This is a genomic window from Bacillus sp. FSL M7-0791 (assembly GCF_038627085.1).
GTDB lineage: Bacteria > Bacillota > Bacilli > Bacillales > Bacillaceae > Bacillus > Bacillus safensis.
On record NZ_CP152022.1, the window covers coordinates 3339950 to 3397620 of the forward strand.

Here is a 57671-nt window from a genome sequence, read left to right on the forward strand (position 1 = left end):
GATTCCTTGTGACAGATACTCTCCAACAGGTCTTCCACTTCGGACACTTGTACACAGAACCTGGCGGGAGCTGGCTATTTTTTCAACAATATGCTGAAAGGTTTCTTCCGTGATATTGTCTAAAGCATACTGGATATTTTGAAATTGCAGCTCGACATGGTTATGCAGGAGCTTACTTTTATTTGAATGCTTGAGGTTCGCTTCAAGTCTCGTTTGAGGAGCAGCTTTATGCTTCATATTTGATTGAAGCTCTTTTTGAAGCTCGGAGAAACCGGAATACCCTACAGCAGCAGAGAATCTCATGATGGTCGCTGTACTCGTCCCTACTTTTGACGCCAATTTATCTACAGTTAAAAACGCGACCTCCATTGGATTTTGCACGATATAATCTGCAATTCTCCTTTGTGCCTCGGTTAATCCCGCGACCTTATGCTGAAGCTTATGTATTAAATCGTCCATTATAGCACCTGCCCATTCTATCGGCTTTATCTACGATCAAAATTTTTTCTTTTCCCCCTATATTGTACACATTTGTCATCAAAAAAACAGCCAGCACGAATCTATCGTACTGGCTGCCTTTGTCGAGATCATTATAGTGCTTGAGCTGCTGTGATAAGCGCAAGGTTGTAAACGTCTTCGGCATTACAGCCTCTTGATAGATCGTTTACTGGCTGGTTTAAGCCTTGCAGGATAGGACCTACAGCTTCAAAGTTACCTAAGCGCTGTGCAATTTTGTAGCCAATGTTTCCAGCTTCGAGGCTAGGGAAAACAAATACGCTGGCGTCGCCTTTGATGACGGAATCTGGCGCTTTTTTCGCTGCTACTGAAGGAACGAAAGCTGCATCGAATTGGAATTCTCCATCAAGTACAAGCTCAGGTGCCTTTTCTTTTGCAATACGCACTGCTTCAGATACTTTTTCTGTTTCGTCTGATTTTGCTGAGCCTTTTGTAGAGAAGCTAAGCATTGCCACACGTGGTTCGATATCAAACATTTTGGCTGTGTTTGCACTTTCGATCGCAATTTCAGCTAGATCTTGGCTGTCTGGTGCAATGTTGATTGCGCAATCAGCAAACACATATTGCTCTTCGCCGCGAGCCATGATGAAGACGCCAGATGTTTTCTTAACGCCTTCTTTTGTTTTAATGATTTGAAGTGCTGGACGCACTGTGTCAGCAGTTGAGTGTGCCGCACCGCTCACAAGTCCGTCTGCAAGACCTTTATACACAAGCATTGTACCGAAATAGTTTTCATCTAGTAATGCTTTTCTTGCTTGCTCTTCTGTTGCTTTGCCTTTACGTCTTTCAACGAAAGCTTGTACAAGCTCTTCAAAACCTTCATATGTATGAGGATCATACACGTCAACACCATCAAGTGTAAGACCTAATTCTTTTGCTTTAGCTTCAACTTCTTGTTTTTTTCCTACCACAATTGGCTGCAATACTTTGCCATCTGCTAGTTTTTGAACGGCTGTTAGAATGCGTTCGTCCATTCCCTCAGGAAAAACGATCTTTACTCCTTTACCTGCAACCTTTTCCTGAACTGTTGAAAAAATATCTGCCACTTCAATACCCTCCTTGATTTTACAAAAAAAGCGTTCTCTTTTAAGCATACTCTTCTTCTACCTAAATTCAAACTACCAACTTATATTATAGCGCTTACAAATTAAATTCTTATTTTTCAAACTAATTTAATCAATTTTGAGAAAAGCTGTTTTCCTCGTTCAAGTTTTGATCACATCTCCATTTGGACAAACTATGTTATAGTTGGAACAGATGGAAAACTGTTAATAGGAGTGAAAGAAATGAGCGAACAACATACAACAAATGAAGCAGCTCAAACACTAGATGGCTGGTATGCGCTGCATGATTTTAGAACAATCGACTGGACAGCTTGGAAGCTGCTGACAAGTGATGAGCGCCAAGCCATCATTCATGAATTCACAGGTCTATTGGAAAAATGGAAAACAGCTGAGCAAGATAAAGCTGGAAGCCAAACAATCTATAGTATTGTCGGCCAAAAAGCAGATATTATGCTCATGATTTTACGTCCGACAATGGAAGAACTAGGTGAAATTGAACTTGAATTCAACAAAACACGACTAGCAGAGTTTACGATTCCAGCTTATTCGTATGTTTCAGTTGTTGAGCTCAGCAACTACTTAGCAGGAAGCGGTGATGGCGGAGATCCTTACGAGAACCCGCATGTACGTGCTCGCTTATATCCAGAGCTTCCTTCTTCTCAATACGTGTGCTTCTATCCAATGGATAAAAGACGTTCTGGCAATGACAACTGGTACATGCTTTCCATGGATGAGCGTAAATCTCTTATGAGAAGCCACGGTTTAATTGGCCGAAGCTATGCTGGGAAAGTAAAACAGATCATTACAGGTTCTGTTGGTTTTGATGATTATGAGTGGGGCGTTACCCTTTTCTCTGATGATGTGCTTCAATTTAAAAAATTGGTTTATGAAATGCGCTTTGATGAAGTCAGTGCACGCTACGGCGAATTTGGTTCCTTCTTTGTTGGAAACCGATTAGCAAACGAGCAGCTGGCGTCTTATTTCCATGTATGATAAAATCTTAAAGCTTCGGATCTCTCCGAAGCTTTTTTATGTATTTGTTTAGAAAGGTGATCACATCATGAAAAACTTCCCCATCGCTATTTTTGCGTTAACGCTCGGTGCGTTTTCGATTGGCATGACTGAATTTGTCATCATGGGACTTTTACCAAATGTCGCAAACGATCTTCATGTATCAATTTCTGCTTCAGGACAGCTGATTACTGGATATGCACTTGGTGTCGCAGTTGGCGGACCTATTTTAACGTTATCGACTGGAAAAATGTCGAGGAAACGTCTCCTCATTCTGTTAATGATTCTTTTCGTTGCAGGAAATGCTGCTGCCGCTGTCTCGACCTCTTATGGTCTATTAATGGCCGCCCGTATTTTAACGTCATTTGCTCATGGAACCTTCTTTGGCGTCGGAGCCATTATGGCTGCACGGCTTGTGCCTAAAGAGAAAAGCGCAAGCGCGATCAGCTTCATGTTTACAGGACTGACAGTTGCCAATGTACTCGGTGTGCCGTTCGGTACCTTTATCGGAAATCAATTCGGCTGGCGTATGTCTTTTCTAGTCATTGCCGTCATTGGGCTCATTTCCTTAATTGGTATCATCAGCTTAGTCCCAAATCAGTCGAAAGAAGAAGTACTCGATATTCGAAATGAAGTATCCGTTTTGAAAAAACCACAAGTACTCGTTTCCTTTGCAATGACCATCTTTGGTTTTGCTGGTGTATTTACAGCCTTTACGTATATCAGCCCAATCTTGCTGCAAGTCACTGGCTTTCAGGAAAATGGGGTGACGCTCATCCTTGTCCTATTTGGACTTGGGGTCACTATCGGAAATTTAGTTGGCGGAAAGCTTGCTGACTGGAGGCTGATGCCAAGTATTATGGTGACACTGATCCTGCTCATTGCTGTCCTGTTATTGTTTACAGTCACTTCCGAATTCAAAGTGCCTGCCGTGCTGACCATTTTTGTTTGGGGAATCATTTCATTTATTCTTGTTCCTACCTTGCAATACCGCACGATGAACATGGCACATGAAGCACCGACACTCGCATCGACGCTCAGCCATTCTGCCTTTAATATTGGAAATGCCGGCGGTGCAGCGCTTGGCGGTCTTGCTATCGAAATCACACATTTACAGCTTGTTCCGTTATTTGCTGCAGCTGTGACATTTATTGGTCTTATCATTACAATTATGAGCTATCAGTCAGATAGACGAACAAAAAGGACCTAAGTCAGGTCCTTTTTTATTTCACCACGGTCATTTCTGGCTCTTCTATTTGTTTCAAGCGTTCCTGAATTGGATGGGAAAAAGAGTGCTCTGACAAGACAATATGGGAGACGGTTTTTGTAAATCCAGATACTTCTTGAATAAAGGCTTCAATTTCTTCAAGAGAAGAAACTGAAAGCTTAATGAAAAAGCAAGACTGCCCTGCCACTCGATAAGCAAAAAAGGCGCGTGGATGCTCATTCATAAAAGTCACAAAACGCTGATACTCCCCATTTAACACCGTAACTTCCAGCAAGCAGTCAATCAGAAGCCCTAATTTTTTATAATTGACCTGAACAGAATACCCTTCGATAATCCCTGCATCCTCTAATTTACGCACTCTTTCTGCTACCGCAGGTGCTGATAAATTCACTCGTTTGGACAATTCCCTCATGGATAAGCGGGCATCTTCTCTCAATTCATTTAAAATATGCACATCTACATCGGTAATTTTCATTCGTACCTCTCCTGTCCAAAAATCGTTCCATTTGAAAAGTATTTTATGATAATACTTATGATGCGAAATGTAAAATAAAACTAAATAATGGTAGAATTTATTTTAACGGAATTGAATGAAAAAGCAAGTATGGAGGGATCACTTGATGAAAGAATCTTTAGACAGCCAGGCTTCTAAAACATTTCCCATCACACTTGCCATTGCACTCACACTTGGCGTTTTTGCGGCGGGATCGGAAGAGCTGGTGATTTCACCACTGCTGCCTGATTTATCAAACTCCTTTCAGCACTCTCTTGATATTCTCGCTCTTTCCATCAGCATTTATGGGTTAGCTGTGCTGGTTGGGGCTCCGCTGCTCGTTCCTTTAGGGGACCGGTATTCAAGAGAGCTGTGTTTGATTATTGGGCTGTCTTTCTTTTTGATTGGAACAGTGATGTGTGCTGTTGCCCCCAATTTGGCCGTGTTTTTTGCAGGCCGAGCTATTTCTGGGCTGGCGACTGGTGTATTTGTGCCAACAGCCTATGCTCTCGTGGGCGACCGGGTTCCATATGAATATCGCGGCAAAGTGATGGGACTCATTGTATCGAGCTGGTCTCTTTCTCTTGTTCTTGGTGTGCCCATTGGCGCCTTTATTGGTCAAAGTTTGAACTGGCGCTGGACATTTTGGATTTTCGCCATGATGAGTCTCGTTGTCCTGCTGCTCGTCATTCTTGAATCTCGAAAACAAGTCGCAGCAGCTGATCCGAAGGCATCTCAAGCTAGGGAGAAATCAGGCTCTATCTGGGGGGCTTTAAAAATCGACCGAGTCCCTGCCTATTTGACCGTGACATTTTGTAACATGCTTGGATTTTATGGCATGTACTCATTTTTAGGGGCTTACCTGCAAAGTCTGTTTTCTGGGGGGCAATCAACAGCTGGACTTCTGATCATGGCTTATGGCGTTGGTTTTTCCATGAGTATATTTACCGGGAAATTAGCTGATTGGTTTGGCAAAACACGCTCACTTTTCTTTGTGCTGGGCGGCATTACGCTCGTTCTTGCCTTACTTCCTTATGCACCGTTCTCATGGACATTGCTCATTTTCGCTTTATTTATTTGGGGTGCCATGCAAAGTTTATCCGTCACGCTTTTGAGCACCGTCCTGAGCGACTGCTCTCAAACCCACCGAGGCAAAGTGATGGCTTTTTACAGCCTTGCTTCCAATCTTGCCGTTATGCTTGGGTCCGCTCTGATGGGACCTGTTTATGTCCATTTCGGCTATCATACGGTAGGGCTTGTATGTGCACTCATTACGCTTGTTGGTTGTATCGTCAGTTTTGTCAGCTATAAACGTGAACGAGGTGCTTAGAGAAATGAAGGACTGTTGTTGTATAAAAGTAAAAAGACCTTTCTTTTCCGAAAGGCCCCCCGTTCTCTATTTAAATGTCGTTTCCCAATTAAACCCGATCGTTTTGTCATTCCAGGCGATTCGCTTTTCATCTGGGTTTTTCGGGTCATACGATTCTGTTGTGAAATACACAATTTGCAGCGGCGTCTCACCTAGTACACGGTAGCCATGCGCGACACCCTTTGGGATGAGAAGCAGCATCGGATTGTCTTCCCCCATATAATACACATCGGTTTGCCCCTTTGTGGGAGAGTCCTCACGCAAATCGTATAACACGACCTGTGCATGACCTGCCGGGAAGAACCAAACGTCGTCTTGTTTTTCATGATAATGAAAAGCTTTGATCACGCCTGGAAAGCTTTTCGACCATGACGCCTGACCAAAGCGTTTCAGCATCGGCTCATCATCTCGAATGAGCTCTGCAAAAAAGCCGCGGTCATCACAATGTTTCATGAGTTTTTTTGTTTGAACACCATCAATCATGCTGTTGCCATCTCCCTTCTTTCTGCAAATATTCGTGAAGTGCATCCTTCCAATGCCTCGGCTGCCAGCCTGTGGCTTCAATCGCTTGAAGATCTAAGACAGAATAGGCTGGACGAGGCGTTTGGAAGCCATACTCTTCCGTGGAAATCGGCTCAATTGTAGCGGACAGGCCGCTTTTCATCACAATTTCTGACGCAAAATCAAACCAGGAACAGCTTTCTCGGTTACTGACATGGTACACGCCTGCCTTCTGATCAAACAAATGAATCAAGGCCTCGGCTGCATCCTTTGTATAAGTAGGAGACCCTATTTGATCGTTCACAATGCGCAAATGATCCTTCGTTTCAGCGAGCCGAAGAATGGTATTCACAAAGTTATGCCCCTCATGTCCGTAGAGCCACGAGGTACGAATGATTTTCACTTCGTCTGACACAAGCTGAATCAATTCCTCACCAAGCTTCTTACTCTTTCCATAAATGGTTTGAGGATCTGCTTGTGCATCGACTTGGTAAGGGGTGTCCGCCTGCCCGTCAAACACATAATCTGTACTGACATGTAACACATCAGCACCTGCGCGCTTTGCTTCCAGGGCTGTATAGTAGGCGCCAATGCCATTCACAAGATACGCCTTTTCGGTTTCTGTTTCACATTGATCAACAGATGTATAGGCTGCTGCACTGACAACAATATCAGGCTGATAGTGTCTCATCGCATGTCTAACTGCCTGCTGGTCTGTGATATTGAGCATGTTCCTCGTTAAGGCAATGACGGTCATGTCTTTTTCTTTGAGCTGTCTGCTCAATTCTTTCCCTAATTGGCCGCCTGCACCGGTGATTAAAACTTTCATCCGTCACCCTTCTTCGCTCTGATCGTATTTGGTTCGATACCAATTGATCGTTTTTTCGATACCTTCTTCAAATGACGTCTCCTGCGTCCAGCCGAGCTCGCCTTTTAGCTTACTGGCATCAATGGCATACCGTCTGTCATGTCCTTTTCGGTCTTGAATAAACGCAATTTGATCATGACTGATTCCGAGCTGCGATAGAATCGTTTTGGTTAAATCGAGATTTGTTTTCTCATTGCCGCCGCCAATATTGTATACCTGTCCGGCTGTGCCGTTTTCGAGCACCTTCTTCACAGCTCTCGCATGGTCCTCTACATACAGCCAATCGCGAATTTGCCGGCCGTCTCCATAAATCGGGATTTTCTCTCCATTGACTGCTTTTCTAATAATGGTCGGTATTAATTTTTCCTCATGCTGATACGGTCCGTAATTGTTACTGCATCGTGTAATCATTGCGGGTAATTGGTGAGTGTGGATATAGGATTTCACAAGCAGGTCTGAACTCGCCTTGCTTGCTGAATATGGATTATTCGGTGAAAGTGGTGTTTGTTCTGTGAAAGCAGGATCATCTGGCTCCAAATCTCCATATACTTCATCTGTTGAAATATGAATGAGCTTTTTCGCCTTTCCTTTTAAGACCGCTTCAAGCATACGATACGTTCCGAGGACATTTGTTTGAATAAAAGGCTCTGCCGATTCAATGCTGCGATCAACATGCGATTCTGCCGCAAAATGAATGATCGCATCATAGACTTCGTCAAATGCTTGATCCAGCTCATGCTGAAGGGTAATATCCCCCTGAATAAACCGAAAATGAGACAACTTTAATAATTCATCCATCTCGTCTGGATGACTGGCATACGTTAATTTATCAAAAACGGTGAGCCTGACATTTGTATCCTGAAGCAGCAGCTTCACAAAATTCAGTCCGATAAAACCCGCTCCGCCTGTAATTAAATAAGACTTCGTCATTCGGATCCCTCTTTTTTCTTCATCGTTTCAAACATTTTCGCAGATGCTTCGTGGAGAGATTCATGTGTTCCTGCATCAATCCACCACCCTTTTAACATATCATAGGTCAGCTGGCTATTTGAGATATAGAGATTGTTCACGTCTGTAATCTCTAATTCGCCTCGATCTGACGGCGAGATTCTCTCAATATATTGAAAGACTTCTTGATCATAAAAATAGATGCCCGTGACGCAGTAGGATGAGCGCGGATACTCCGGCTTTTCTTCTATTGATAAAATACGTTGGCGCGTGGCATCAATTTCTGCAATGCCAAACCGGTTTGGATCTGCCACTTCTTTCAACAAAACCTTGGCTCCTCTATCTTGCCGCTGAAAGGCTTCAACAAAAGGGTTTAGCGAATCCTCAAATACATTATCACCAAGCATCAGCACAAACTTCTCCCCTTTGACAAAGGGCTTTGCATAGGATAAGCCGTCTGATATCCCAGACGCTTCAGGCTGTACCTGATATACGACGTTCATCCCCAGTTCCTGATCGCTTTCAAGCAGCTTTTGAAACAGCGGGATTTGTTCTTCTTGTGATATGACCATCACATCTAAAATCCCTGCTTCCTTCAATTTGAACAATGACCAATAAATCATTGGATATGGACCAACCGGCAATAAATGTTTATTGAAAATCTTCGTTAAAGGCGCCAGTCGTGATCCCTTTCCTCCTGCTAAAATAACTCCCTTCACATCTACACATCCTTATGTTCTTTTTGGTGATGATTCATGAGGTGTATAAGAATGTTTTTCACTCGTTCAGTTCCTTTTCCATCGATGAGTGTCCGTCCATTGAGATGGATGCTCCTGCGGAGAAAATAGCTGCCGGACAGCCTTTCCACAGCACATCGTATATCTTTTTCATCCACAAGTTCACCTAATCCAAGATGACGGCAGGCTCCCTTTTGTGCAAAACGAGCGGCTGTCACTGCTTGGTGGTCGACTTGTGAAAGGACAATACTGGGCACTCCGATACAAACTGCCTCGTATAACGTCATCCCGCCAGCCACTATTGCCAGATCAGCTTTCGAAAAGCGTGCAGGTAATTGATCTGTATGACGAATGAATTGAATATGCTCAGCCTCTATTTGTTCTTCAATGCGGGAGGCTTTTCCTGTAACCGCTAAGATGTGTAAGTGGTCAGCTTCGAGGAGTGCTGATACAGCCTTTGATAACAATCCGCGCGGGTCACTGCCCCCAAGGCTGATGACCACCTTTTTGCATTCTTTTCGAACCTCATATGTGTCTTTTAATCGGCTTATCTCTTGATCTAACAATAAATAAGGTGTTCCATAAAAATATTCTGTCCCATCTACTTGCATGTGCTTTTCGTCCAGACCGCCATAAATGCCGTTCACGACAGCATCGGCAAGCTGACAGGCTTCTGCTCTTATTTCTTCAAATAAAACCAGCCTTGCAGAGCCGGAGGACGCTTTGATCAATCGAAGAAATTGGAGGTCACAATCAAGTACATCAATCAGCAGAAGATCTGGATTCAGCTCTTTTATGTCCTGCTCCATCTGAAGGAATGCCTTCGACTCCTGCACCAAATGAACGTGCCAATCTGGACCTGAGAGCATTTCTACACAGATCTGTTCATTTGTATAGAAAGATATGTCGTTTCCTTCTTGAAACAGTTGATTTGCCAGCCGTTTCATTCTGACGACATGCCCCATTCCTCTTAAAAACCCACCGTACACAACAATCATGATTTTCTTGTTCATTCAGCATCCTTCTGTTTCACAAATTGATTCAACCGAACAATATCAGGGTCTTGTTCGCAAATGGTGATGAGTTCAGCCGTAGGCACAGCAATGGAGCCGCCAGCTTTCTCTAGTAAACGGGTCGCAAACACATAATCTTCTTCTGTATCAATCGTGAATCGATAAGCAGGATATGCAAGTTCTTTGGGCGGTGTGAATAATTGCAGGTGAAATTGCTCAGGATGCTTTCTGATATAGAGCGTGACATGCTCACGCTCTGGCTGCGTAAGGGGAAAATTGTCGATTTCACTTAAAATCTGTGCGTCGATCATTTCCCCGGAAATACCGAGTGGCGTTCCAGCCGTATACGTGTAATCAGCCTTCTCTTGTCTATGTTTTTCAAGCATTTTCGACAAAAGGACCGGATCTATAAATGGGTTATCTCCTGTTAAACGCACAATGGTTTGCGGTTCAAAATGACGGACAATCTGCGCAAATCGCTGCAGTACATCCGTCTCACTGCCACGAAATACTTTATAGCCCTTAGATAGACAATAATGGGCGAGCAGATCATCTTCTGCCTCAACTGTTGTGGCGATCATGAGATTCTGCGTTTTGTGATTGTAATGATCTGATTGCTTTACTCGTTCAACAATCAGGTCGATCAGCGCCATACCGCCGATCGGTTTCATTACCTTTTTTGGCAGCCTTGTTGAGCCCATTCTCGCCTGTATGACAAAAAGGACATCATTGATCATTTGGCGTCTCCTTCATGAGTACATCTTTCCACGAAACCCCTGTATGGGCTGGGATATCTCTGGCAGCCTTTGTGCCAAGTAAAACCGACATATACCTTGGATGCAGACCTTGGCTTTTTTGTCCTGGACGTAACACGGCTAGATTTTCTGCGGTCAATGTCTCACCCTTCGCAATGCCTTTTGTCGTAAAAATGCCTCGATACGCAAATTCACGAATCTTGCCTTCAATAGCTGTTGTCGTTTTATAAGAACTGCCAAGGAGCTCTTCTGGCACTGAATGAGTGTCAGCTTCTTTTAAATTCCGCTGCTTTTCTGCCGCTCGAATATGCTGAACCATTTCCTTCAATTCTTCAGGATCAAGCGCAAAGGAATGATCAGCCCCAGGTAACGTTTTATCGACTGTAAAATGCTTTTCAATGATTGCTGCCCCAAGCTTCACAGCAGCTACAGGCGCTTCAGTTGGATGCTCACTATGATCAGAAAAGCCAATGACTGCCTCGGGAAATGCCGCAGCTAAAGTTTGAAGCACGCGCAGATTCGTGTAAGCTCTAGGTGCTGGATACTTTGCTACGCAATGCATGATCGCGACCTGCTGATTTTGCTCGCTTGTAATCGCCTCGTATGCTTCATGGACATCCGAAATAGTTGCCCCGGCTGTTGAGAATATGATGGGCTTTTGAAAAGATGCCGTGTGACGCATAAGAGGCAGATGATTGATTTCATAGGATGCCAGCTTGAAAGCCGGCGGATCGGTTTGATTCAATAGATCCGCAGATTCTTCGTCACACACTGTGCTTAAAAATATCAGCCCTTTTTCCGCGCAACGTGACAATAACACCGGGAGCCATTCTGGCGGCAGCTCCATTTGTTCCACTAAAGAAAAAATAGACACCTCTTCTCCCTTGGCTGTTTCGTACAAACCCGGTTCCTTTTGATACATCCGATCAGCTTGAAACATTTGAAACTTCACCGCATCGGCACCTGCTTCTTTTGCCACATCAATTAAAGCAAGCGCCTGATCCAGCTTTCCATCATGGTTAATGCCTGCCTCTGCAATGATAAAGACAGGCGCACCATCCCCTAATTTGCGATCTCCGATATAGAAATGCGCCATCTTACCTCTCTCCTTTTTTCGGCCACACATGGTAATACAAGAAGGCATTTTTTGTTCTAAAGCCCAGCTTTTCGTACAGCTGAATCGCGGTTGTGTTATGCATCTGAGTTCCGGCAGACATAAACCGATGCCCTCTCTCATAAGAGGCTTTTATTATCGCCATCACGAGCTTTTTTCCGATCCCTTTTCCTTGTGCATCCGGTCTAATGGACAATAAATCAAGCACTAGTTCATCGCCCTTTGTTACCCCTTGAATCAAACCAATGACTTCATCGTTTACCTTTGCCGCGAGATTGATATCTGCACGTCCGAGTAAATTGTTTCTCATCCATTCCTGAAAGAAATGCTGGACGACATTCTGATCTAAAAAAGGATCAAGTGCGTACCGGCTTTTCCCAAACGCCTGATGAGCAAGTGAGACCGCCTCATCGTAATCCTTTTCATCTGGCAGACTAATAACCACATCTTCACCTGTTGATGGGAGCTCCATTTGAACAGGCGGCGCCTCAAGACGAGTGAGACCTCCCACATAGTACACATGTGACAGTCTTTGAACGATGCGGTTTTTTACAAGATCAGACGCTTCAAGACGTAAAAAGAAAAAATCGCATTTTTCAGTTCTCATCCAATTGATGAAACGCTCCATCAATTCTTGAAAAGCAGACGCTGACTCCGCTTCCACAAACTTCACATGAAAAATATGCTGATCAAAAATGCCGCTTTCCCATTTTGACCATTCATATAACAGGACTGCTTTGAGCTGGGCGCCATTAACAAGAGCAAACTGCTTGAAGCCGTTCATTTGTTCCGCTTGTTGACCGTATTTCTCCAGCCAAGCAGCAAGCACCTGATCATCTACAGCATGAACGACCTTCATGATGATGCCCTCTGTTCTTTTAAAATAGACAACACCGCTGTGATAACATCCTGCACATCTTCATCTGTCATACTTGGATAGAGCGGCAGTGAGAGCGTCTGCTTGTAGTATGCGAGTGACTCAGGGAAATCCTCTGGTGAATAGTGACATGTTTCCTGATAGTATGGATGCAAGTGAACAGGGATAAAGTGAACACTCGTGCCGATTTTATATTCCTTTTGCAGCTGATCAATCAGTTCATCCCGCGTGATGAATGCTTCTTTTGGATTCACTTGCAGTACATACAAATGCCATGCATGTCTTCCTTCTTGATGCACAGGCGGCAGGATCAGACCCGCTTCTTTTTGGAAAGCCTGATTGTATGCTTTTGCAATCTGTTCTCTCCGTGCCTGCATGTCATCCAGACGGTTTAGCTGAACAAGCCCTAACGATGCCTGCACGTCAAACATGTTCATTTTATAGCCTGGTTCCTCGACCTCGTAATACCACGTTCCTTTTTCTCCATAACGATTCCACGCTCCCTTGCTCATCCCATGGAGCGCTATTCTTCTAATCCGAGCAGCAAGCGCATCATCATTTGTTGTCAGCATGCCGCCTTCACCAGTCGCTAGGTTTTTCGTTGCATAAAAGCTAAAAGCGGTCGCATCACCAATGGATCCAACGGGCTGACCGTGGTACGTTGTGTAAAGAGCGTGAGCAGCATCTTCAAGTACAAATAGATCATACTTTTTGGCAATCGCTAAAATTCGGTCCATATCGCACGATTGACCGGCAAAGTGAACAGGAACAATCGCTTTTGTATGTGGTGTAATGGCCGCTTCTATTTTCTCTGCATCTATGTTGAGTGTCGCTGGATCAATATCGACAAATACAGGCGCTGCCCCCGTATGGATAATCGTATTAGCTGTTGCGCAGAAGGTCAGAGGGGTTGTAATCACCTCATCCCCAGTCCCAATCCCTCTTGCCTTTAAGGCTAAAAATAAAGCAGCCGTACATGAATTGACAGCGATCGCATGTTTTGCACCTGTCAGCTGCTGAAATTCTTCCTCAAACTGTCTTACTTTTGGTCCAGTTGACAGCCAGCCGGACTTTAATGTTCCAATGACTTCATCAATTTCCTCCTGCTCAATGAAAGGCAGAGCATAAGGAAGAAATTGTGCTCTCTTTTTTCCCATATCGCTTGCACACCCCTATCTTCATCTCTGAAAATCCACACCAGTTTTTGTTTTGAGCAGAGAAAGCAGAACATCGATAGATCGCGCATGCGGATAATGTTGTTTAATGAACTGAGCTCCTTGCTGCTTTGCCAGTTTCATCTCTTGTTCATCCGACAAAATACGAATGGCTTTCTCAGCTAGTTCAACAGGGTTTTCCATATGATAGCTGCCAAGCGACTCGTAATATGGGTATCTTCTGCCTTCTGTCATTTTCCCGATCAGCACACTCTTTTCAAAAAGCATCGCTTCAAGACCCACTGTAGATGTGAGCGTAATCACGATATCCACATATGGCAGCAGGTCATACAGATCAATTTCTTTTTTAATCAATTTCACATGATTTCCCGCTCGTTCAATAGACACATAGTCATTTAATCGATTTCGAGCAATTTCCCAAGGATGCGGCTTCATGATCAGCTGAATGTCTTTCCGTTTGGCGATCGTTTTAAGAACATCGCCATAAAAGGCTTCAGAAAACGGCTGCGTTGCCACAAGCACGGTCTTTTTAGCCGGACTGAAATTCAATTTACGAAAAATGAGATCCTGTTGAAGCGGCGTTCGCTCCTTCACCAAATCAAACCTCGGATGACCTGTGATTTCCACCTGTTCCGGCTGACAGCCTTTGTCTACATACCAATCCTTTTCATACTTTCCAAACACCCCATGGCAAGTCGTAAAAATCGGTAAAAAGGCTTCGTCTCCCATAAGCGCGCCGTGCTGAAGACAGATACTCGTAAGCTGGCGTTTCACTGTTTGCAAAGCGAGTACGCGGCTGTAGACATCCTCTGTCGTTCCAACAATAACAGCTGCAATCGGCTGCATTTGAAATAGCATTTCTATCTGGTCAATGACATCAATAAATTGCACAATGTCCTTCCGCAGTTTTTCTCTAAAAAAGACATTGCCAAAGACAGGGTGGTGAGCGTAAGGTTTAAGGAGAGCATTTGCTTTTTCAATATATTCAGCGTGGGCTTCTTTATTAACCTCTCCGGCTAATTCCGGCTTACTGATCACGGGTAATCCGTAATAATCCGCCTTCTTCCAGCGAGCGAGCACCACCGTTTGGTTTGGATGGAACCGCATGTAATTTTGTTCCGTAAAACGCAGGTGTTCAAAGTGAAGCAATACCTTTCCATTCGCCGGACGATAAGCAATACGCTTGATCTGCTGTTTATGCTGATCAAAAAATGGCTGAATCTCTTCCGGTAATGGACAAGCGGTTGTCAGTTCTTGACCGAATGCCTCATCTACCATGCGTTCCCTCACTTCAGGACTGATATATTGATAAAAATTACTGATCAACCCAAGAGGAATTTGCTTGTAGGACAAATCCTTCATCAGATTCACATACTCAAAGTACACCTGCCAATAATGATGAATATAGTGCGACACTTCAGGTCACCTCCCATGTCTTTGTTTTAATATACTGCGAAGCTCCCAGCAGGTGGACTGCTCGGGAAGTGCTTGAATAAAGGCACTTTTCTCTTCTTCTGCCAGCTGATAATGAATGGACTGTTCTGTAATGTAATTTGTATCTAATATTTCATCAAAGGGATAGAACGGATAAAAATGATTTAAGCGGAAAAAGAAACGGGCATCCCCTATTCGATAAAAATGCGGACTCTCGTCCCAGTAAGACCCAAATTTCTCATGAATTTTTGATAAAATGGATGTACGATGCACGACCGAGCAATGATCTATGGCGCAGGGGGCATTCCATTGCACTGTTTGCGCCGGCCGAATCGTTTCCTTCACTGGCTCTTTTTTGCTATTTAAATAGATCACTTTAGAACTAGAATAGACAATATCTTTACCTGGATGGGCATCTAGATAATGAGTGAGCTTCTCTAAACGGTCCGGGGCGTAGACATTGTCATCTGTGGCATAGGAAATATACTCCCCTTTTGCCAGTTCTAATGCTTGATTAATCAGCACGGCGTAGCGAGTTTTCGCTGTTCTCTCTTCCAGCGTTTTGACACCGCTTTGAATAAAATGAACGCGGGGATCTTTGCGAAACGGTTCAATAGCAGCAAGGGTTTTTTCGTTTGATCCATCATCCATGATAAAAAGTTCAAAGTCTGACAGCGTCTGCTGCAAGACCGCTTCAATCGATCTGCCGACGTAAGCCGCCTTGTTGTAGCTCGTCATAATGACAGTTACTTTTGTCAAAGTTTTCACCTCGGTCTCTTTCAAACTATGTTTATCATATGTGTCTCCTCTTAAAGAGACTGTAGAGTGACCTATTTTTTATAAAATTGTATTTTTTTATTGATCTATCTTTGAAAAACGCGAACTTTTTGGTAATATAAGTAATCATTTGTGTGTATTAAAGGAGTAAAGAACATTGGAAGCTATGAAGAATGATCACTCCCAAGAAGAGGAAGTAAAAGGATTTTTTCGATTTTTTAAAATTTTCGTCGCGACAAAAACGATTATTCGCTCATATCAACATTCCAATATTCCCATTTGGCTGATGATGCTCCTTGCAAGTATCGCCGGTACGGGCTGGATCTACGAAGGGTATTTTAGCGAGTATATGGGCAATCATATTCCATTCCCTTTTATTCTGTTACAAGGAGCGGGATATGGTATTTTGGCAGGCAATATGATTCTATTTTTCGGTGTCCTCATCATCAAGTGGTTAGGACGTCTCTTTTTCGGCTGTCAAACGGCGTATCGAGATATACTCAAAGCCTGCACACTGACGGTCTTTTTCCCTTCTGCTTTATTTTCACTTACTTGGATTTTCACTGTTGGGATGCTAGGTCCGTATACGTTTGTTAAAATCTCACCATATTTAGATCAGCATTATGAAGTATGGTATTATCTCGATCTTTTACCTCTTACGGAAGCATATGCTAAGACGTGGATATTGGGAATGGCTGTTTTAGGCATTGTCGCTGTGATGAAACTCAGATTATGGCAAGCCTTCATCATTGTGATCACACCGCTCGCCGCGTTTTTTCTCATCATGACACTTTTATTTGATATTCAGCACGCTATAAACTGGATCATGTAAACAGGACGAGTACCGATAGAATACGAGGGATTGTCTTCACGCTGAGGAATTGCATAGCAGTTCCTTTTTTTCGTTCAATGTACATATTCTCCCCTCCTGTCTCATAGTGTGAAAGAGAGAAAGAATGCTATGGAAACAACAGGTGCTTTAGCGCCTTCTGTTTAGAACACCATGAGGAAAGAGGAGGAACGTTATGAAATTGAAAAATCAATTTGGGCAAGGTTCGGGTTTCGAAGGTCAAGATTTCCGCCAGCAACAATATGGAGCAAATCCGTATCCTGCGCAGCAGATGGGTTATTCAGTCCCTCCCCAAACGCAGGGTCAAATGCAGCAGGGGTTTTCACCAATGCCGTCTACCGGTACTTCACAAGGAGGCCAAGGAACGCAGGGCGGCGGTCAGCCCTATCAAATTCCTTCTGGACCGGTTTATCAGCAGAATGTCACAGGACAGCTGCCTATTGAGCAGTCCTATATTGAAAATATTTTACGATTGAACCGCGGCAAGGTAGCCACGATTTATATGACGTTTGAGGCGAGTAAGGAATGGAATTCGAAGATTTTTAGAGGCGTCATAGAAGCTGCAGGGCGTGACCACATTATCATTAGTGATAATAAGACAGGAACACGATACTTACTATTAACAATCTATCTTGATTACATTACGTTTGATGGAGAAATTCAATATGATTATCCTTATTCGATGTCAACATATTCTCCGAGATAACGTCAATCATGGCAAAAGCAAGGCTCAGGTGCCCTTGCTTTTTTCTTTTGTCTAGGTTTTTGTCACACCTCTGGTGCGCTGCTCATAAGATGCCTAGTAGTTTTTATCAAAAGCCTAGAGGTGACATCAATGACTGTTGAGCTGGATTATACATCACCAAATGTCAAATTTTCATACGATCTGAATCAAAGCCCCCTTGTGAAATTCGATCAGCATAACCTGATTAATGTGTTAGGAAAAAAACAATTAAACTCGTTGGATCAAGTGTCCCTGCTGGATATATATTTGAGTAAAAGCAAAGTCGTAGAGCCTCATTATCATCAAAATGCGGCAGAGCTTGTTTATTGTATAGCCGGTTCTGCTGCCGTATCGATGCTGAATCCATTTACAAAAAAACTGCACACCTACACCATCACACCTGGACAGGTGGCAAACGTGCCTCAAGGCTGGTGGCACTATGAAGTCGCTCTCCAAGACAGAACTCATTTGTTAGCCATTTTTAACGCATCTACACCTGAAGTGATCCTAGGCTCAGACCTTCTCACCCTCACCCCTTCTCACATCATGGCCCATACTTATTGCATGAACGAAACACAGTGGAAGCAGGCGATAAAGCCTGTGAAACCAAGTGTGTTTATCGGACCATTTTGCCACCGGGAGGAAGAGTCTCAAACGCATCCTGTCCCTCCATCTCACTACGTCCCATATTATCAAGCACCGCCCAACTATACCCCTTACTGGAGTTAAGAAAAAAACCGATGCCCCTATGAGAGCATCGGTTTATTGGCTTATAAATTTTTTGCTGCTGCAATGACAAGCATGATCCAAGAGGCGATAAATGCTACTCCGCCAATAGGAGTAATGGCACCTAGAATCTTCACCTGCGTTAATGCCAGCACATAAAGGCTTCCTGAGAAGAAAAGGATGCCTGCAAGCATCACCCAGCCAGCGGTTGGAACTAGGGAAACACCTGATAGCTTATCTGCAAGAAAGGCGACAATAAATAGTCCTATCGCATGGAACATCTGATATTGAACACCTTTATTCCATATTTCTATATATTTTTCAGGGATTTTCCCTTCTAGACCGTGCGCACCAAAGGCTCCAAGTCCAACAGCAAGCATGGCGTTAATGGCACCTAAAATGAAAAATAGTTTCATTCGTCATTCTCCTTATCTCGTCAATTATATTTATCATAGCGCGGGTGAAGGGCGACATTCAACTTTCCCTTTACGTTGACACGAGATTGTCGGATTTCTTTTTCTTTCGTAACAAGACCTGATCGACCACGATCGCAATGAGTGTGCCTAGAACAAGACCGTTGCTTAATAATGAAATGAGCACAGGGTGCATCCCTTTCAAGGCTCCCTGAGGCACAAACATCGCCCCTACGCCTGCTAAAACAGCAATCCCTAGAACAAAGCGAATCCGCGGAATTTCTTCTTTCTCATACTGATCAAACTCCGACATCGCAATCCCAATCATAGAAGAGAAGACCACAAAGTTTACAGCAAGCCCCACAGGGGATGGCAATGCAGAGAAAAAGCTCATGAGCAGAGGAAACAAACTAATGAGAACAACAAGCAGACTTCCTATGAAAAAAGGCTTTCTCGAAGGAATTTTGGTTGTCTGGATAAATCCGGCTGCCCCAGAAATAGGTACAGGCGCAATCGCCCCGATGAGCCCGCTTAATAAATGACCAAATGCTGCGACAAAACCGGCAGGGCGTGCTCTTTTCCGCTCACGCAGTTCACCAAATGCCTTCACTGAGCTTTCCACAATTCGAATACTTGCCAGCATGTTCACAATGAGTAAAATCGTTATAAAAAAGGACGTGACAAGCAATCCACTGTCAAAGACCGGCATACCGAATGGAAACAGCTTCGGAAACTCGATGATTTGTTCTGGAATTCGGACCGGCTTCGCCAATCCGAGTAGAGCGAATAACAGCCATCCGCCTGCAAGTGCGAATAACACAGAAAACTGTCTTAAATAATGCCATTTTGAGCGGCTGATCATGAAGGTAAGGATAATAATCAAGATCGATAAGCAAAAGACAAGCCCATCTACTTGATTTCCCCGATAGCCGATGCCCATCAGCCCTTTCATAATTGGCTGACTTAGCTGCACAACAAGCAGCAGCAGGTAAATGCCTGTGACGACTGGCGTAAATAAAGACGCGAGCCAATTGATGATTTTAAATAGACTAAAAATAAAAAAGAAAACAGCACTAAAAATTAAAGCCCCTTGTAATGCTTGCAGGGTTTCAGGATACGTCGCAAAGATTGTACCTGTCATGCCGGCATAAAGGGTATACACACCCCACCAAAGCCCTGCTGGACTTTCATTAATCGGCAGCATATGGCCGCATAAACACTGCACCATTGCAACAAGACCAAGTGAAAAGAAAGTACTTTGAATCAGCTCCGCCGATTGCACTTGGTTCAATTCAAATGCTTGTGCAATCGCAATTGGTACGGCAATAGAAGCTGCGATAAAAAATGCCATCCACTGAATGGCGCCCAAAAATAGTTTCAAACCGATCACCTTCCCTTTGTCGTGACAAGACCATTAAAAATCAAAAATAGAGTCGCCGTTCCCGTCCTTCTCTTTTTGACCCTCATCATTTTGCTGAAATTTCTTCGCGCCACTTGTGCCCATGAGTTTCTCCAGCATGGCTTGATCTGCAGACACAGATGGTGCTGATGGTGTATGTATCGATGAAGGTGGTGAAATGACCGGCGACTGCGGCATTTGCACCTGTGATGGTGCGTCGAGAATGACATCACATAGTGAAGAAATGGCCGCCACTTGACGTTTCACCTCTTCATCATTTCCACTTTGTTTTGCTTTTTGGACCGCTTCCTCCATTTTTTGAAGCAGGCTTGATATATGAATATTCAAGGGTAGACCCTCCAATCTAAAAAAATCTCTTTTCAACATTATTTTACCAAATGAACAAACCAAATGGGTTCATTTTTTCAAAGCAGTGCGCTCACGACTCTCTTATTTGACCCGTCATCTTCATTCACACATAATAAAAGAAACAACATCGTCTATGAAAGGATTGAATAATGGACAAGCTCACTGCTCTATTTCAGAAACAAAAAGTCTTTCAGAAGCCGGCGGTTCAAGAACGCATCCGCATTCTTCAAGACTTAAAAGCAGCAATCAAACAGCATGAAAAGGATATTTTACAGGCCTTAGCCCATGATTTACATAAATCCGAACTGGAAGCCTATACAACAGAGGTCGGGATAGTGTATGAAGAAATCAATCATACCCTCAAGCACCTTCACAAATGGGCGAAGCCAACTCGCGTGAAAACACCGCTGACTCATATCGGATCAAAAAGCATGATCATCAAGGAACCCTATGGAAGTGTGCTCATCATTGCTCCTTGGAACTATCCTTTCCAATTGGCCCTTTCTCCATTAGTCGGCGCGATTTCTGCGGGAAATGCTGTGATTTTAAAGCCGTCTGAGCTGACGCCGGCAGTCTCACAAGTGATCAGCACTATCATCAAACATGTATTTCAAGAAGACCATGCGGCTGTCGTAGAGGGCGGTGTTGAAGTCAGTACAGAACTGCTGAAACTGCCCTTTGATTATATCTTCTTTACTGGAAGTGTAGCAGTTGGCAAAGTCGTCATGGAAGCCGCCGCAAAACATTTGACCCCTGTCACACTTGAGCTTGGCGGAAAAAGTCCCAGCATCGTCATGCCTGATGCCGACATCAAATTAGCAGCGAAGCGGATCACCTTTGGAAAATTCACCAATGCAGGGCAAACCTGCATTGCACCAGACTATTTGCTCGTTCATGAATCCATCAAAGAGGAACTTTTACGAGAAATGACAGCCTGTATCCGTGACTTTTATGGTGAACATCCCGAAACGCATCCGCACTTTGGAAAAAATGTCAGTCAGCGTCATTTTGACAGGCTTACACAATTTCTCTCAAATGGAACGATCGTCACAGGTGGACAGCGCAATGAACAGGAGCTCAAAATCGCTCCGACCATTTTAGACCACATCACATGGGATGATCCCGTCATGCAGGAGGAAATTTTCGGACCGATTTTGCCTGTCATGACCTTTGATTCTCTGCATGAGGCAGTTCATATGATCAAAGCAAGGCCAAAGCCGCTTGCGCTTTACTTATTTACAACAAATAAAGAAACAGAAACCTATATTCTAGACAACCTCTCATTTGGCGGAGGATGTATCAATGACACGCTTATGCATGTCGCTACACCTTACCTGCCATTCGGAGGCGTCGGCGAAAGCGGCATGGGGCGATATCACGGGAAGGACAGCTTCTTTACTTTTACGCATGAAAAAAGCGTCCTGCGGCAAACCAATCGCTTCGATTTTTCCTTCCGTTATCCAAATGCGAAAAACGGACTCGACTTGGTTCGTAAATTTTTAAAATAAACAGGACGAAGGGTCTCTCCCCTCGTCCTATTTTCATTCAATATCCTTGATACACCAATTGATTTCTTCAATCCCCATTTGCTTTAAATACGCGTTTACCTTTGAAAACGGCCGGCTGCCAAAAAAGCCGTTTCTTGCAGAAAAAGGACTTGGATGAGGTGACTCAATGATGAAATGCTTGTTTTGATCAATGCGTTCTTTCTTGTTTTGAGCATGTCTTCCCCATAACACAAAAACGACCGGCTGTTCACGCTGATTCAGCACATCAATCACGCGGTCTGTCACACGTTCCCAGCCCTTGCCTTTATGAGAATTCGCCTCGCCTTTTCTCACAGTCAGCACAGTGTTTAACAGCAGAACACCCTGCTCTGCCCAGCTGACAAGTGAGCCGTGGTTTGGAACAGGACAGCCAAGATCATCTTTTAGCTCCTGAAAAATATTTCTCAAAGATGGCGGATGTTTGACGCCCGGCTGAACAGAAAAGCTTAATCCATGTGCCTGCCCTGGGCCATGATAAGGGTCTTGTCCTAAAATCACCACTTTGACCTTTTCATATGACGTCAAATGAAGAGCACGATACACGTCATCTGGTTTTGGAAAAACGGTCTGCGTGCGATATTCTTCCTTCATCCATTCACGTAATTCCTGATAATACGGCTGATCAAATTCACTTTTCATCACAGCCCACCAGCTATCATTTAAAAATGGCTTCATTGCGGTTTTCCTCCTTCTACTTGCTGTGCTAGTCTGGAGATCATCGGTTTTCCATCCCACACAATCTCACTCTCTGATTCTCTTTTTTTCATCGCCGGTTCTTCTAATAATATAGCAAAGTTCGCTGTCGGCAGATCGCCCAGTTCATGCTTTTCACTTAAATCATCTAAATAGTTTTTCCTTGTTTCACCAAGATCACTAGACTGATTTCCACCGCCGTCAAAAAACGCATAGATCACGCTCGCAGCTGGCACTCGTTTCACTCGGGCATGCTGTGATACACGCAAAAAGAAGTCCCAGTCCCAATAATGATGCATCGCTGGATCAAAATAGCCTATCTCATCGTGTATACAGCGTTTGTACATACTGCCCGAAGGAACATATGTAGAAAAGACACGCATATCCTCAATATCTGCTGTATAAGCAAACAGACGTCTCGACAGCGGAAAACGGGTCGCGCCTTTTTCTTCAAATGATACAATTTCTGCATCAGAAAAGACAAAATCGGCATCCTCCAGCGCCTTGCTCATGCGTTCGATATGACAAGGTGTGAAGTAATCATCGTCGTCACTCAGCATGATGACGTCGCCTGTCAGCTCCCGCACCCCCACATTTCTGGCATTTACATGCTGGACATTCTCATCTAAATGAATCAAGCGGATCGGAAGCTCAGGGTAAAGTTCCCGAATGATGTCGACTCGCTCTCCTGCATCATTGACGACAACAATTTCAAAAGGCTGTACGGTTTGTCTTGTAATGGATTCAAGCAGCTCACACAGTGCGCTGAGCCGGTTATGTGTCACAATTAATAAGGAAATCTTCATATGCAGCTTACTCCTTTAATAGATTCGTCTTTTTCCATTAAAACATAAATTGACTTTCTTCTCATGATATAAAAGGCGGTTTGATTTGATGGGAAAATGGGAATTTTTGATGAAAAGGAGTGATGATGATGGAATATATCACGGTGGAGAATAGTAAAGAAGCAAAACAGACCATTGACCACATTCATTCATCGGGATCATCAAAGGACGCTGTTTTTGTTTTTGCCTACGACCCAGAACGCTCTGATACCGTAACAGAGTACACAGACGCCAAAAGCATGACAGCGGTCGATCAAGGAATTTTGGATCAAGTCGCCAATGTCATTCGCACCCGGGTTGATGAACTGATGGCCAAAATGATGTCAACTGGGGCCGATCAAGAGTTAGCCTTAACCCTTTTAGACGAGCTGAAAAAAGGGAAATTGGTGATTTGTAAAAGGTAAGAAAGAGAGGCGTTCCGAAGAGAGGAACGCTTTTTTATACCGTTTCATTGTGATAAACGGAAAAGCTGATTATAATAAGGGATAGAACAATAACTGTTACACATCACATTGGAGGTTCAGCAACTATGTCTATGAATAAAGCACTCACCATCGCAGGTTCGGATTCAAGCGGCGGTGCAGGTATCCAAGCAGATTTAAAAACGTTTCAAGAAAAAAACGTCTACGGGATGACAGCTTTAACCGTTGTCGTTGCAATGGACCCACATAATCATTGGGATCATCAGGTGTTTCCAATTGATACGGCGACAATTCGCGCGCAGCTCTCTACCATTGTAGAAGGCATTGGTGTAGATGCACTGAAAACGGGTATGCTTCCTACCGTCGACGTGATCGAGCTTGCAGCTGACACCATCAAAACATATGACCTAAAAAATGTCGTCATTGATCCTGTCATGGTTTGTAAGGGTGCGAACGAAGTCCTTTACCCAGAGCACGCGGAAGCACTGCGTGAAAAGCTCACGCCACTGGCAACCGTTATCACACCTAACCTTTTCGAAGCAGGTCAATTAAGCGGAATCGGCGAGATTAAAACGATCGAACAAATGGAAGAAGCAGCAAAACGCATTCACGAACTTGGTGCAAAGTATGTGGTTATCACTGGAGGCGGTAAGCTCAGCGAAGACAAAGCCATCGATTTACTTTATGATGGACAAACCTTCGAGCGCCTTGAAACAGATAAAATCGACACAGAATACACACACGGCGCAGGCTGCACATTCTCAGCAGCAGTCACAGCTGAACTAGCGAATGGATCAGACGTGAAAGAAGCCATTTATGCAGCAAAAGAATTCATCACGGCTGCCATTAAAGGCTCTTTCCAGCTAAACGAATACATCGGACCAACAAAGCATTCTGCTCATCGTTTTGACAAATAAAACAGAAAAAAACCGATTCGCCTTGTTAGGAGGTGAATCGGTTTTTGTTTATCGAAAGCTTCGTCTCTGTGCAAACAGACAATCTGTTAAGCCTGGCGTCTCATAAGCAGGCGTCCATGATGCATGGTCATATCCATACTTACTAGCATACTCCGTATAAAGCGGCTGGCCGCCAGCTTTTTGAATAGCTTGAATTGTATTTCTTGCATAGCTGATAGGGATAATGGAATCATCTTCTGCATGAAATGCCCATATTGGCTTGTTTGCTAAAATTCCTGCCTTGCTTGGATCTGCTCCCCCCGCAATAGGAATCATTGCTGCAAACAGACGAGGATATGTGATGTTCAACTGGTACGTGCCAAATCCACCTTGTGATAAACCCGTCGCATAAATTCTTTTCTGATCAATCTGATAAGAAGTTAACACATGCTGAAGGACATCATAAGCTTTGTGTAAATCTGGTGAAAATTGAAACACGTTCGTGAGATCAATTTCATTTTGCAAATTTCTTGTTAAAGCAAAGCCTCCATCGACAGCATCTCGCGCCTGAGGTGCAAGTACGTACGAAGGATGTTTCTTTTGGACTTCAGGAGAAGCCCATAAAACTGCACCATCATTCGCAAGTAACTGCTTTTGATTGTCTGTTCCCCTCTCCCCGCCTCCATGTAAGAATAGGACGAGAGGATAGGCTTTACCCCTTTTATGGTTTTTTGGAATATACAGCCGATAAGGCATTCCTTTGTATTCGAAAGATAAAAAAGATGATGCAATGTCCTCTCGTGTGACAAAGCGATAATTGTACGTAGACGTGGAAAGGCGGCGGTTTTTCTTGTAAACGCTTACTTTCAAAGTCGTATCAGTTTCGATATGAATGGGCTTTTTGTATAACTGACTTTGAGTTGTCGGCTGGCTGCCATCTGTTGTGTAATAAAGAGAAGCTTTTTGAACGTGAGAATGCAGAGCTACCTCTTGTGAACGATAATATTGACCAGATGGGACTGAAGCAGTTGATGCAGCATACGACGTATGATTTCGGGCAGAAGAAACGGAAGGAAAAAGAAAACTCATAGAAAATAGGACAATCATAAAGGTGATCAGGCATTTCTTGGTTGTATGGTTCATATCGTTCCTCCTGTACATGCTCAGATGAATTTTTTATTTATTATTGATCATGACAATATAAATGTCAACGCTTTCATTTAAATTTCTGAATAATCAGTCAGAATACAAAAAAGCGTACCCGCAAGCAGGTACACTCTTTTATCCATACATGAATGCCTATTTTTGCTGATCGGACTCTTTCGCCATTTTTCGAATAAAGGCTTCAATGGATTCAACAAATAAAGCATATTCTTTCATTTGTTTATACGTATCTGACAGCTTCTCTTTCACTTCTTCCTGCTCTAAAGAAGGTTCACCGAGAATAGATTGAACTTGAATGAGCAATTCTTTATATTCTTCACGTTTATCTTCAACATGATCTGCCATTGTCTCCAAGCGTTTTCTAGTCGTCGGCTGCTGTTTTGAATTCAAGTAAACAACCCCTTTTTTCGTCCTACCGCATTTGGATAAACGTCAGCCTCAGCTGTATATATTTTAAAATGATACCATAATTCCACCTGTTATCATATATGTAAAACGTCATCAAACCGCTTTAGGCCAACCTTGTATATACACGCTATAGGCTCTAAGATACAGGCTAATCTCACTAGAAAAAAGCAGATCATTGATCTGCTTAAATTGTAGAGAAATTATTTTTCAAGTCGGATTTCCCCTATTTCCTTCTGACTCTTTAAGGGAGTTCTTCTTTGCTCAAATTTCATAGCTAATACTAATAGGAAAGCTATTATTAAAATCATACTTAAGAAAATCAAACCGGCCTGCATTTTTCCTGTAGCATCTTTTAGCCACCCAACTGCATAAGGGCCAACAAAACCTCCTAGATTTCCAATTGAATTAATGACTGCAATTCCAACAGCTACTGTGGCTGGACTCAATATCATAGTAGGTAATGACCAAAAAGGACCTTTAAAACAATACATGGCTGCCAATGAAATAGTGATAAAAATCATTGCAATAAATGGATTGGACACCATTCCTACACTGAGTAACGTTAAACCAGCTACGAGTAACGGTAAAGCTGTGTGCATACGTCTTTCACCAGTGCGATCTGAGCGTCTTGACCAGTAATTCATGACGATTGAAGCAATAATGTAAGGGATTGTAGCAATGAAGCCGATCTGGGTGTTTGATAAATAGCTAGATAACCCTTTAATAATTTGGGGCATCCAATAACCAACGCCCAGTGTACCTGCAGTATATACAAAGTAAATTAAGGCGAGGTACCACAGTTTAGGATCAGTCAAGGCCATCTTATGACTAGAGGCTTGTCGGCCTTGCTTTTCTCTTAGCTCCTCGTCCTTTCTTAATTCTGACATCAACCAATTTTTTTCTTCAGCTGTTAACCACTTTGCTTGTTCTGGCCGGTCTGTTAAGTAGAAATATGTAACAAACCCTAAAATAACAGCAGGGGCGCCTTCGATAATAAACATCCAACGCCATCCAGGTACATTCATCCAATGAATATGATCAATAATTAAGGTAGAAACGGGAGCTCCAATAATATAAGAAACTGCGATTGCTGTCATAAACATCGCAATTGTACTTGCTCTTTCTTTAGCTCGGAACCAATAAGTAAGGTATAGAATAATGCCAGGAAATAGACCTGCTTCTGCTATTCCAAGAAGGAATCGAATAATATAAAGCTGGGTAGCATTCTGAGCAAACCCAGTTGCCATAGAAATAATTCCCCAAGTAAAGAGAATCCTAGTAATCCAAACTCTTGCCCCAAATTTTTGCATTAAAATATTACTTGGTACTTCAAAGAGAAAATAACCAATAAAAAAAATACCTGTCACAAGACCAAACATTTTACTTGTTAGTCCTAATGCTTCGTTCATTTCCAATGCAGCATATCCCACATTTGCCCTGTCTAGATAAGAAATAATATAGAGTAAAAATAGTAAAGGGATAATTCTTCTTGTCACCTTTCGAATCGTCTTCTTTTCGAAATTCAATTGAGAATTTTCCATTCAAATTCCTCCTTTTAAAATAATAAAAAGAAATTTTGATAACGCTTACATTAAGTTGAAAATAAAGAGATACTCTTACGGTTCTGTAAGATGTGTAAGAGTATCTCCATTTACTCTTCTGTTGTTTCCTCAAGACAGCGAACAAAATGAAAACTTTCTTTCATCGTGTCAAAAACGTTTATTTTCAACTGAAATTGCTCTCAAGGTCTGGTTTACCGTTAAAAATTACATGTTTCGGTTGATAGTTAATGTTACCTAACACCGTTTCTCCATCTACATCGGGAAAAGCAGTCTCAGTAGAAGTAGAATCTAGTACCACAAGGTGATTTGGAGTAAAATTAAAATCATCAATTCCTAACAATTTAGGAGCTGTTACCAGAACTGCTCTAAAAGCTTCATCAAGAGACAGTCCACCTACAATCATTTTAGAAATGATGTAGCTCATGTTATAAACAGGGTATTTTCTCCATGACGCGCTTGTTAAATCTGTACTGATCGTATCTGGTTTAATTCCCTCAGCTAAGCATTTATAAAAAACATTCCAATTAAAGTGTTTTCTACCGTGACCGATATCTAATACTATTCCTCTTTCTACTGCAGCTAGAAATTCTTTTTTTACCTTCCCGGCAGTATTCAACACGTTTCCATCCCTTCCTTGAAATGGATGAGTGAGAATGTCCCCTTTATTAAAATATTGTGTTACCTCTTCAATATCTAGTTGAGTTTCAGTTAAATGAACCATCATTCGTAAATCAGTTCGATCGGCTGCTTCTCTTGCTAAGCGTAATAAAGACCGGTCAGTCGTTTTGTCCACCTGACCTAAGCGAATCTTAATTCCTAATAAACAATCATTAGCTAAAGATGCAACTTCAACAATTCGATCCAACGAAATACTTTCTGGCTTGGTTGGGTTAGGATTGGGGTGATTTGTTAGCCCTTCTGGTAAAGCTGATAACCAAGAACGAACTGTTAACGGGCTGTTTTCCCAATAACGATTTGCTTCCTCCCATCCGTCATAGCCAAAAGTACCTGCGTCCCCAACTGTAGTTACTCCTGAGGAAAGATATTGTTTATCTGTTACACCAATCTCTGCTCCAGGTGCCCATACATGACAATGAAAATCTACTAGTCCCGGTACAATTACGCTAGATTCAGATAAATGAATATCCCTATCATTCTCATGAGTAACTGTTATGCTTGTAGACTTATTTGGAATGAACCCCTTTTCTGACCAAATAGAACCGCCTTTAAAATTCCATACTCCCATGCAAATACACCCCTTAACTTCATTTTGATTTAATAGATTAATTTTTTTAATTGTTTGCAATAGCACTTCTTTACATGCATTGATAACATCCAACCACTGGTGCTAAATCACTGACCAACATACACCAATAAGATAGCGCTTTCAAAAATGAAATGAATGACACAACCCCTATCTTTGACAACTTTCATTTTAGAGACAGAGCACCCCTCATCATAAAAAAGTTTATATGATTTATCCTATGTAATAAAAATTACTTTATTTTATATAAAAGTAATATTCATTACTAATAATTTAAATGTATGTTATCACTCATAATTAATAAAGTAAACCTTTTTTATAAAGAACAGCATGATAAAGTAAAACGAACAGTGAAGCAAACGGGGGAAAATCGTTTTAACTGATAGTTATCAAGAAAATATAATGGAATTAATGGCGAGGGGATGCAGACGTCGTGGTTGCCATTGGTCCAAAATCCAAAAAAACAATGAAAATAAAAATTCCACTTATGATCAGTGGAATAAGATGCAAGACTTTCTTTGGCTGAAGCAGCTAATAATGGCAAAACATCGATTAATCCTGAGGAAGGCGGGGTTAGTTTTCAAAACTGATCGATCAGAAGCAGAACTATTTAAACGGGCTGATATGATTGAAGTTAAAAATTTGGACGAGGTACTTTAGCCGGAACGGGCGGGGAATTTAACAAAGAAAACGAGGATGCGGTATTGGGGTCCCCAATATACCGCACCTCAATAATCTGATAGAGAAATGTAATTCTACATCGGCACCTTCTCTATCAATCGTGCAGACGGTGCTGAAGCGCCCTTTTTTATATGCCTTGCTGTTTCTGTTACTTTCAATTTCACGTCATACTGATCATCACTTGTAGGATACGGATCAACGATTTGCTTCTCTTTGTAAATGCCATGTCTTCAGTTTCAGCTTTGTTTCATTTCTGCCACTGATGGAGATCGATTTATTTCCCGGGGAAGGAAAGTAACGTGCAGTAAAAACTTCTCGGCCTCCGTTTACAAAAATCTCAATTGACGATGAGTCGATAAAGATATGAAGGTCGTGTAATTCCTCTATGACTGCTTCACGAACTTCCTTTGATCGATCTTCAAATCGATCCCGCTCTAATGTCAGCTTCCCTTCCTCTTTATCATAGATGATACGTGCAGCTGCACGGATACAGCATTCAAACCCTTTTTGTGTGTCAATTTGATCAATGAAAACCTCTGCGCTCGTAATATCCTCTACAGGGATGGAATGAACAGAACGTTTAATATGAAAAACATGCTCTTGTTCATTGGTCCGCATGGATTGAAGTTCACTTACTGGTTTTTGAATCAGATGTCCGTCCTCATCTAAACGGAGTTCTCTCGGGATCGTGAGGCAGTGTATCCATTGATAAGAAATTGTCGGATGATGCTCTTCTCCTTGATCAGGCACCCCCATCCACCCGATTAAAAGTCGTCTGCCTGATTCGTCTAGAAAGGTTTGCTGCGCATAGAAGTCAAAGCCACGGTCCAGTTCCTCAAACGCTCCGTGTGTATATTGATACGAGTGATCATCCAATGTGCCAACAAAATAGCCTGATTGATGTGTATTGTGATATTTTAAGCCATCTGGCTCTAGTCCTTGTGGTGACACGATCAATACATCCCGGCCGTCTAATTCAAACAGATCTGGACATTCCCACATATAGCCGAAATTGTCTAAACCATTCTTTCCGCTGCCTGCAATCGTGCCTTGAAACGTCCAATTATTTAACGTATCAGAGGTAAATAAGACAAGGTGTCCTTTCAGGTCTAAGCTTTGTGCACCAAGGACCATGTACCACCGGCCATTTCGCTTCCATACCTTCGGATCTCGAAAATGGGCAGTGAACCCTTCAGGGAGCGTTGCCACGACACCTTTTTTCTCAAAGTGAATACCATCTTCCGAAACAGCTAAACATTGATACGTCTCACGGTTCCCTTGTTCATCCCGAACGTTTCCAGTGTACATCACGTGCATCTGCCCATCGTCTATAAATGCACTGCCAGAATAACAGCCGTTTTGATCAAACCAATCACTTGGGGCAAGAGCGGCTTCTTCGTGCTGCCAATTGACTAGATCTGTCGATGTATAATGCCCCCAGAATTTTGCACCATGCCCCGTTTTGAATGGCTGCCACTGATAAAAGACGTGGTAAATTCCTTTCCACTGAATCAGCCCATTCGGATCATTTAAAAGACCGACTGGCGGCATCAAATGAAAATGCTGCCGGTACACATCCTTTTTAACCAAATGCTCATAGTTTCGAATACGGTCTGCTATCTTTTGACGAAGTGCTGCGTCAGTTGTTGTCATGACTGTGACCACTCCTTGATTATTTTTCGACTTCTTTTACTTTAAAAATGATAGTGAGAATAAATGAAACAGCAACAGCGATTAACATACCAATCACATAATTGACCACATTCTGAATACCGAATGGTGCTGCAATCGCAATCATCGGAATGCCTGTTAAACCATAAGCATTGGCAGCTACCTTCGTGAAAACGACGAATGCCCCGCCCAATGCGCCTCCAATCATCGCCGCAATAAATGGTTGACGATAGCGAAGGTTTACACCGAATATGACAGGCTCGGTAATTCCTAAAAAAGCAGAGAAGGCAGCAGGAAGGGCAATTTCTTTTGTTTTTGCACGCTTGGCTAAGAAAAAGACAGCCAATCCTGCTCCGCCTTGCGCGACATTGGACATAGCCCAGATCGGCAGCAAATAGTTACGCCCAATATCATTCAGCAATCCTGCCTCAATCGCATGGAAGCTATGATGAACCCCTGTGAGCACAATTAAAGAGTAAGCACCGCCGAAAATGAGTCCTGCTAAGAACCCTGCATGGTCATAAATAAATGTCAGTGCACTCGAAATTCCTGTACCAAGCATTCTTCCAAGCGGTCCAACTGCAATAAACGTCACAAATCCAGTGACAATCACGGTCACAAATGGGGTCACAAGTAAATCAATACTGTTCGGAACGACTTTTCTTAAATTCTTCTCAACAAGGCACATGATATATACGGTCAATAACACTGGAATGACCGTCCCTTGGTAACCAAGAAGAGCAATATCAACATTGAATAAATGCATATACTCTGGTTTTGCTTCCGTCAATCCCCACGGATTAAGCAGATTCGGGTGAATCATAATTCCCCCAATGACAGCCCCTAAATACGGATTTCCGCCAAACTCTTTCGCTGCACTGACCCCAATTAAAATCGGTAAAATGATAAAGGCTGCACTTGAGAACATATCAAGCATTTGAAAGATCGCAGAGCTTGGATCAGCCCATTTGAAGGCTTTCATCATGCCTAAGAGACCCATTAACAAACCGCTTGCCACAATTGCTGGAATGATCGGTACAAAAATATTCGATAGCGTCTTTGCAAAACGCGCAAGTGGATTCATTTTTTGTTTCACTGCTTCATCATGGCTGACAGGCTTTTGATTCTCGTCGCCTGTCTCAAGACCAGTCTCACGAGCAAATGGTTCATACACTTTGTTGACAGATCCCGTTCCAAAAATGACCTGAAATTGCCCTGAACTTGAGAAAGCCCCTTTCACACCTTCAAGTTCTTCAATGGCCTCTTTGTCAATCAAATCCTCATTTTTCACCACCAATCTGAGTCTTGTTGCACAATGCGTTGCACTGATGACATTTTCTTTGCCGCCTAACAGTTTCGTTAATTCTTTGGCTGTTTTTTGATAATCCATGATGTCTCCTCCTTTTTTAAAGCAAAAAAGACCTAAAATTCACCAACGAGTAAAGGACATACACGTCCCCTCGTTACGCAAATTTTAGGTCTTGCCTGCCTGACAGTCACAATCCCACGATATCAATTTTTGATGACGCTTTCATCATAGTATAAGACTGTGACATGCGTCAACCTCTTTTTTCAAATCCAATGACCCATATACACTAATAAGAGTAGTGTGCATAAAAAAAAGCCTGCATGCAGGCACGATCATTTTAAACCAATTCGGCTTCCTGCAGACGCTGGACATGCAGCGTGATGTAGCCGATCTCCGATTCAGGGAGATGAAGTCCATATTCATCTTTTAACAAATCAGCGAGTCCAAGTGCACACCGGTACGCCGTATCATACTTTGTTTGGATAAAAATCAGCATGTCTTCGTCCATGATTTGAAATGCCTCATTCGATTCCAACCTGCCTAATGCATACCTCAAATGTGTCACAAGCCGCTGATAGGAAATACTATCCTCATCAATTGAATGCTGAAAATAGCTTTCAATATGCTCGATCATTTCTTTAATCATCGTTGTATATTTCACGGTCTTTTTCATGGACTCCGTATTCATTTTGGCCGTATGAATATGAAGTGCCACATATCCTGCCTCATCGTCCGGCAGTTCAACCCCAAGCCGCTCCTTTACATAACGAATGGCATACTTTCCAATCTCATATTCCTGCTTATATAAGACTTTGATCTCACCAAGCAATTTATTATATAGCACAATGCCTTTTTGAAGGCGTTCAATGGCAAAGGACAAATGATCAGTCAGTGATATGTGAATGTGATCACTGAGCGGCATCATGAGTTTCCCCTCTGCATAACTGATGATATGCTCTGCCACCTCAATATGCGCTTCTGGCAATGTGGCAAGAATTTGTTTGAATTTCTCATTTTCTTCACGCACAACAAAGATTTTCTCTATTTTTTGAAGAGGAACGACGTCATTTTTCCCCTTCTGAAAAGCAATTCCGGGTCCCATCACAATTTTCTCCTGATCGCCCTCCTTCACAACCACTGCGTTGTTATTCAATATTTTATATATCTTCAAGGGGTATCCTCTCCCAGCAGATAACATTTCTTATGTGGGATTTTACCCTGTTTCACTTTTTCTGTAAAGGTAAGAGCGGACCAGCACGCGCCTCTCGCATCGTCTTCTCTTCAAGCATCATCAGACTTTGAGTAAACCGCTTCTCTGCCCTGCGTTTCTTCTTATGTTCTTCTGCCAGCTTCTCCAGCTCTCTCTCTTTCACTACTTGAAAGAATCCAGCATCTGCCGCGGCCGTCTGAAACCCTTGATTCTTCATCATCACACCAGGGTTCACAAGCACATTCATCATGAAACCAAACCATACGCTCAACCAGCTTTTTAATTTCTTCACTGAACATCCCTCCGCTTTTCTTAGAATCTAGCAGCTCTAGCAAAACAACTGCTCCTATCATATCCCGAGAAAAAAGAGAGGTTTGTCACAATCTGGGTGAAAAAACAAACTAGTTTTCAGAAGTTTTGTTGAAAAGTGCAGAAGATCATCATGTGCCTGGATGTTTCATTGAAAATTTTATACACACGCTATCCCAAAGATAAGCACACCTTATCAACAGGATTTATCCACATATCAACACCCTGTTACTAGATTTTGTGTATGTGAATTTTTTATTTTCCATATATGTATCTGAATAATCGAGTTATCAACAGACATTTGTGAATAAGTGCGACTTTATAAACAAAATAGTTCTTTATAACTATGTAAAATAAGACCATTTTAGTAAAGGAATTGTTTTCAACGTATTGAATACTTAATAACGGGCAGTGAATCTTTCCTATTTATCCACAAAAAGAAAGGCTATCTCCCTAAAAACACAGCTAGAAAGGGGAAAATTAATGAAAAAGGTCATATCTCGTTCTTCTGTTCTATTGTTCTCCACTATTTTTATTTTATCCACATTCTTTACCGGTCAACAGGCTGCTGCTGCTCCATCTAACAAAAAGATGGAACTAGAAAAAGCAGAAATCTTCGGTGAAATCAATGTCAACTCGAGAAAACAAACCACTGTCATTGTTGAATTAAAGGAAAAATCCTTAGTTGAAGCCAAGCAAGAAGGCGAATCACAAACAAAAGCCTCCCTCAAAAAATCTCGAACAAAAGTAAAGAACGCAGCACTCAAAGAGGTAGATAAAGCGAGTGTTCGTCAAGAATATGAAAAAGTCTTCTCTGGTTTCTCTATGAAACTTCCTGCAAACGAAATCCCGAAGCTGCTCGCAGTTGATGGAGTAAAAGCCGTTTATCCGGATGTTACATATAAAACCGATGAAGTGAAAAAGGAAAGCATCCAGCTTCCAAACGAAGATGTCTCCCCGCTTATGGATAAGAGCGCTCCATTTATCGGTGCACCAAAAGCATGGGATGCCGGCTATTCTGGAAAAGGGGTCAAAGTCGCAGTCATTGATACTGGAGTAGACTATACCCACCCTGATTTAAAAGGAAACTTCGGTTTATACAAAGGCTATGATTTTGTTGATAATGATTATTCTCCGCAAGAGACACCTAAAGGAGATCCTAGAGGCGAATCCACAGATCACGGCACACACGTTGCAGGAACGATTGCGGCAAATGGACAAATTAAAGGGGTCGCAAAGGATGCCACACTTCTTGCATACCGTGTACTTGGACCAGGTGGATCTGGAACAACTGAGAACGTTCTTGCAGGCATCGACCGGGCTGTTACTGACGGAGCAGATGTCATGAACCTCTCTCTTGGAAACAGTGTCAATAACCCTGATTATGCAACGAGCATTGCACTCGATTGGGCCATGTCTGAAGGCGTTGTAGCTGTTACTTCGAATGGAAACAGCGGTCCTAACAACTGGACTGTCGGTTCTCCCGGCACGTCAAGAGAAGCCATTTCTGTCGGAGCAACCCAGCTTCCGTACAGCCTTTACAATGTGAAATTCCCGAATTATTCTACTGCAAAAGTCATGGGATACTACCAAGAGAGTGATTTAAAAGCGCTTGACCAAAAACAAGTCACACTCGTCCAAGCAGGAATCGGTGACGAAAAGGCATTTGAAGACATCGATGTTAAAGGAAAGGTGGCCGTGATTGAACGTGGTGCCATTGCTTTTGTGGATAAAGTCGACAATGCAAAAGCCGCTGGTGCAATCGGCGTTGTGATGTATAACAATACCGATGGAGAGATTCCAGTCGACGTACCAGGTCTCGCACTTCCTACAATTAAGCTGTCAAAGGCTGAAGGAACAGCGCTTATCAAAGCCATTGAGGCTGGAAACGATACAACGGCTTTCTCCATTCAATTTGTCAAAGAACTTAGTGAGCAAGTCGCTGACTTCTCATCCCGCGGACCGGTTGTGGATACGTGGATGATTAAGCCTGATTTATCAGCACCCGGTGTCAGCATTGTGAGTACGATCCCAACACATGATCCTTCTCAGCCTTACGGATATGGTTCTAAGCAAGGAACAAGTATGGCATCTCCGCATGTGGCAGGAGTTGCAGCGATCATCAAACAAGCAAAACCATCGTACTCAACTGAACAAATCAAAGCATTGCTGATGAATACAGCAGAAAAACTATTTGACGCAAATGGCAGCCCATTCCCTCATAACACACAAGGAACAGGCAGCGTTCGAATCATGGAATCACTTCAAGCGTCTTCTATCGTTTCTGATGCGAGCTATTCATACGGCACTTTCTTAAAGGAAAAAGGCGTTCAAATCAAAACGAAGAAATTTAAGGTAGAAAACCTTTCAAAAGCACCGAAAACGTATACCATTGATTACAAATTCAATGGCAGCGGCATTAGTACAAACGGAACGAAAAAAATCACCGTCAAAGGGAATTCCACTGGATCCTTTACTTCCGCAGTCCAGGTGAATTACGGAAAAACCAAAAAAGGGACGTACCAAGGCAGCATCACCATTCGCGAAAATGGCAGAAAGGTCACGGAAATCCCTACTTTATTGATTGTGAAAGAGCCTGATTATCCGCGCGTCACTTCTGTTTCCGTAGAGCCGGACAATCGTGCTGGAAGCTATGTCATTAGCAGCTACCTGCCTGGCGGTGCTGAGAACCTTGCATTCCTTGTCTACTCGACCGATGGAGAGTATTTAGGTGAAGCTGGTGTTTATCAACATGTTGATAAAGGAGAGCACCGCGTAAAATGGAATGGCACAATCAATCAAGGCCAGAAGCTTGAAGCTGGTGAGTATACAATGCTTGCGTATGCAAGTTTGAAAGGAAAATCAGATACCGTACAAACGAAGGAACCTTTCGAAATTTACCCTGAATAAATGTGAATCACAAGAAAAGCCTTGTATGAGCGGATAAGCTCATCAAGGCTTTTCGATCATATATGGAGGAAAGAGAAACTCATGTTGATATTGCTATGGATCGTTTCTTTTTTTACTGCTTTTTTTCTGACGATCACATTGGTTTATTTTCTAACCTTTTTACATACGAAGCAGCCTCGTCCTTTTCAACAAGCATGCGAGCTGACTGTTTATGCTTCCTGTATCTATCCGCTCAGCCTGCTGGTGTCAGCCGCCTTCTTCCTCACCATGATGCTCCTTTTCCCCTTGTACTGGCTCCGCAGGCGATAAATATACATACGTTATGCATCAAAGGCTTCTTTTAATAAACGATACGATGTGAGCCTGTCTTGCAAGTGATGTGTGATGGTTACAGCGATCAATTCCTCTGTCCGATAAGCCTTCGCGAGTGTGGTCAGCTGCTTTTTCACAGATGCTGGTGTTCCAATGACCATCCTTTGACGATTGGCAGCCACTCGTTTTTGTTCATAAGGACTGTAGGAATACGACTGTGCCTCTTCATATGAAGGAAAGCCTTCAAGATTCAGCCCCTGTTCATTGGCAAGTAAAGATAAATCTAAGCTGACAGCCAGTTTTTCTGCCTGCTCCTCCGTTTCGGCACATAAAACAAAGACTGCCAGACTGACTCGCGGCTGATCACCGAATACTGAAGGTTCAAATCGATTGATATATTGCTCCACAGAGTCTTCTCCGCCTTCACCATTAATAAAAAGTGCAAACGTGTAGCCTGCACCTGCTTTCGCCGCAAGCCTTGCACTCCCTCCAGAAGAACCAAGCATCCATACTTCTGGCGCTGTCTCTACCTTCGGAGAAGCAGTCAAATGAGGCAGCGGGTAACATTCATCCGCTAGATCATGTAAATAGACCTTCAATTCCTCTACCTGCTCAGGATACTGGTCGCCTAGACGCTTTCGCTCCCCATGATGAAGGGCAATGGAGGAAATAGGCATACCACCAGGGGCACGTCCAATCCCAAGATCGATTCTGCCAGGAGCCAGCGCTTCAAGGACCCTGAAGTTCTCTGCTACTTTATAGGCGCTGTAGTGCGGGAGCATAACGCCGCCAGAGCCAATGCGTATGTGCGATGTAACGGCTGATAAATGGCCGAGAAGCACCTCTGGACTCGATCCTGCAAGCCGGTTTGAAAAATGATGCTCTGATACCCAAAAACGGTGATACCCCCACTTCTCCGCCTGCTTCGCCAGTTCAACCGTCTGCTTCAGTGCTTCAGCAGGCGTAGCGCCTCCTATCAAAGGAGATTGATCCAGTATACTTAATTTCATTATGCTGCACCTCTTACAGAAATCCCCCTCTCTTAATGGAAAGGGGGATGTCTTATTTATTTTCGATTAAAGCCCTTCTCTTTCACAAATTCTCCAAGGAAGGCACGCTTTGGCTGGCTGAAGCCCCGCAGCATCTGCTCAGACCAAGTATCTTTTCTCTCACCGTTTGTTCGTGCTTCATAATATGCGGAAATACGATCGTCGTATTCTTTTAAATAACGATCCACATGCGCTTCATCTTGCTGATATGAATTTTCATGATATATGAGTTCAACTGGCAGCCGTTCCTTTTGTGACGACTGATTAGCTGGATGGCCAACAGCCAGACCGAATAACGGCAGCACATAAGATGGCGTTTCAAGCACTTCAGAGACTTCTCTCAGCTGATTACGCAGTCCGCCAATATAGCAGATCCCAAGTCCCATTGATTCTGCAGCAACACTGACATTTTGTGCAGCCAATGCCGCATCGATGACGCTAATGAGAAAGGCTTCCGTATTCTCAAGCGCCTCCTGATGATTCTTCCCTGCTTTTTTTGCAATATGATCATGGCGTTTCAAGTCTGCACAGAAGACAAAGAAATGCCCGTTCTTCTCAACGTATGGCTGATTCCCAGCCAGTTCAGCAAGCTTGGCCTTCTTCTCCTGATCTGTCACCCCAATAATACTATACGCCTGTACATAGCTTGATGTCGAAGCAGCCTGTGCACTTTTGATCAGTGTCAGCACCTCTTCTTCTGTCAAACGCTCGTCTGTAAACGAACGGATGGATCGATGATTTAATATGGTTTCTATCGTTTTGTTCAATTCGAAGACCTCCTTCACTTCTTCTATCATAAGGCAAAGACATAGGGCTTTTCAAAAATTAAAACTCGCATAAAAAAGACAGCCTATACTTAGACTGCCCTTACCCGTTTTATTTAAATAAATAACTTTGATATTTCGTTAATTGAACGCTTGCGTTATAGGCGATCCCAAATCCAATGAGGACAGACAAGACAGAGCTTCCTCCAAAGCTGATAAATAAGAGCGGAATCCCTGTTACAGGCATCACGCCTATGTTCATGCCAATGTTCTGGAACGTATGGATTACAATCAATGCTGTATATCCTACGCAGAAGAATGACGCAAATCGGCTATAAGGATGGATACGGTCAATCAGTACGACAAGCCGGTAAATCAAGAAGAAGAACATGATCACAACAAACGCACAGCCGATAAAGCCAAAGGCTTCACCTATAATGGAGAAAATCATATCCGTTTGTGCTTCAGGAACGTAGACCTTTAAGTTTTTAATACCATTCCCAAAAATCTGCCCTGCACCAATGGCCATAATCGCCTGCTCTACTTGATATTTATCAGATCCAGATGCATCCTGCGTCTGTGCTTGGTTGGCTGTCGAAGAACTATCAGGCAGCCAAGCGGTAATCCGGTTAATTTGGTACTGTTGAATGCCGATTGTTTTCGCAAAATCAGGGAAGAGAATGATGACGGTTAACACAGCGGCAACCAATAGTACAACCACTGAACCGATGAGAGAAATCAGTTTCCAATTCACCCCTGATAAAAACACCATCACAACAACAATAAACATACAAACAGCCGCAGTCCCTGCATCCTGCAAGAAGATCAGTCCAACTGGTACAGCTGCCACGCCGGCAATTTTTAATAGAAGGAAAATATCATCCTCTAATGTCCGCTTTCCTCTAGGTGAAGACTTTCCAATAACAGATGCGAGCATCATAATCAAACCAATTTTCATGAACTCCGAGGGCTGAAATGTCCCTATTCCAGGTAACACAAACCAGCTTTTTGCACCATTTTTGATTGGGGCAAAATCATGACCTCCGATTTGTGCAGGAGCGATTTTCAGAAGAATTAACAGCATAATGCCGCCTATAAATATATATAAGCTCAGTTTCTCTAATTGCTCTAAGTCAAAATAATTAATAGCAACAATACATATAACTCCGACCATATAGTATATGATCTGTCTGGTCCACGCATTAGATCCGTACTGCCCAAATTGACCCGCAGCATAAATCGCAATGATACTGATGGCAAAGAAGGCTAAAAATATAAAAATCAAATCTCCTTGATAGTAAGGAGATGTATTCTGCTTGTTCATGAACTAACCACCCTTATTACAAAACATAAAAGCCCTTATTTATATTAGATTGAAATTTTCACAAAATCAACTCACCTTAAATATGACGGAAGATACATCCGAAAGGTTCCATTCAATTTTCAAAAAATGAAATACTTTTCATCCTAACAATAGGAAAAAATCCCTCTATACACTTTTCATTCAATCGATCTCAAGTCCTTTAAAAAGTTTATTTTACAGATTTTAAGGGAAAAATTCAATGACCTATGTGGCGATATAACAAGTAAACATCAGATGAGATAAGCTGCACTGAGGAAAGAGGAATAAAACCATTTTGTATGGAATAAGGCCCATTTTCCAATTATTGCGTTTACTTCAAAGTCAATTGTGGTATAATACTTGTAACAAAATGTTCACAATATCTCCTAAAAACAGACACAATTGCATCCTGACCTCTCATTTGATTTGAATATCAACTTACAAAGGAGTTGGATACGATGGATATGTTCTTTGCGTACCTATGTATTGCAACGGCTACACCCCTGTTTTTATGGCTGGAAAACAGAAAAATTGCATTAGCATCTATTCCACCCATTATGATTATGTGGATTTTCTTCGGTCTTTACATGACAAGCAGTTTATCTCCAGCAGGACATACCTTCATGATCGCATTCTTTGCCATTAACGTGATTTTGGCTCACATTGCAGCGTTCCTCATCTACGGACTTCCATTCATTCGCAAAAGATTCAGCAGCCGATAGATATCGCCCAACTATTGGAAGCGTTATCACCATCATGATAAAAACCACTCACCTTCAAGAGATGAGTGGTTTTTTTATTATTTCTCTGAATGCTCAGACTGCTTTGGCGCAGACGGTGAATACCCGTCTTTACTGTTCTCTCCATGGCTGTAGTGAGCCGCAAAGATCCAAACAGATCCGATGACGAAGATAATCGCACAGAACAGACCAAACAAAGTATTTCCGACTTGAACAGTTCCGTTTTCGCTCTCTGTCATGTGCATAAACATGAACAGCTGCAAGAATGCTTGAATGAACGCAAAACCAAAGATAATCCATAGCTTTGCGGAACTGCCAATTTCAGCTCCAATCGCAATCCAGAATGCTAAGACTGTCAGCACAATGGATAGGATAAAGCCAACTACGTGTTTCCAAGGGAAGTGTTCGTGCTCTGCTGAGGAATGTGTTTTTCCAGCCATATCACAAAAGCCCCCCTAATCCGATCAAGTAAACAGCTGTGAAGATGAAAATCCATACAACATCAAGGAAATGCCAATATAGACTTGAGATGAAAATCTTCGCTGCTGTTTGTGGAGTTAATCCACGCTTTTTAATTTGGAACAAGATCCCGGTAATCCAGAAGATACCGATCGATACGTGTAGTCCGTGAGTTCCTAAAAGTACAAAGAATGCAGACCAATACGCACTTGTATGGATGCTCGCACCTTCATGTACATAATGGAAGAACTCGAAAAGCTCAAATCCAACGAAGCCTGCACCTAGAAGCAGTGTGAGAATCGTCCAAATGACAACCCCTTTTGTACTTCCACGGCGCATTTCATGAACAGCAATCCCGCATGTAAATGAACTAACCAATAGCAGGAATGTCATGATCAATACAAGCTTCATATCAAACAGCTCAGCTGGTAAAACGCCGCCAGCTGTTCTGCCATGTAGAACAAAGTAGGTCGCAAAAAGTGTTGAGAACAACACGATTTCCGCGCCAAGGAATATCCAGAAACCAAGGATGTTTAAACGTCCGGTTTCAGACTGATATTCAAGCGGTGCATTTGCATAGCTGCTATCATTATGTCCCATTACTTCTGCGCCTCCTTATTCTTTTTCTCTGTTTCAATGACTTCTTCAACAGGAATATAGTAGCCATCGTCATACTCGAATGAACGTAAAATCATCGTTGCGAATACACCGATTAAGCCAATAACGCCAATCCAGTACCATTCAAATACAAGACCGAATGCACCAAGTCCAAAGAATGCAGACATGATCAGCGGTCTGCCTGAATTATGCGGCATGTGAATTTTCTTGAATTCTTTTTCAGGATGAACGTCCACATTGTTTTGCTTCCAATGATGGAATGCATCTGGTGTTGTCACTTCTGGAAGTGCTGCAAAGTTATAATGCGGCGGAATTGCAGAAGATGTCGCCCAGTCAAGTGTACGTCCTTCTCCCCAGCTGTCTCCAGACACTTCACGTTTTGAGTGTCTCCAGCTGTAGTAAATGTTGTAGCAAAGGATGATGAATCCGATACCCATCATAAATGCACCAATTGTTGAAATAAAGTTGAGTGCAGTCCAGCCATCTTCTGGTCCATACGTATAAATACGTCTTGGCATTCCTTGCAGTCCTAGGAAGTACTGCGGGAAGAAACAGATGTTAAATCCGATCATGAATACCCAGAAGAACCATTTGCCGATTCTTTCGTTTAACTTGTAACCAAACATTTTTGGATACCAGAAAACAAGACCAGCAAAACAAGCAAATACAGTACCTGCGATTAATACATAGTGGAAGTGGGATACAAGGAAGTACGTGTTATGGTACTGGTAATCCGCAGCTGCCATCGCAAGCATAACCCCAGTTACACCACCGATTACGAAGTTCGGGATGAAACCAAGTGCCCAAAGCATTGGTGATGTAAAGCTGATACGGCCTCGATACATCGTAAAGAGCCAGTTAAAGATTTTCACACCTGTTGGTACAGAAATCGCCATTGTTGTAATCGAGAAGAATGAGTTAACCGCTGCACTGTTCCCCATTGTAAAGAAGTGGTGAACCCACACAAGGAAACTAAGAACAGAGATTGCCACAATTGATACAACCATCGCTTTGTAACCAAACAACTGCTTTCTTGAGAACGTCGCAAAGATTTCTGAGAAAATACCGAAAGCCGGCAGGATAACAATATATACCTCAGGATGTCCCCAAATCCAGAAAAGGTTCGCCCAAAGCATCGGCATACCGCCTGCTTCGAGTGTAAAGAATGCAGAACCGAATAAACGATCAAATGTCATAAGTGCTAAAGCAACTGTTAGTACAGGGAATGCAAACACGATGATGACAGACGTAATCAATGTTGTCCATGTAAACATTGGCATACGCATAAGTGTCATACCTTTTGTACGCATTTTTAAGATGGTCACCATGAAGTTAATACCTGTCATAAGTGTACCAATACCTGCAATTTGGAGCCCGAGCAAGTAGTAGTTCTGTCCAGGTCCTGGTGAGAAATCATTTCCGGCGAGCGGCATGTAACTCGTCCAGCCTGCACTTGGTGATCCTCCAATAACGAAGGAAATGTTGAACAGCATTGCTCCGACCATAAATGTCCAGAAACTAAGGTTGTTCAAATAAGGGAATGCAACGTCACGTGCACCAATTTGAAGAGGAACAACGACGTTGATTAAACCAATTAAAAATGGCATCGCCATGAATAGAATCATGATCGTACCATGCGTTGTAAAGATTTCATTATAGTGGTTTGAATCTAAAAACGTATTATTAGGAAGCGCCAGCTGCGCGCGCATCATCAGTCCGTCTACCCCACCGCGGAAGAACATAATCACAGCAGCAAGGATATACATGATTCCAAGCTTTTTATGATCAACTGATGTCAGCCATTCTTTCCAAAGCCATTTCCACTTTTTAAAGTAGGTTAAAACAAACACAATGGCAATGGAAGTGAGAGCGATAGAAATTTGCGCACCAAGAATTAATGGGTCTCCAGTTACAAAAAACTCATCCCATTTTAAATGCATAACGGCCTCCTCCTTTCCTTAGTCAGTTTATTCTGTTTCTAATTTTCTTTTATAGTTCTTCACATTCTCGAAAGGATCTGTCTTGGAATGCGGAGAAACTGCTTGATAACCTAAACGTTTGCGTGCTTGGAGTGCATATTCAGAATCTTCTCCGTGCTTCGCAAAGGATAAATGTGTTGATGAGAATGTCTGCACATCTGCAGCATCAGGAAGCATCAAGTAGTCATACGTTTTCTTCGTTAACTTTGGTGCTTCTTTCTTCGTTTTGTTTACCCATTTATCATAGTCAGACTGCGTCATCGTATTGACTTTGAATTTTTGCTGAGCAAAGCCCTCGCCTGTGAAGTTGGCGTTTCTTCCTTGGTATGTGCCTACTTCATCAGCTTGAAGATATTGTTCCATTTCCATTCCAGCCATCGCATACTTCTCCCCGCCTAGCTGAGGAATCCATAGTGATGCCATTGTATCAGCGGAAGTGATTTTGAATAAAACCGGCTGATCTTTTGGAATGTTTAAGTAGTTCACTGTCTCAATATTTTCCTCTGGATAACTAAAGATCCATTTCCAATCAACAGCTGTCGCATAAACGACGAGTGGATCTTTATGGCTTGTTGCTTGAGGTGCCTCTTCCAAAGAGTAAATTGTTTTTACAGTTGGAATCGAAAGAGCAGCAACGATTAATATTGGGATCACTGTCCAGACAACTTCTAGAAGCGTATTCCCGTGTATTTCTGGGTTATAAGAGGCGTTTCCAACGTCCTTACGCTCACGGTATTTAACCAAAATGATGGTAAACAGTACAAATACCGCACCAACGATAAAGAGCATGAATCCAATAGATAAAAGGATTAAGTCTTTTTGTTGTGCTGCGACTGGTCCTTTAGGATCTAAAACAGCGATATTGCTGCAACCTCCTAATACAAAAACACTCACGAGCATCGCTAATAAAAGCATAGGTTTAATGGCTCTGAACAAGAAGATCACCATCCTTCCTTAAATAATGTATAAATTGCTGAATAATTGTGAAAAGCCATCTGCCTTCGAAAACTTTTCTTCCCTTTGTAATGCTATCAAAATCTGTTAGAGTTAGCTTCCCTTTTTTCAAAAGTTCATTTATTTTTCAACAGATTTCTCTCAAAATGTCATAAATTCGACATAAATTTATATTATTGCACACACAATAAATTTCTAGGATTTTGAAAAGTTGAGAGTTGAAGGCAAAGGACAAACAATCAAGAACTTTGTCAAATTTAGGTTTACCACAATAAAAAAGTTTGGTCAAATTTCAATTTAACTTAATGAAATTTTATCTAGGTAAACAATTTCAAAATAGGTATCCCCACATTTAACAAAAACCTTACTTATTTTAACGCAAGTTGACAAGAAAAGAAAGTATCGATCCTCTGACTATGCGGTGTAAGAATTGGCAATCATGATGAATATGTGGAATCCCGCTAAATGACTTCCAGCAAAAAACCGGCTCAGCGCCGGCATTCTGCAGTTATTCTTCTCTCACTAAAATATCAGGGCGTCTATAGATGTCCCCTTCATGCTCAACGTCAATGTATGTCCACTTGCCTGTATAGGTTAAAAAGCGGTTCCCCTCTTTCTCTACGACCATCGTATCCTCTGACTTCAATCCAGGCAATGAAGGGTTCCAAGTAAACACTTGTTGCTGCTGAATTTCTTCCTTCGATGAGGGAACTGCAATGATTTCTCTAGATACAAAGCCCGTTTTTCCCCCTTGATGAAGCTTTTTCCAGCTATCAGGGAAGCCTTCTTTTTCATACTGAGCAATACCTGCTTTCAATACATCTCCCAATGTCTTACCAGGGCGCGTGGCGGCATTCATGACCGTGTCAATTCGGGCAAGCCGCTCTTTGTTCTCTTCAAGCTCCTTTGGAAGCTGACCGAAGTAAACAGACCTTGTGACATTCGCCACGAGTCCATGCCGTTCAGCGCAAAGAACAACAAGCGCATGCTTTTGAAGTTTTTTGTCTGTCGGAATTGGATGACGGTATTGATGAATCCGGTCATCTGTTGCCACAAGCAGTACTTCTATCGTCATTCCCTGCGCGATCGCTTTTTGAGCCGCAAGCGAAGCGATTTCGTGCTCCGTCTGTCCTGGAACGATTTCTTTACAGACACTCTCTACAATAACTGCTGTTTCATGACAAAGCGTTTCATATTGGCGGAGCTGTGATGCAGAAAGAATGGATCGGACTTGCGACAAATCCGGCTCGATCCATTCAAATCCATCCATTTGAATGTCTGACCCGATCCGTTTGTCTTTTGTGAGTGTTTGAATGTGTGCCGTATCATCCTCAAACCAATCCATCGTTACCACTTGAAATGGGTGATCGATATAGGCCATCTCTTCTTCAATGATCCGCTTTTCTTCCATTTGATTCACAATGAGGACGATGTCGTCTTTTAACACAAGCAGCTTGCACACGCCCTCTGGTGTATTTAACACGATGTGATTTCTTCTTCCTCCTGTCAGCCAGGAGAAGTTATTACGCTTTTGAATCAAGACACCGTCGAGCTGTTTTTCTTCCATTAATGTTCTTACTTGTTCAATCATCTAATCACCTGCCTATATGAGTGTATGAATGAAACGTTTAAAAGCTGTTTTCCCTTGCTCAGTTCTTTTAAACACACCCGCCTGTGAGAGAATACGAGAAAAAATCATACCGACTTCTTTTTGTAAAATGGCTTCTGTATTGTCCTCTGTAAAGGTGTTCTCTTCAAGCAGACGTTTTGCCCATGTTTCGTGTTTTGTGATAGCAGGGCGGGCTTTGATTTCTTCAAGGGGGTTTTTGGATAAGAGCGCTTCTTTTAATTGGCTTAATTCCTCTGCTAATCTACCAGGAAGAACGGCAAGACCCATCACTTCAATTAATCCGATATTCTCTTTTTTAATATGATGGACTTCTTCGTGCGGGTGGAAAATTCCATCCGGGTGCCGCTTGTTTGTACGATTATTGCGCAGCACTAGATCTAATTCATAGTCATCGCCATGGCGGCGTGCAATGGGTGTAATGGTATTATGCGGCGTCTCTCCAGTATGAGCTAGCAGCTCCACTTCTTCATCTGAATACATTTTCCACTTGGTTAAGATAAAGTCTGCGGCGTCTGCAAGCGTCTGCCGGTCGCTGCTTCGAAGCCGGATGACAGACATCGGCCATTTCACAATGCCAGCCCTCACATTCGGAAAGGCATTCAGAGAAAAGACCTCTTCCACCTCCGCTTTCGCCATCGGAAATTCATGCGCACCGCCCTGAAAATGGTCATGACTTAATATACTGCCCCCGACAATCGGAAGGTCGGCGTTCGATCCGATGAAATAGTGCGGGTATATATATATGAAAGAAAGCAATCGTTCAAAGGTCTTTTTGGAGATGCTCATCGGCTCATGTTCGCCTTTGAACACAATGCAGTGCTCGTTGTAATACACATAAGGTGAAAATTGTAGAAACCAAGATTCATCTGTGAGTGTCACAGGAATAATCCGGTGATTCTGTCTCGCTGGATGGTTGATCCGCCCCCCAAACCCAACGTTTTCTTTACAAAGGAGACAAAGAGGATATTGCTTTTGACTAAGCTTTTTGGCTTCAGCGATTGCTTTTGGGTCCTTTTCCGGCTTTGATAGATTAATTGTGATCTCCAGCACGCCATCATCTGTTGGTGTAAACCACTGCACATTTTTGGCGATTCTGCCTGTATGAATATAGTGTGCGTGCTGCTGCATTTCATAGAACCAGCTTGTAGCCGCCTCTGGCCCTTCATGCTGGCGTTTCTCTTCAAACTTTGCGTAGATGACACTTGGAGGCGCCACCAAGCATCCCATGATTTTCGCATCTAGTAAATCGCGATACGTATCCGTCCCCTCAGGGATAAGGCCAGTCTCAGCTGCCCAATCCAGCATCGGCATTAAGATGTCTTCAAGCTCCGCCTCCCCTGAGACTGTTCTTAGCTCAGCTTCATCCAGCCCAAGCACCTCTAGCAGCCGATTTCTCGTATAATCGATATCTAGTCGTGTGATCAGCTCATGATTGATCCCGTATTGAATCAGCTGTTCCAGTTTTTCAAAAATATCAACCGCCATTCTCTCTGTCCCCTCTCTTGCCTGCCTGTTATGCGTTATTTACTCTGGTAGCCGTCTGGATGCTTCTGAAACCAATCCCACGCACTTTGAATGATGGTGTGAAGGTCAGCATATTGAGGTGTCCACCCTAATTCTTGCAGCGCTTTTTCAGAAGAAGCTATCAGCTTTGCTGGATCCCCCGCACGTCTGTCAGCCACCTGTGCTGGGATCGCATGCCCCGTGACGTTTCTAACAGCATCTACTACCTGCTTCACGGAGAAACCAGTGCCATTCCCTAAGTTATATGTTGCACTTTCTTTTCCAGCGCGCAGACGATCAACAGCTAAGATGTGCGCGTCTACTAAATCCATGACATGAATGTAATCCCTAATACACGTACCATCCTCTGTCTCATAATCATCACCGTAAATCATGATCTGATCTCGTTTTCCTAAAGCCACTTGCAGAATAATCGGAATGAGATGTGTCTCAGGCTGATGATCCTCTCCGACAAGTCCTTCTGTATGAGCGCCAGCTACATTAAAGTAACGAAGCACAACGTATTTCATTCCATATGCCTGCTCAGACCACTTCAGCATTTTTTCAATGGCCAGTTTCGTTTCTCCATAAGGATTGGTTGGATTCGTCTCATCCGTTTCAACGATCGGCACTCGCTTTGGTTCACCATATGTGGCAGCGGTTGAAGAGAAAACGATGTGTTTCACATCAAATTCATTCATCACCTGAAGTAAGGCTGTCGCTCCTCCAACGTTGTTGTCATAGTACTTTAGCGGGTCTGTTACACTCTCGCCGACAAGTGAATCTGCGGCAAAGTGCATCACCGCTTCTATTTGATGTGTTTTGAAAACCTGTCTTAAAAAATCTTGATCTCGTAAATCTCCCTCTTCTAAAACAGCTCCCTCCAAAACAGCTTCTTTGTGGCCTGTCTGCAAATTATCCACTACCACCACTTGTTCACCTTTCGCTAAAAGAGCCGCTACCGCATGGCTGCCAATGTATCCTGCTCCCCCGCACACTAAAATCGTCATTATACTTCCTCCTTCGTAAGTTCTCTTGCGCCGCCTCCAATTCCAGCTGTGTAAAAAGAGGCTTGAATGCCCGTCTTCTCTTGATAAATCGCACCCGTTTCTTTTATAAATGATGCCAGCTGCTTTTCTTTCACAATACTGATCGTGCAGCCGCCAAAACCCGCGCCCGTCATCCGGGAGCCAATCGTTCCAGGATGGAGCCAAGCGGCTTCTGCAAGTGTATCTAGTTCAAATCCAGTCACTTCATAATCATTCTTTAAAGAAAGATGAGAAGACTTCATAAGCGCACCTATTTCTCCCATTTTATCATCTTTCAGAAATTTGACTGCTTTTATGGTCCGCTCGTTTTCTGTTACTACGTGTCTTGCACGTTTGTGGCATGTTTCATCCTGAATCAAATGGGCATGTTCGGCAAATTCATCTGCCGTGAGCTCACATAAGTGGGCAAGATCGATTTCTTTTCGTAAATCGTTTAAAGCTGATTGACACTCTGACCGGCGTTCATTGTATTTGGAGTCTGCCAGTGTCCGCTTTTTGTTTGTATTGGCAATGACAAGCGCCAGTCCCTCTTGCCGAAACGGACTGTATTGAAAATCAAGGGTATCGCAATTGAGCAAAATGGCGTGATCTTCTTTTCCAAGAGCAATTGAAAACTGATCCATGATGCCGCAATTGACGCCAATAAATTCATTTTCTGCACGCTGCGAAAGGAGGGCAAGACGGGCATTTGAAACGCCGAATGAATGCCATTCATTGATGAAGACGGCGGTGACAAGCTCAATCGAGGCAGAGGAAGACAGGCCTGCGCCATTGGGAATATTGCCGCCGTATACAATGTCAAAGCCTTCTTCTATCTTCATCCCTGCTTCGATAAACTGATGGAACACACCCTTCGGATAATTCGCCCAGCCATCCGATTCTAAGTAAGCGATTTCAAAAAGGTCGAATTCTTTCACACCATCGCCATCAAAGTTCAAGGAATACATTCTCACGCGGCCATCTGTCCGCTTTGCACATGCTGCATATGTACCGAGAGTGAGCGCACAAGGGAATACATGACCTCCATTGTAATCTGTATGTTCACCAATCAAGTTCACTCTTCCCGGGGCAAAAAAATAGCGAAGTTCTTCTTCTCTATCCCCAAATTGCTGGTGAAATGCCGTGCGTAACATATCGATCATATCCATTCCCCTTTTCTCTTCTGATACTCTTATTTTAGTTGCCTGAACTGCGTATGTTCAATGGTAAAAAAATCGTTAAAAAATACCCTTTTTTTGCTGTGAATGGTACGATGTGATATGAGGTGTACCATGATTCAAAATAGAAAAAGGTTGTTTTTTGCTGTGAAGGAGGTTTTCCAATTTGAAGAAGGAAGCATTTGCATTTCGTTTTCACCATTCTGATGTTACATTGCCGGCACAAATATGGTCTGTTGGCTGGGAGGTTCAATCATCTTCGTTATACAGCTGGAATGGCGTGGAGCGGAAGGATCAGGGCAAGTGCATCTTTCAGCTCACACTGTCTGGACATGGCATGATTGAAATCGGACAGAAGCGGTTTAAAGTCTTGCCGGGGCAGGCCTTTCTTGTGAAAAGCCCTAGTGCCTATCAATATTATTTTCCAGAGGACAGTGAGCATTGGGAATTTCTCTATTTGACGCTTTATGGGGAAGCCTGCGATCTTTGCTTTGACCAATTTATAGATCAAGGAAAGCAGGTCATGCGTTTTCATCCTCATTCCAAACCGATCCGCCTGCTGAAGAAAATTTATGATGAAGCCAGTGAAAGACGGATTACCAATCCATTTGAGGGGTCTAGCCTTGCTTATCAATTTGTCATGGAACTGTATTCATATTTGCCAAAGCTTGAGGGACAAATGGAGAAATGGCCTGAGCCCATCGTCCAAGCGGCCTTGTTTGCCAGCCATCATTTTCACGAGGAAATTGGCCCAGACGATATGGCAGCTGCGGCACGTTTATCCAAAAGTCATTTTACGAGAGAATTCAAAAAGGCCACTGGCTTCACACCTATTCACTACTTAACCAATATCCGGTTAGAAAAGGCGGAAACATTACTAAAAACAACGAAATACTCGATTGAAGAAATCGCCATACAGTGCGGCTACCGAAATGCGAATTACTTGAATAAAGTCTTTCGAAAGAAAATCGGCATGTCTCCAAAGCAACTGCGGGAAACAAGCGATGCATAATAAAAAGCAGCCGCTGCATCATAGGCTGCTTCTTTTACGCTTTTGACAGGTCAACATGAATTCTCCCTTGTCTTAAAACAATGGTCATTTGCGTATCAGGGGTCATTAAATTTTCTAAGATGTCCGCTGCCGTTTGAAGCGCAATGTCCATTCGGTTGATCTTTTCCTTTTCTTGTTCCGAAAACGCTTCTGGATGTGCGGTCATTTCTTTGACTAGCCTCAGCACTTGTTCATGCTGCTTTTCTGTTTGTTGATATATGGCATCATATAAGTCGTCTGGCCTGCTGCTCATTTCACATCACCTATCTTTTTTTATGTGTTAAATCGCATCTTCTTTTGTTTTCTTGAAGACGAACCACTTACTGGCGACATAATTGACCACCACAATCACAAAGTTGACGAGAATTTTTGCGACGGTTTCATTGAGCGCCATTTGGCTCACAAATAAAATCATCAGCCCCAGATCTACACCTAGAGACATGAGACGGACACTAAAAAATGAAGAAAGCTCACGCATGAGGCTTTTTGTGTCACGAGCCTTTTGCTTGAAGACATACTTCTTATTGGTGATATAAGCAAAGAGAACAGCAAATACCCATGAAACAACCGTAGCTGTTTTGTAATCCATGGAAAACATCTCAACGAATAAATAGAAGCTGACGATATTGACAATGGTTGTACACACACCCATCACAAGATACATGACAACTTCTTGATACTTTTGAAAAAGGCTATACATGTCTTTCTTCATTCCTTCTTGGTGGTTTCTGTTTCTTTTAGAATACCATCTTGAGAAGAACTTCCCAAACGAACAATATGTATGTCCTGCAAAGATGAAATTTGTTCTACTCGATGGCAAATGTCAAAGCAATTGGTTTATATGAGTCAAATGTTTTAGGTCTTTATCATTATTTTAATTTATAATCTTTCAACTGACTTTACAATTGTTTATTATTAGAAGTAAGATTTCAATATTTATGGGTTTTTTAGTCATTTTTTTAGGGACGTGGTAGGTGATAGATTTTACAAAATAGGTTAAATGTCATCATTTTTCGACAAAATTTATTTTGCGCTGTTTTCAACCACACGTACAGTTACTAGACGGTTTGTTCAAGTCATTGGTTGCAGTGAATATGTCTTATTGAACTGGAGGATATTATGGATACGCAAGTGAAAAGAAGAGTTGACGAAGAGTGGGTTTATTTGATTCAGGAAGCGAAAAAAATTGGACTAGGCATCGAAGAAATACAAGCTTTTTTAACATCCAACGGTGATCAGAAGATGATAAACAAACCGTAAATCAACGCCGTTATCCTTTGTCTTTCAGACTGCTTTGGCTATAAGTTCTGACCTGTCAATTGACCTTTTGAAAATCCTTTCATGACGATACGCTACAATAATTGAACACCTCTCCATACCAATCCCTTCACTCAATGGGGTTCTGTCTTTCTATATTAGGAGGACAGTCCATTTCCTGTTCTTTATATGATCCCTTTTTAGCCGCCATTCATGAAAATTGTCCTTCTCTCGTTATAAAACCAAGCTGCTCTCCCATATATTAAGCATGAAAACAACGAGAAAGAGAAAGGTGGGTAGAGCGTGAGTTCAGATTCCCTTTCGTATTATCACCAAAAAAAGGATCAGTATTATCATGGGGTAAACCCGGTCATCGTCAGCCGTATTCGCGCGGAATGGACGTCTTTATTGGATATCGGATGCGGCACAGGCAAGCTTGGAAAAGTCCTGAAACAAAAGGGCCGGACCATTTATGGCATTGAGTCATTTGAAGATGCAGCAAAAGAGGCTAAGCAAGAGCTGGATCATGTTCTCTGCGGAAATATTGAACAGATGGCTCTCCCTTATCAACATGAACAATTTGACTGCATTATTTTCGGAGACGTCCTCGAGCATTTATTGGACCCTTGGGCCGTTTTAAAAAAGGTGAAACCCTTCCTTAAAAAAGAGGGTGCCATCCTGTCATCTATTCCAAATATCGGCCACATTTCAACGGTTTTAGAATTACTGGCCGGCAGATTTACTTATACAGATGCAGGGTTAATGGATCAAACACATTTACGTTTCTTCACCCTTCATGAAATACATGCACTCTTTCATTCAGCGGGTTTTCGCATTCGCGAATTCGAGGCCATTCGCGTACAGCATCCTTCCTATGCAAGCGTGTTGAATGATCTACATGAATTACTCATGAAACACGGCATTCGTTCTGATTTTCACGAGTCTGCTACAGCCTATCAATATGTGGTCGAGGCGGTTCCATTTCATGAGTAATCCGACGATTCTGTTTGTTTTATGTGTGAATGATGAATCGATGTTTCAAGCTTGCTTCCGGCAGCTGGCTTCACTTCCGGCTCCTCATGGATACCATGTGGAGGTCTTACCAATCAGACATGCATCAAGTATGACCTCTGCATACAATGAAGCCATCACTCATCCAGCTCAGTTTAAAATTTATCTTCATCAGGATACCTTGATTGTCAAACAGCATATGCTGCTTGAACTCATCCCGCTTTTTTTACAAAATCCATCACTTGGCCTGGTTGGCGTGATTGGAGCAGAAAACGTGCCTAACAATGGAATTTGGTGGGAGAGTTCTGATTGCAGGGGAAAAGTCATTGAATATCGTCACGACACCTATCAGCTGCTTTCGTTTGAAAGAGACCGTCAGCAGCCCGAAGCGCAAGATTATATCAAAGCTGCAGCCATTGATGGTCTATTCATGGCAACACAATACGATGTGAGGTGGCGTGAGGACCTCTTTGACGGCTTTCATTTTTATGATGTCTCGCAGTCCTTTGAATTCACTCAGAAGGGCTATGAAGTTGGGATTGCAAAACAAGAAGAGCCTTGGTGTATTCATCAATGCGGAGATCATTTTGACGCAGAAACATATGAAAAAGCGAGACAAACATTTCTTGCAAATTATCGATAGAAAGCACCCTTTTCGGGTGCCTTTTTTATGATATACTGTCATAAACAGCCAGATCGTCTCATATGCATTGGAGTACCTTGTCCCTAATTCGTACAAAGGAGGAAACAATGGCAGACAAAAAAGTTCATTATAAGAAGGTTGCCGCTTCAGAGGATTTTCGAAAACTTCTTGAGGAAAAACGCAGATTTATCGTACCGATGACGATTTTCTTTTTTCTCTTTTACTTTTCACTTCCGGTTGCTACATCCTACTTCACCTTTTTGAACACGCCGGCAATTGGCGCGATCTCATGGGCTTGGTTATTCGCCCTCACACAATTTGTCATGACCTGGGTTTTATGTGGACTTTATGCGAAAAAAGCAGCTAAGTTCGACAATTATGTAAGCGCTTTAAAAACTGAATCAAGAGGTGATGACGAATGAGCATGACCGCTTTTATTTTGTTCGTAGCGATCGTAGGACTCACATTGGTCATCACATATTTTGCTGCGAAAAAAACAAGCAATGCGAGTGATTTTTACACAGCAGGCGGAGGTCTGACTGGGTTTCAAAACGGCCTTGCCATTGCTGGAGACTATATGTCTGCTGCATCATTTTTAGGGATTGCTGGAATGATCGCGTTAAACGGATTTGACGGCTTTTTCTATAGCATTGGTTTTCTAGTAGCATATCTTGTCGTTCTTTACGTTGTGGCTGAACCGCTTCGAAATCTGGGGAAATATACGATGGCCGATATGATCGCTGCACGATTTAAGCGCCCTGCTATTCGAGGGGTTGCCGCCTTTAATACCATTACAGTTTCCACTTTTTATATGATTGCACAGCTCGTTGGAGCAGGTGCATTAATCAAGCTGCTTCTTGGCATTGATTACTGGATCGCTGTACTGATCGTAGGTGTCCTGATGACCATTTATGTCGTGTTTGGTGGCATGATTGCGACCAGCTGGGTACAGATCACAAAGGCTGTGCTTCTCATGCTTGGGACATTAATTATTTCTCTGCTTGTGTTTGCAAAATTTGATTTTAGCCTGCTGAAGATGTTTGAACAGATGAAAACTGCAACCCCGCTTGGTGAATCGTTTCTTCACCCGGGAAATAAATATGATGTGCCTTTAGAAACCCTGTCTCTTAACCTCGCCTTAGTGCTTGGGACAGCAGGTTTGCCGCACATTTTGATCCGTTTTTATACGGTAAAGGATGCGATTTCTGCGCGAAAATCGGTTCTTTCTGCTACTTGGATCATCGGGATTTTTTATTTAATGACGGTTTTCCTTGGCTTCGGTGCTGCTGCCTTTGTGGGAACAGAAGCGATCACGGCAGCAGATGCAGCAGGGAATATGGCCGCTCCACTGCTCGCCCAAGCTCTTGGAGGAGATTTGTTATTTGCCTTTGTTTCCGCTATTGCCTTTGCGACTATTTTGGCGGTGGTAACTGGTCTCGTCCTATCCGCCGCGTCTGCCTTTGCGCATGATTTTTATAGTCAGATTATCCGCAAAGGAAAAGCGAGTGAACGGGAGCAGGTGAAGGCGGCGCGCTTTGCTTCAATCGGCGTGGCGATCCTCTCTATCATTCTTGCATTATTTGCCCAGTCCTTAAACGTCGCTTTTCTTGTGTCTCTTGCCTTCGCAGTGGCGGCAAGTGCGAACTTACCTTTGATTATCTTCACTGTTTTTTGGAAACGATTTAACTCTACGGGTGCCATCGCAGGAAGCTTAACAGGCCTTCTGAGCGCACTGATCATTGTCTCGCTCAGCCCAAGCGTCTGGGACCCGTCAGGAGCAGCCATCTTCACAGGAGAGCCGCTCATCCCGCTGTCGAACCCTGGGATTATCTCGATTCCACTCGGATTCCTTGCCGCCTACTTAGGCACGATATTCTCTTCTGAAAAAGCAGATGAAGACACCTTTACGGAAATTCAAGTAAAGGCACATACAGGCATGCATATGGATACTGATTCATAAGGAAAAGCCGGCTGCTCAGCCGGCTGTATTTGTGATCTTCTGTTCAAGTCTCAGTAAGGTATAAATTGGCTTTTTAATTTATTTTTATACTTCTCTAATCTGGCCATCCTTCTAAACGTGATTAGAGAGCAGCATGTAATAATGATTAACAGAATTTCATGAACTTCCCCTCTGTTATCCACCACACTCTTCATTCCTATCCCTCCCCGTAATGAATCTATTTATAGTTATGTATCCCCTGCAAGATGTCATTCCTATGTTATCATGTTATACACATACTGGAAATTATTTAAAACGACATGAAAGAAGTGGGATGACATATGCAAAGGATTTATTCTGCAAAATTATTATTTGAATCCATCTCAACGCCAAGCAGTATACCTGATAAAATCTTTGAAGAACGAATTGTCTTGGTAAAAGCTAAAAACCGCCGTAAAGTGAAGGAAAAAGTCGAACAAGGCTTTCCAGACGAAACCTATGATAATGCATTTTTGATAAAGAAACATCTGCTCAAGAAGCCATTGAAGCATATTCTATAGATAAATAAAAAAGCCGGCTGCTCAGCCTGCTTTTTAATAGCGCTGGAATAACTCTGGGTTTTTCGGAACGTTTTCTAAATAAACGATCTTCCCTTGGTCGTCCAGCTCTGCGATATCAATTCCTTCTGCTGTATAAACACGGCCATCCGAAAGCTTTCCGCAAACGGCCCAGTTTGTTTCATACTTTCCATCTTCTCTTTTCATCCACCCATCCCACATATGCTTAATGTCTTCATGCACGTGGAAAAATGTGTTCAAAAACTGTGTGAATGCTTGGATACCAGGCTTTTGTGCGCCATTTAAGACAATCATGACATCTTCAGAAAACAATGCCAGCAATTCATCCAGCTGCTCCTGCCCTTTTCCTGCTTCATCATACCGGCGAAAATACGTATCGAGCAC

The 57671-nt window shown here is 42.7% G+C and carries 59 protein-coding genes (2 of these 59 running past the window's edge); 18 read left to right on the forward strand and 41 right to left on the reverse strand.

The window, feature by feature from the left end:
• Both MHI08_RS17190 and pta read right to left on the reverse strand, forming a co-directional pair.
• On the reverse strand, positions 1-459 hold the 5' portion of the coding sequence (locus MHI08_RS17190; protein ID WP_056765504.1) for a MurR/RpiR family transcriptional regulator. The gene continues 393 nt to the left of window position 1, outside the view; only the first 459 of its 852 coding nucleotides appear in the window; it begins with the start codon at positions 457-459; its stop codon lies off the left edge, out of view.
• 131 nt (positions 460-590) lie between these two features.
• Positions 591-1562 (reverse strand): phosphate acetyltransferase, encoded by a 972-nt coding sequence (gene pta / locus MHI08_RS17195; RefSeq protein WP_024423792.1) that lies wholly within the window; start codon positions 1560-1562, stop codon positions 591-593.
• A gap of 240 nt (positions 1563-1802) precedes the next feature.
• Here pta and hemQ point away from each other — a divergent pair, with 240 nt between their 5' ends.
• On the forward strand, positions 1803-2573 hold the full coding sequence (hemQ, locus tag MHI08_RS17200) for a hydrogen peroxide-dependent heme synthase (RefSeq protein ID WP_342499802.1): 771 nt from the start codon (positions 1803-1805) through the stop codon (positions 2571-2573).
• 67 nt (positions 2574-2640) lie between these two features.
• Positions 2641-3801 (forward strand): MFS transporter, encoded by a 1161-nt coding sequence (locus tag MHI08_RS17205; RefSeq protein WP_056765498.1) that lies wholly within the window; start codon positions 2641-2643, stop codon positions 3799-3801.
• A 13-nt stretch (positions 3802-3814) separates the two neighbouring features.
• Here MHI08_RS17205 and MHI08_RS17210 read toward each other — a convergent pair whose 3' ends face one another.
• Positions 3815-4294, reverse strand: coding sequence for an Lrp/AsnC family transcriptional regulator (locus MHI08_RS17210; RefSeq protein WP_025093842.1), 480 nt, complete (start codon positions 4292-4294; stop codon positions 3815-3817).
• A 145-nt stretch (positions 4295-4439) separates the two neighbouring features.
• On the opposite strand from MHI08_RS17210, the gene MHI08_RS17215 reads away from it, so the two are divergent.
• Entirely contained in the window at positions 4440-5642 is a 1203-nt protein-coding gene (locus tag MHI08_RS17215; RefSeq protein ID WP_125585824.1) for an MFS transporter, read from the forward strand.
• A 66-nt stretch (positions 5643-5708) separates the two neighbouring features.
• Here the strand turns inward: MHI08_RS17215 and MHI08_RS17220 are convergent, their stop codons facing one another.
• The 11 genes from MHI08_RS17220 to MHI08_RS17270 are packed head-to-tail and all read right to left on the reverse strand — an operon-like array spanning position 5709 to position 15862.
• Positions 5709-6164, reverse strand: a complete 456-nt coding sequence (locus tag MHI08_RS17220) for a dTDP-4-dehydrorhamnose 3,5-epimerase family protein (protein WP_342499803.1) — start codon at positions 6162-6164, stop codon at positions 5709-5711.
• Complete coding sequence (gene rfbD / locus MHI08_RS17225) at positions 6157-7011, reverse strand: dTDP-4-dehydrorhamnose reductase (protein ID WP_024423803.1); 855 nt, start codon at positions 7009-7011, stop codon at positions 6157-6159. Before rfbD ends, MHI08_RS17220 begins: the two co-directional genes overlap by 8 nt.
• Before the next feature lie 3 nt (positions 7012-7014).
• Complete coding sequence (gene rfbB / locus MHI08_RS17230) at positions 7015-7980, reverse strand: dTDP-glucose 4,6-dehydratase (protein ID WP_034621864.1); 966 nt, start codon at positions 7978-7980, stop codon at positions 7015-7017.
• The gene (locus tag MHI08_RS17235; protein WP_342499804.1) at positions 7977-8717 is read right to left on the reverse strand and encodes a sugar phosphate nucleotidyltransferase; all 741 of its coding nucleotides are present in this window, start codon (positions 8715-8717) and stop codon (positions 7977-7979) included. Before MHI08_RS17235 ends, rfbB begins: the two co-directional genes overlap by 4 nt.
• A gap of 2 nt (positions 8718-8719) precedes the next feature.
• Positions 8720-9748: a glycosyltransferase gene (locus MHI08_RS17240; RefSeq protein ID WP_342499805.1), complete on the reverse strand. Its 1029-nt coding sequence runs from the start codon at positions 9746-9748 to the stop codon at positions 8720-8722.
• A complete protein-coding gene (locus MHI08_RS17245; RefSeq protein ID WP_029707507.1) occupies positions 9745-10485 on the reverse strand; it encodes a glycosyltransferase family protein in 741 nt (246 codons plus the stop codon). Before MHI08_RS17245 ends, MHI08_RS17240 begins: the two co-directional genes overlap by 4 nt.
• A complete protein-coding gene (locus MHI08_RS17250) occupies positions 10475-11599 on the reverse strand; it encodes an N-acetylneuraminate synthase family protein (RefSeq protein WP_342499806.1) in 1125 nt (374 codons plus the stop codon). Before MHI08_RS17250 ends, MHI08_RS17245 begins: the two co-directional genes overlap by 11 nt.
• A 1-nt stretch (position 11600) precedes the next feature.
• Positions 11601-12476 (reverse strand): GNAT family N-acetyltransferase, encoded by an 876-nt coding sequence (locus MHI08_RS17255; protein ID WP_342499807.1) that lies wholly within the window; start codon positions 12474-12476, stop codon positions 11601-11603.
• Positions 12473-13651 carry a DegT/DnrJ/EryC1/StrS family aminotransferase gene (locus MHI08_RS17260; protein WP_342499808.1) on the reverse strand — a complete coding sequence of 393 codons (1179 nt, stop codon included), beginning with the start codon at positions 13649-13651 and terminating at the stop codon, positions 12473-12475. The genes MHI08_RS17255 and MHI08_RS17260 overlap by 4 nt, the downstream gene beginning before the upstream one ends.
• Before the next feature lie 21 nt (positions 13652-13672).
• The gene (locus MHI08_RS17265; protein ID WP_342499809.1) at positions 13673-15085 is read right to left on the reverse strand and encodes a CDP-glycerol glycerophosphotransferase family protein; all 1413 of its coding nucleotides are present in this window, start codon (positions 15083-15085) and stop codon (positions 13673-13675) included.
• Positions 15086-15091: 6 nt separating this feature from the next.
• The gene (locus MHI08_RS17270) at positions 15092-15862 is read right to left on the reverse strand and encodes a glycosyltransferase family 2 protein (RefSeq protein ID WP_247721675.1); all 771 of its coding nucleotides are present in this window, start codon (positions 15860-15862) and stop codon (positions 15092-15094) included.
• A gap of 175 nt (positions 15863-16037) precedes the next feature.
• Here MHI08_RS17270 and MHI08_RS17275 point away from each other — a divergent pair, with 175 nt between their 5' ends.
• From MHI08_RS17275 to MHI08_RS17285, 3 genes are all read left to right on the forward strand, one after another.
• Complete coding sequence (locus MHI08_RS17275) at positions 16038-16712, forward strand: YIP1 family protein (RefSeq protein ID WP_024423813.1); 675 nt, start codon at positions 16038-16040, stop codon at positions 16710-16712.
• 193 nt (positions 16713-16905) lie between these two features.
• The gene (gerQ, locus tag MHI08_RS17280; protein ID WP_024426405.1) at positions 16906-17436 is read left to right on the forward strand and encodes a spore coat protein GerQ; all 531 of its coding nucleotides are present in this window, start codon (positions 16906-16908) and stop codon (positions 17434-17436) included.
• A gap of 129 nt (positions 17437-17565) precedes the next feature.
• The gene (locus tag MHI08_RS17285) at positions 17566-18183 is read left to right on the forward strand and encodes a cupin domain-containing protein (protein ID WP_024423814.1); all 618 of its coding nucleotides are present in this window, start codon (positions 17566-17568) and stop codon (positions 18181-18183) included.
• A 41-nt stretch (positions 18184-18224) separates the two neighbouring features.
• Here MHI08_RS17285 and MHI08_RS17290 read toward each other — a convergent pair whose 3' ends face one another.
• The 3 genes from MHI08_RS17290 to MHI08_RS17300 form a co-directional block, all read right to left on the reverse strand.
• Complete coding sequence (locus tag MHI08_RS17290) at positions 18225-18596, reverse strand: DUF423 domain-containing protein (RefSeq protein ID WP_003215282.1); 372 nt, start codon at positions 18594-18596, stop codon at positions 18225-18227.
• A 70-nt stretch (positions 18597-18666) separates the two neighbouring features.
• Positions 18667-19974 (reverse strand): purine/pyrimidine permease, encoded by a 1308-nt coding sequence (locus MHI08_RS17295; RefSeq protein WP_024426406.1) that lies wholly within the window; start codon positions 19972-19974, stop codon positions 18667-18669.
• 33 nt (positions 19975-20007) lie between these two features.
• Positions 20008-20340 carry a YwdI family protein gene (locus MHI08_RS17300; RefSeq protein ID WP_024423816.1) on the reverse strand — a complete coding sequence of 111 codons (333 nt, stop codon included), beginning with the start codon at positions 20338-20340 and terminating at the stop codon, positions 20008-20010.
• A gap of 170 nt (positions 20341-20510) precedes the next feature.
• Here MHI08_RS17300 and MHI08_RS17305 point away from each other — a divergent pair, with 170 nt between their 5' ends.
• On the forward strand, positions 20511-21869 hold the full coding sequence (locus MHI08_RS17305) for an aldehyde dehydrogenase (RefSeq protein ID WP_342499810.1): 1359 nt from the start codon (positions 20511-20513) through the stop codon (positions 21867-21869).
• Positions 21870-21902: 33 nt separating this feature from the next.
• On the opposite strand, the gene MHI08_RS17310 is transcribed toward MHI08_RS17305, so the two are convergent.
• Positions 21903-22583 carry a uracil-DNA glycosylase gene (locus MHI08_RS17310; protein ID WP_342499811.1) on the reverse strand — a complete coding sequence of 227 codons (681 nt, stop codon included), beginning with the start codon at positions 22581-22583 and terminating at the stop codon, positions 21903-21905.
• Positions 22580-23407: a glycosyltransferase family 2 protein gene (locus MHI08_RS17315; protein ID WP_024426409.1), complete on the reverse strand. Its 828-nt coding sequence runs from the start codon at positions 23405-23407 to the stop codon at positions 22580-22582. The genes MHI08_RS17310 and MHI08_RS17315 overlap by 4 nt, the downstream gene beginning before the upstream one ends.
• A gap of 128 nt (positions 23408-23535) precedes the next feature.
• On the opposite strand from MHI08_RS17315, the gene MHI08_RS17320 reads away from it, so the two are divergent.
• Both MHI08_RS17320 and MHI08_RS17325 read left to right on the forward strand, forming a co-directional pair.
• A complete protein-coding gene (locus tag MHI08_RS17320) occupies positions 23536-23850 on the forward strand; it encodes a general stress protein (protein ID WP_342499812.1) in 315 nt (104 codons plus the stop codon).
• 125 nt (positions 23851-23975) lie between these two features.
• On the forward strand, positions 23976-24785 hold the full coding sequence (locus tag MHI08_RS17325; RefSeq protein WP_024426411.1) for a bifunctional hydroxymethylpyrimidine kinase/phosphomethylpyrimidine kinase: 810 nt from the start codon (positions 23976-23978) through the stop codon (positions 24783-24785).
• Positions 24786-24833: 48 nt separating this feature from the next.
• Here the strand turns inward: MHI08_RS17325 and MHI08_RS17330 are convergent, their stop codons facing one another.
• The 8 genes from MHI08_RS17330 to MHI08_RS17365 all read right to left on the reverse strand — a co-directional run bounded on the left by MHI08_RS17330 (position 24834) and on the right by MHI08_RS17365 (position 34325).
• Positions 24834-25907 (reverse strand): chitobiase/beta-hexosaminidase C-terminal domain-containing protein, encoded by a 1074-nt coding sequence (locus MHI08_RS17330; protein WP_342499813.1) that lies wholly within the window; start codon positions 25905-25907, stop codon positions 24834-24836.
• Positions 25908-26063: 156 nt separating this feature from the next.
• A complete protein-coding gene (locus MHI08_RS17335) occupies positions 26064-26318 on the reverse strand; it encodes a hypothetical protein (RefSeq protein WP_024423823.1) in 255 nt (84 codons plus the stop codon).
• 218 nt (positions 26319-26536) lie between these two features.
• The gene (locus MHI08_RS17340; RefSeq protein WP_342499814.1) at positions 26537-27877 is read right to left on the reverse strand and encodes an MFS transporter; all 1341 of its coding nucleotides are present in this window, start codon (positions 27875-27877) and stop codon (positions 26537-26539) included.
• A gap of 184 nt (positions 27878-28061) precedes the next feature.
• Positions 28062-29144 carry an amidohydrolase family protein gene (locus tag MHI08_RS17345; protein WP_342499815.1) on the reverse strand — a complete coding sequence of 361 codons (1083 nt, stop codon included), beginning with the start codon at positions 29142-29144 and terminating at the stop codon, positions 28062-28064.
• Between the two features lie 894 nt (positions 29145-30038).
• Entirely contained in the window at positions 30039-31496 is a 1458-nt protein-coding gene (locus MHI08_RS17350; RefSeq protein WP_339240452.1) for a sucrose-6-phosphate hydrolase, read from the reverse strand.
• 19 nt (positions 31497-31515) lie between these two features.
• Positions 31516-32904 carry a sucrose-specific PTS transporter subunit IIBC gene (locus MHI08_RS17355; RefSeq protein ID WP_224426825.1) on the reverse strand — a complete coding sequence of 463 codons (1389 nt, stop codon included), beginning with the start codon at positions 32902-32904 and terminating at the stop codon, positions 31516-31518.
• Between the two features lie 256 nt (positions 32905-33160).
• Positions 33161-33994: a PRD domain-containing protein gene (locus MHI08_RS17360; RefSeq protein ID WP_024423828.1), complete on the reverse strand. Its 834-nt coding sequence runs from the start codon at positions 33992-33994 to the stop codon at positions 33161-33163.
• Positions 33995-34046: 52 nt separating this feature from the next.
• Positions 34047-34325: a hypothetical protein gene (locus MHI08_RS17365; protein ID WP_034621898.1), complete on the reverse strand. Its 279-nt coding sequence runs from the start codon at positions 34323-34325 to the stop codon at positions 34047-34049.
• A 500-nt stretch (positions 34326-34825) separates the two neighbouring features.
• Here MHI08_RS17365 and MHI08_RS17370 point away from each other — a divergent pair, with 500 nt between their 5' ends.
• The gene (locus MHI08_RS17370) at positions 34826-37252 is read left to right on the forward strand and encodes a S8 family serine peptidase (protein WP_041115423.1); all 2427 of its coding nucleotides are present in this window, start codon (positions 34826-34828) and stop codon (positions 37250-37252) included.
• A gap of 320 nt (positions 37253-37572) precedes the next feature.
• On the opposite strand, the gene MHI08_RS17375 is transcribed toward MHI08_RS17370, so the two are convergent.
• The 3 genes from MHI08_RS17375 to MHI08_RS17385 form a co-directional block, all read right to left on the reverse strand.
• Complete coding sequence (locus tag MHI08_RS17375; RefSeq protein ID WP_342499816.1) at positions 37573-38574, reverse strand: LLM class flavin-dependent oxidoreductase; 1002 nt, start codon at positions 38572-38574, stop codon at positions 37573-37575.
• A 56-nt stretch (positions 38575-38630) separates the two neighbouring features.
• Entirely contained in the window at positions 38631-39380 is a 750-nt protein-coding gene (gene nfsA, locus MHI08_RS17380) for an oxygen-insensitive NADPH nitroreductase (RefSeq protein ID WP_039182366.1), read from the reverse strand.
• Between the two features lie 109 nt (positions 39381-39489).
• The gene (locus tag MHI08_RS17385) at positions 39490-40701 is read right to left on the reverse strand and encodes an FtsW/RodA/SpoVE family cell cycle protein (protein WP_342499817.1); all 1212 of its coding nucleotides are present in this window, start codon (positions 40699-40701) and stop codon (positions 39490-39492) included.
• Between the two features lie 476 nt (positions 40702-41177).
• On the opposite strand from MHI08_RS17385, the gene MHI08_RS17390 reads away from it, so the two are divergent.
• The gene (locus MHI08_RS17390; RefSeq protein ID WP_008345491.1) at positions 41178-41441 is read left to right on the forward strand and encodes a spore morphogenesis/germination protein YwcE; all 264 of its coding nucleotides are present in this window, start codon (positions 41178-41180) and stop codon (positions 41439-41441) included.
• Between the two features lie 77 nt (positions 41442-41518).
• Here the strand turns inward: MHI08_RS17390 and qoxD are convergent, their stop codons facing one another.
• The 8 genes from qoxD to MHI08_RS17430 form a co-directional block, all read right to left on the reverse strand.
• Positions 41519-41899, reverse strand: coding sequence for a cytochrome aa3 quinol oxidase subunit IV (gene qoxD / locus MHI08_RS17395; protein WP_012011667.1), 381 nt, complete (start codon positions 41897-41899; stop codon positions 41519-41521).
• Position 41900: 1 nt separating this feature from the next.
• Complete coding sequence (gene qoxC, locus MHI08_RS17400) at positions 41901-42518, reverse strand: cytochrome aa3 quinol oxidase subunit III (protein WP_024423834.1); 618 nt, start codon at positions 42516-42518, stop codon at positions 41901-41903.
• Positions 42518-44476: a cytochrome aa3 quinol oxidase subunit I gene (gene qoxB, locus MHI08_RS17405; protein ID WP_024423835.1), complete on the reverse strand. Its 1959-nt coding sequence runs from the start codon at positions 44474-44476 to the stop codon at positions 42518-42520. Before qoxB ends, qoxC begins: the two co-directional genes overlap by 1 nt.
• A 27-nt stretch (positions 44477-44503) precedes the next feature.
• Positions 44504-45460: a cytochrome aa3 quinol oxidase subunit II gene (gene qoxA / locus MHI08_RS17410; protein ID WP_342499818.1), complete on the reverse strand. Its 957-nt coding sequence runs from the start codon at positions 45458-45460 to the stop codon at positions 44504-44506.
• Between the two features lie 517 nt (positions 45461-45977).
• On the reverse strand, positions 45978-47060 hold the full coding sequence (locus MHI08_RS17415; RefSeq protein ID WP_034621901.1) for a M24 family metallopeptidase: 1083 nt from the start codon (positions 47058-47060) through the stop codon (positions 45978-45980).
• Positions 47061-47072: 12 nt separating this feature from the next.
• Positions 47073-48584 (reverse strand): UDP-glucose--hexose-1-phosphate uridylyltransferase, encoded by a 1512-nt coding sequence (gene galT, locus MHI08_RS17420; protein WP_342499819.1) that lies wholly within the window; start codon positions 48582-48584, stop codon positions 47073-47075.
• A 35-nt stretch (positions 48585-48619) separates the two neighbouring features.
• The gene (galE, locus tag MHI08_RS17425; RefSeq protein ID WP_034621905.1) at positions 48620-49612 is read right to left on the reverse strand and encodes a UDP-glucose 4-epimerase GalE; all 993 of its coding nucleotides are present in this window, start codon (positions 49610-49612) and stop codon (positions 48620-48622) included.
• The gene (locus tag MHI08_RS17430; protein ID WP_342499820.1) at positions 49612-50799 is read right to left on the reverse strand and encodes a galactokinase; all 1188 of its coding nucleotides are present in this window, start codon (positions 50797-50799) and stop codon (positions 49612-49614) included. Before MHI08_RS17430 ends, galE begins: the two co-directional genes overlap by 1 nt.
• A 175-nt stretch (positions 50800-50974) precedes the next feature.
• On the opposite strand from MHI08_RS17430, the gene MHI08_RS17435 reads away from it, so the two are divergent.
• Positions 50975-51820, forward strand: a complete 846-nt coding sequence (locus MHI08_RS17435) for an AraC family transcriptional regulator (RefSeq protein ID WP_024423841.1) — start codon at positions 50975-50977, stop codon at positions 51818-51820.
• A gap of 34 nt (positions 51821-51854) precedes the next feature.
• On the opposite strand, the gene MHI08_RS17440 is transcribed toward MHI08_RS17435, so the two are convergent.
• On the reverse strand, positions 51855-52112 hold the full coding sequence (locus tag MHI08_RS17440) for a hypothetical protein (protein ID WP_135031470.1): 258 nt from the start codon (positions 52110-52112) through the stop codon (positions 51855-51857).
• Positions 52113-52139: 27 nt separating this feature from the next.
• Positions 52140-52523 (reverse strand): GtrA family protein, encoded by a 384-nt coding sequence (locus tag MHI08_RS17445; protein ID WP_012011676.1) that lies wholly within the window; start codon positions 52521-52523, stop codon positions 52140-52142.
• A 455-nt stretch (positions 52524-52978) separates the two neighbouring features.
• Between MHI08_RS17445 and MHI08_RS17450 the strand changes: the two genes are divergently transcribed.
• The 6 genes from MHI08_RS17450 to MHI08_RS17475 all read left to right on the forward strand — a co-directional run bounded on the left by MHI08_RS17450 (position 52979) and on the right by MHI08_RS17475 (position 57269).
• Complete coding sequence (locus MHI08_RS17450; protein WP_008345506.1) at positions 52979-53119, forward strand: anti-repressor SinI family protein; 141 nt, start codon at positions 52979-52981, stop codon at positions 53117-53119.
• 300 nt (positions 53120-53419) lie between these two features.
• Positions 53420-54109: a class I SAM-dependent methyltransferase gene (locus MHI08_RS17455; RefSeq protein ID WP_024426430.1), complete on the forward strand. Its 690-nt coding sequence runs from the start codon at positions 53420-53422 to the stop codon at positions 54107-54109.
• Positions 54102-54770, forward strand: coding sequence for a glycosyltransferase family protein (locus tag MHI08_RS17460; protein WP_342499821.1), 669 nt, complete (start codon positions 54102-54104; stop codon positions 54768-54770). Before MHI08_RS17455 ends, MHI08_RS17460 begins: the two co-directional genes overlap by 8 nt.
• Before the next feature lie 107 nt (positions 54771-54877).
• Positions 54878-55192: a DUF485 domain-containing protein gene (locus tag MHI08_RS17465; protein WP_024423845.1), complete on the forward strand. Its 315-nt coding sequence runs from the start codon at positions 54878-54880 to the stop codon at positions 55190-55192.
• Positions 55189-56730 (forward strand): cation acetate symporter, encoded by a 1542-nt coding sequence (locus tag MHI08_RS17470; RefSeq protein WP_024423846.1) that lies wholly within the window; start codon positions 55189-55191, stop codon positions 56728-56730. The genes MHI08_RS17465 and MHI08_RS17470 overlap by 4 nt, the downstream gene beginning before the upstream one ends.
• 320 nt (positions 56731-57050) lie before the next feature.
• Positions 57051-57269, forward strand: a complete 219-nt coding sequence (locus tag MHI08_RS17475) for a DUF4288 domain-containing protein (RefSeq protein WP_056765440.1) — start codon at positions 57051-57053, stop codon at positions 57267-57269.
• A 33-nt stretch (positions 57270-57302) separates the two neighbouring features.
• On the opposite strand, the gene MHI08_RS17480 is transcribed toward MHI08_RS17475, so the two are convergent.
• Positions 57303-57671, reverse strand: the 3' portion of a protein-coding gene (locus MHI08_RS17480) for a nuclear transport factor 2 family protein (protein ID WP_218676760.1). 6 nt of this gene lie beyond the right edge of the window; the window shows 369 of its 375 coding nt (coding positions 7-375); its start codon lies off the right edge, out of view; its stop codon occupies positions 57303-57305.

Excerpts from the sequence above, each read along its gene's own strand:
- MHI08_RS17445 (WP_012011676.1), bottom strand. The coding sequence starts at position 52,523 with ATGTATCTTGTGATGGGTGTGTGTACAACCATTGTCAATATCGTCAGC.
- MHI08_RS17220 (WP_342499803.1), bottom strand. The coding sequence starts at position 6,164 with ATGATTGATGGTGTTCAAACAAAAAAACTCATGAAACATTGTGATGAC.
- galT (WP_342499819.1), bottom strand. The coding sequence starts at position 48,584 with ATGGCGGTTGATATTTTTGAAAAACTGGAACAGCTGATTCAATACGGG.
- MHI08_RS17475 (WP_056765440.1), top strand. The coding sequence starts at position 57,051 with ATGCAAAGGATTTATTCTGCAAAATTATTATTTGAATCCATCTCAACG.
- MHI08_RS17245 (WP_029707507.1), bottom strand. The coding sequence starts at position 10,485 with ATGATCAATGATGTCCTTTTTGTCATACAGGCGAGAATGGGCTCAACA.
- MHI08_RS17260 (WP_342499808.1), bottom strand. The coding sequence starts at position 13,651 with ATGGGAAAAAAGAGAGCACAATTTCTTCCTTATGCTCTGCCTTTCATT.
- gerQ (WP_024426405.1), top strand. The coding sequence starts at position 16,906 with ATGAAATTGAAAAATCAATTTGGGCAAGGTTCGGGTTTCGAAGGTCAA.
- MHI08_RS17345 (WP_342499815.1), bottom strand. The coding sequence starts at position 29,144 with ATGGGAGTATGGAATTTTAAAGGCGGTTCTATTTGGTCAGAAAAGGGG.
- qoxC (WP_024423834.1), bottom strand. The coding sequence starts at position 42,518 with ATGGGACATAATGATAGCAGCTATGCAAATGCACCGCTTGAATATCAG.
- MHI08_RS17415 (WP_034621901.1), bottom strand. The coding sequence starts at position 47,060 with ATGATTGAACAAGTAAGAACATTAATGGAAGAAAAACAGCTCGACGGT.
- qoxB (WP_024423835.1), bottom strand. The coding sequence starts at position 44,476 with ATGCATTTAAAATGGGATGAGTTTTTTGTAACTGGAGACCCATTAATT.
- MHI08_RS17340 (WP_342499814.1), bottom strand. The coding sequence starts at position 27,877 with ATGGAAAATTCTCAATTGAATTTCGAAAAGAAGACGATTCGAAAGGTG.
- MHI08_RS17205 (WP_056765498.1), top strand. The coding sequence starts at position 2,641 with ATGAAAAACTTCCCCATCGCTATTTTTGCGTTAACGCTCGGTGCGTTT.
- MHI08_RS17465 (WP_024423845.1), top strand. The coding sequence starts at position 54,878 with ATGGCAGACAAAAAAGTTCATTATAAGAAGGTTGCCGCTTCAGAGGAT.
- MHI08_RS17375 (WP_342499816.1), bottom strand. The coding sequence starts at position 38,574 with ATGAAATTAAGTATACTGGATCAATCTCCTTTGATAGGAGGCGCTACG.
- MHI08_RS17470 (WP_024423846.1), top strand. The coding sequence starts at position 55,189 with ATGAGCATGACCGCTTTTATTTTGTTCGTAGCGATCGTAGGACTCACA.
- MHI08_RS17240 (WP_342499805.1), bottom strand. The coding sequence starts at position 9,748 with ATGAACAAGAAAATCATGATTGTTGTGTACGGTGGGTTTTTAAGAGGA.
- MHI08_RS17250 (WP_342499806.1), bottom strand. The coding sequence starts at position 11,599 with ATGGCGCATTTCTATATCGGAGATCGCAAATTAGGGGATGGTGCGCCT.
- hemQ (WP_342499802.1), top strand. The coding sequence starts at position 1,803 with ATGAGCGAACAACATACAACAAATGAAGCAGCTCAAACACTAGATGGC.
- qoxD (WP_012011667.1), bottom strand. The coding sequence starts at position 41,899 with ATGGCTGGAAAAACACATTCCTCAGCAGAGCACGAACACTTCCCTTGG.
- MHI08_RS17320 (WP_342499812.1), top strand. The coding sequence starts at position 23,536 with ATGGAATATATCACGGTGGAGAATAGTAAAGAAGCAAAACAGACCATT.
- MHI08_RS17355 (WP_224426825.1), bottom strand. The coding sequence starts at position 32,904 with ATGGATTATCAAAAAACAGCCAAAGAATTAACGAAACTGTTAGGCGGC.
- rfbB (WP_034621864.1), bottom strand. The coding sequence starts at position 7,980 with ATGACGAAGTCTTATTTAATTACAGGCGGAGCGGGTTTTATCGGACTG.
- MHI08_RS17285 (WP_024423814.1), top strand. The coding sequence starts at position 17,566 with ATGACTGTTGAGCTGGATTATACATCACCAAATGTCAAATTTTCATAC.
- MHI08_RS17330 (WP_342499813.1), bottom strand. The coding sequence starts at position 25,907 with ATGAACCATACAACCAAGAAATGCCTGATCACCTTTATGATTGTCCTA.
- MHI08_RS17325 (WP_024426411.1), top strand. The coding sequence starts at position 23,976 with ATGTCTATGAATAAAGCACTCACCATCGCAGGTTCGGATTCAAGCGGC.
- galE (WP_034621905.1), bottom strand. The coding sequence starts at position 49,612 with ATGACGATTTTAGTGTGCGGGGGAGCAGGATACATTGGCAGCCATGCG.
- MHI08_RS17255 (WP_342499807.1), bottom strand. The coding sequence starts at position 12,476 with ATGAAGGTCGTTCATGCTGTAGATGATCAGGTGCTTGCTGCTTGGCTG.
- MHI08_RS17215 (WP_125585824.1), top strand. The coding sequence starts at position 4,440 with ATGAAAGAATCTTTAGACAGCCAGGCTTCTAAAACATTTCCCATCACA.
- MHI08_RS17315 (WP_024426409.1), bottom strand. The coding sequence starts at position 23,407 with ATGAAGATTTCCTTATTAATTGTGACACATAACCGGCTCAGCGCACTG.
- MHI08_RS17310 (WP_342499811.1), bottom strand. The coding sequence starts at position 22,583 with ATGAAGCCATTTTTAAATGATAGCTGGTGGGCTGTGATGAAAAGTGAA.
- MHI08_RS17460 (WP_342499821.1), top strand. The coding sequence starts at position 54,102 with ATGAGTAATCCGACGATTCTGTTTGTTTTATGTGTGAATGATGAATCG.
- MHI08_RS17385 (WP_342499817.1), bottom strand. The coding sequence starts at position 40,701 with ATGAACAAGCAGAATACATCTCCTTACTATCAAGGAGATTTGATTTTT.
- MHI08_RS17440 (WP_135031470.1), bottom strand. The coding sequence starts at position 52,112 with ATGAGCAGCAGGCCAGACGACTTATATGATGCCATATATCAACAAACA.
- MHI08_RS17450 (WP_008345506.1), top strand. The coding sequence starts at position 52,979 with ATGGATACGCAAGTGAAAAGAAGAGTTGACGAAGAGTGGGTTTATTTG.
- MHI08_RS17210 (WP_025093842.1), bottom strand. The coding sequence starts at position 4,294 with ATGAAAATTACCGATGTAGATGTGCATATTTTAAATGAATTGAGAGAA.
- MHI08_RS17305 (WP_342499810.1), top strand. The coding sequence starts at position 20,511 with ATGGACAAGCTCACTGCTCTATTTCAGAAACAAAAAGTCTTTCAGAAG.
- MHI08_RS17350 (WP_339240452.1), bottom strand. The coding sequence starts at position 31,496 with ATGACAACAACTGACGCAGCACTTCGTCAAAAGATAGCAGACCGTATT.
- rfbD (WP_024423803.1), bottom strand. The coding sequence starts at position 7,011 with ATGAAAGTTTTAATCACCGGTGCAGGCGGCCAATTAGGGAAAGAATTG.
- MHI08_RS17390 (WP_008345491.1), top strand. The coding sequence starts at position 41,178 with ATGGATATGTTCTTTGCGTACCTATGTATTGCAACGGCTACACCCCTG.
- MHI08_RS17290 (WP_003215282.1), bottom strand. The coding sequence starts at position 18,596 with ATGAAACTATTTTTCATTTTAGGTGCCATTAACGCCATGCTTGCTGTT.
- MHI08_RS17430 (WP_342499820.1), bottom strand. The coding sequence starts at position 50,799 with ATGGATATGATCGATATGTTACGCACGGCATTTCACCAGCAATTTGGG.
- MHI08_RS17370 (WP_041115423.1), top strand. The coding sequence starts at position 34,826 with ATGAAAAAGGTCATATCTCGTTCTTCTGTTCTATTGTTCTCCACTATT.